General features: G+C 62.7%; 50 protein-coding genes and 2 pseudogenes (1 of these 52 cut by a window edge). 41 read left to right on the forward strand and 11 right to left on the reverse strand.

The features are described 5' to 3' along the window. The first annotated feature begins 11 nt into the window (after nucleotides 1-11). From CRO75_RS04995 to CRO75_RS05040, 10 genes and pseudogenes are all read left to right on the forward strand, one after another. Nucleotides 12-1,301 carry an MFS transporter gene (locus CRO75_RS04995; protein ID WP_177323804.1) on the forward strand — a complete coding sequence of 430 codons (1,290 nt, stop codon included), beginning with the start codon at nucleotides 12-14 and terminating at the stop codon, nucleotides 1,299-1,301. A 265-nt stretch (nucleotides 1,302-1,566) separates the two neighbouring features. Then, a complete protein-coding gene (locus CRO75_RS05000; protein WP_097134621.1) occupies nucleotides 1,567-2,565 on the forward strand; it encodes a phosphate ABC transporter substrate-binding protein PstS family protein in 999 nt (332 codons plus the stop codon). A gap of 157 nt (nucleotides 2,566-2,722) precedes the next feature. Continuing rightward, on the forward strand, nucleotides 2,723-5,008 hold the full coding sequence (locus tag CRO75_RS05005) for an ABC transporter permease subunit (protein WP_097134622.1): 2,286 nt from the start codon (nucleotides 2,723-2,725) through the stop codon (nucleotides 5,006-5,008). Nucleotides 5,009-5,023: 15 nt separating this feature from the next. Continuing rightward, nucleotides 5,024-6,694 carry a phosphate ABC transporter permease PstA gene (gene pstA / locus CRO75_RS05010; protein WP_062824210.1) on the forward strand — a complete coding sequence of 557 codons (1,671 nt, stop codon included), beginning with the start codon at nucleotides 5,024-5,026 and terminating at the stop codon, nucleotides 6,692-6,694. Nucleotides 6,695-6,786: 92 nt separating this feature from the next. Next, on the forward strand, nucleotides 6,787-7,620 hold the full coding sequence (pstB, locus tag CRO75_RS05015; protein ID WP_007928526.1) for a phosphate ABC transporter ATP-binding protein PstB: 834 nt from the start codon (nucleotides 6,787-6,789) through the stop codon (nucleotides 7,618-7,620). A gap of 72 nt (nucleotides 7,621-7,692) precedes the next feature. Continuing rightward, nucleotides 7,693-8,454 carry a phosphate signaling complex protein PhoU gene (gene phoU / locus CRO75_RS05020; protein ID WP_009041366.1) on the forward strand — a complete coding sequence of 254 codons (762 nt, stop codon included), beginning with the start codon at nucleotides 7,693-7,695 and terminating at the stop codon, nucleotides 8,452-8,454. Nucleotides 8,455-8,621: 167 nt separating this feature from the next. Continuing rightward, entirely contained in the window at nucleotides 8,622-9,584 is a 963-nt protein-coding gene (locus CRO75_RS05025) for a response regulator (RefSeq protein WP_097134623.1), read from the forward strand. 544 nt (nucleotides 9,585-10,128) lie between these two features. Further along, nucleotides 10,129-10,452: pseudogene (locus CRO75_RS05030) on the forward strand (type II toxin-antitoxin system RelE/ParE family toxin); the annotation flags it as partial. A 4-nt stretch (nucleotides 10,453-10,456) separates the two neighbouring features. After that, a complete protein-coding gene (locus tag CRO75_RS05035; RefSeq protein WP_037004383.1) occupies nucleotides 10,457-10,771 on the forward strand; it encodes an XRE family transcriptional regulator in 315 nt (104 codons plus the stop codon). Between the two features lie 61 nt (nucleotides 10,772-10,832). Next, entirely contained in the window at nucleotides 10,833-11,729 is an 897-nt protein-coding gene (locus CRO75_RS05040) for a peptidoglycan DD-metalloendopeptidase family protein (RefSeq protein ID WP_097134624.1), read from the forward strand. 203 nt (nucleotides 11,730-11,932) lie between these two features. On the opposite strand, the gene CRO75_RS05045 is transcribed toward CRO75_RS05040, so the two are convergent. The 3 genes from CRO75_RS05045 to phoB form a co-directional block, all read right to left on the reverse strand. Continuing rightward, entirely contained in the window at nucleotides 11,933-13,273 is a 1,341-nt protein-coding gene (locus tag CRO75_RS05045) for a hemolysin family protein (RefSeq protein ID WP_007930300.1), read from the reverse strand. Between the two features lie 116 nt (nucleotides 13,274-13,389). Further along, a complete protein-coding gene (phoR, locus tag CRO75_RS05050) occupies nucleotides 13,390-14,682 on the reverse strand; it encodes a phosphate regulon sensor histidine kinase PhoR (protein WP_239990563.1) in 1,293 nt (430 codons plus the stop codon). A gap of 80 nt (nucleotides 14,683-14,762) precedes the next feature. After that, a complete protein-coding gene (gene phoB / locus CRO75_RS05055; RefSeq protein WP_007896474.1) occupies nucleotides 14,763-15,452 on the reverse strand; it encodes a phosphate regulon transcriptional regulator PhoB in 690 nt (229 codons plus the stop codon). A gap of 151 nt (nucleotides 15,453-15,603) precedes the next feature. Here phoB and CRO75_RS05060 point away from each other — a divergent pair, with 151 nt between their 5' ends. Further along, nucleotides 15,604-15,987: a hypothetical protein gene (locus CRO75_RS05060; protein ID WP_097134626.1), complete on the forward strand. Its 384-nt coding sequence runs from the start codon at nucleotides 15,604-15,606 to the stop codon at nucleotides 15,985-15,987. Nucleotides 15,988-16,062: 75 nt separating this feature from the next. Here the strand turns inward: CRO75_RS05060 and ubiA are convergent, their stop codons facing one another. Together ubiA and CRO75_RS05070 are read right to left on the reverse strand one after the other, a co-directional pair. Continuing rightward, nucleotides 16,063-16,953 (reverse strand): 4-hydroxybenzoate octaprenyltransferase, encoded by an 891-nt coding sequence (gene ubiA / locus CRO75_RS05065; RefSeq protein ID WP_097134627.1) that lies wholly within the window; start codon nucleotides 16,951-16,953, stop codon nucleotides 16,063-16,065. Continuing rightward, nucleotides 16,953-17,516, reverse strand: a complete 564-nt coding sequence (locus tag CRO75_RS05070; protein ID WP_097134628.1) for a chorismate lyase — start codon at nucleotides 17,514-17,516, stop codon at nucleotides 16,953-16,955. The genes ubiA and CRO75_RS05070 overlap by 1 nt, the downstream gene beginning before the upstream one ends. Nucleotides 17,517-17,732: 216 nt before the next feature. Here CRO75_RS05070 and CRO75_RS05075 point away from each other — a divergent pair, with 216 nt between their 5' ends. From CRO75_RS05075 to CRO75_RS05215, 29 genes and pseudogenes are all read left to right on the forward strand, one after another. After that, the gene (locus CRO75_RS05075) at nucleotides 17,733-17,900 is read left to right on the forward strand and encodes a rubredoxin (protein WP_007930291.1); all 168 of its coding nucleotides are present in this window, start codon (nucleotides 17,733-17,735) and stop codon (nucleotides 17,898-17,900) included. A gap of 38 nt (nucleotides 17,901-17,938) precedes the next feature. Further along, nucleotides 17,939-19,087, forward strand: a complete 1,149-nt coding sequence (locus CRO75_RS05080) for an FAD-dependent oxidoreductase (RefSeq protein ID WP_092421327.1) — start codon at nucleotides 17,939-17,941, stop codon at nucleotides 19,085-19,087. 188 nt (nucleotides 19,088-19,275) lie between these two features. Then, nucleotides 19,276-19,551 carry an HU family DNA-binding protein gene (locus CRO75_RS05085; RefSeq protein ID WP_003213368.1) on the forward strand — a complete coding sequence of 92 codons (276 nt, stop codon included), beginning with the start codon at nucleotides 19,276-19,278 and terminating at the stop codon, nucleotides 19,549-19,551. Nucleotides 19,552-20,182: 631 nt separating this feature from the next. Then, nucleotides 20,183-21,739 (forward strand): type VI secretion system protein TssA, encoded by a 1,557-nt coding sequence (tssA, locus tag CRO75_RS05090; RefSeq protein WP_097134629.1) that lies wholly within the window; start codon nucleotides 20,183-20,185, stop codon nucleotides 21,737-21,739. Between the two features lie 33 nt (nucleotides 21,740-21,772). Then, complete coding sequence (gene tssB / locus CRO75_RS05095) at nucleotides 21,773-22,276, forward strand: type VI secretion system contractile sheath small subunit (protein ID WP_007930286.1); 504 nt, start codon at nucleotides 21,773-21,775, stop codon at nucleotides 22,274-22,276. A 29-nt stretch (nucleotides 22,277-22,305) separates the two neighbouring features. Then, on the forward strand, nucleotides 22,306-23,781 hold the full coding sequence (gene tssC / locus CRO75_RS05100) for a type VI secretion system contractile sheath large subunit (protein WP_009051592.1): 1,476 nt from the start codon (nucleotides 22,306-22,308) through the stop codon (nucleotides 23,779-23,781). A 14-nt stretch (nucleotides 23,782-23,795) separates the two neighbouring features. Further along, on the forward strand, nucleotides 23,796-24,203 hold the full coding sequence (tssE, locus tag CRO75_RS05105; protein ID WP_007930282.1) for a type VI secretion system baseplate subunit TssE: 408 nt from the start codon (nucleotides 23,796-23,798) through the stop codon (nucleotides 24,201-24,203). A 15-nt stretch (nucleotides 24,204-24,218) separates the two neighbouring features. Beyond that, a pseudogene (locus CRO75_RS05110) lies at nucleotides 24,219-24,512 on the forward strand (PAAR domain-containing protein); the annotation flags it as partial. Nucleotides 24,513-24,538: 26 nt separating this feature from the next. Next, nucleotides 24,539-24,922 carry a hypothetical protein gene (locus CRO75_RS05115; protein WP_085533180.1) on the forward strand — a complete coding sequence of 128 codons (384 nt, stop codon included), beginning with the start codon at nucleotides 24,539-24,541 and terminating at the stop codon, nucleotides 24,920-24,922. Nucleotides 24,923-25,084: 162 nt separating this feature from the next. Further along, nucleotides 25,085-25,501: a hypothetical protein gene (locus CRO75_RS05120; protein ID WP_239990560.1), complete on the forward strand. Its 417-nt coding sequence runs from the start codon at nucleotides 25,085-25,087 to the stop codon at nucleotides 25,499-25,501. A gap of 20 nt (nucleotides 25,502-25,521) precedes the next feature. Then, nucleotides 25,522-25,941, forward strand: a complete 420-nt coding sequence (locus tag CRO75_RS05125; protein WP_143503893.1) for a hypothetical protein — start codon at nucleotides 25,522-25,524, stop codon at nucleotides 25,939-25,941. Between the two features lie 24 nt (nucleotides 25,942-25,965). Continuing rightward, nucleotides 25,966-27,753 carry a type VI secretion system baseplate subunit TssF gene (gene tssF / locus CRO75_RS05130; protein ID WP_007930278.1) on the forward strand — a complete coding sequence of 596 codons (1,788 nt, stop codon included), beginning with the start codon at nucleotides 25,966-25,968 and terminating at the stop codon, nucleotides 27,751-27,753. Then, the gene (gene tssG, locus CRO75_RS05135) at nucleotides 27,717-28,724 is read left to right on the forward strand and encodes a type VI secretion system baseplate subunit TssG (RefSeq protein WP_007930277.1); all 1,008 of its coding nucleotides are present in this window, start codon (nucleotides 27,717-27,719) and stop codon (nucleotides 28,722-28,724) included. Before tssF ends, tssG begins: the two co-directional genes overlap by 37 nt. Nucleotides 28,725-28,735: 11 nt before the next feature. Next, nucleotides 28,736-31,390, forward strand: a complete 2,655-nt coding sequence (gene tssH / locus CRO75_RS05140) for a type VI secretion system ATPase TssH (protein ID WP_097134631.1) — start codon at nucleotides 28,736-28,738, stop codon at nucleotides 31,388-31,390. 10 nt (nucleotides 31,391-31,400) lie between these two features. Continuing rightward, nucleotides 31,401-32,918, forward strand: coding sequence for a sigma 54-interacting transcriptional regulator (locus CRO75_RS05145; RefSeq protein WP_062824223.1), 1,518 nt, complete (start codon nucleotides 31,401-31,403; stop codon nucleotides 32,916-32,918). 95 nt (nucleotides 32,919-33,013) lie between these two features. After that, complete coding sequence (locus CRO75_RS05150) at nucleotides 33,014-33,154, forward strand: hypothetical protein (RefSeq protein ID WP_007930271.1); 141 nt, start codon at nucleotides 33,014-33,016, stop codon at nucleotides 33,152-33,154. Between the two features lie 17 nt (nucleotides 33,155-33,171). Further along, nucleotides 33,172-34,365 (forward strand): type VI secretion system-associated FHA domain protein TagH, encoded by a 1,194-nt coding sequence (gene tagH / locus CRO75_RS05155; protein ID WP_097134632.1) that lies wholly within the window; start codon nucleotides 33,172-33,174, stop codon nucleotides 34,363-34,365. 5 nt (nucleotides 34,366-34,370) lie between these two features. After that, complete coding sequence (gene tssJ, locus CRO75_RS05160) at nucleotides 34,371-34,871, forward strand: type VI secretion system lipoprotein TssJ (RefSeq protein WP_007930268.1); 501 nt, start codon at nucleotides 34,371-34,373, stop codon at nucleotides 34,869-34,871. Nucleotides 34,872-34,873: 2 nt separating this feature from the next. Then, nucleotides 34,874-36,205: a type VI secretion system baseplate subunit TssK gene (gene tssK, locus CRO75_RS05165; protein WP_009051584.1), complete on the forward strand. Its 1,332-nt coding sequence runs from the start codon at nucleotides 34,874-34,876 to the stop codon at nucleotides 36,203-36,205. 5 nt (nucleotides 36,206-36,210) lie between these two features. Beyond that, nucleotides 36,211-37,080: a type IVB secretion system protein IcmH/DotU gene (icmH, locus tag CRO75_RS05170; RefSeq protein ID WP_007930266.1), complete on the forward strand. Its 870-nt coding sequence runs from the start codon at nucleotides 36,211-36,213 to the stop codon at nucleotides 37,078-37,080. A gap of 14 nt (nucleotides 37,081-37,094) precedes the next feature. After that, nucleotides 37,095-40,622 carry a type VI secretion system membrane subunit TssM gene (gene tssM, locus CRO75_RS05175; RefSeq protein WP_097134633.1) on the forward strand — a complete coding sequence of 1,176 codons (3,528 nt, stop codon included), beginning with the start codon at nucleotides 37,095-37,097 and terminating at the stop codon, nucleotides 40,620-40,622. Next, nucleotides 40,622-41,350, forward strand: coding sequence for a PP2C family serine/threonine-protein phosphatase (locus CRO75_RS05180; protein WP_007930264.1), 729 nt, complete (start codon nucleotides 40,622-40,624; stop codon nucleotides 41,348-41,350). Before tssM ends, CRO75_RS05180 begins: the two co-directional genes overlap by 1 nt. Next, nucleotides 41,347-42,411: a serine/threonine-protein kinase gene (locus tag CRO75_RS05185; RefSeq protein ID WP_097134634.1), complete on the forward strand. Its 1,065-nt coding sequence runs from the start codon at nucleotides 41,347-41,349 to the stop codon at nucleotides 42,409-42,411. The genes CRO75_RS05180 and CRO75_RS05185 overlap by 4 nt, the downstream gene beginning before the upstream one ends. 21 nt (nucleotides 42,412-42,432) lie before the next feature. Then, the gene (locus CRO75_RS05190; protein WP_097134635.1) at nucleotides 42,433-44,793 is read left to right on the forward strand and encodes a type VI secretion system tip protein VgrG; all 2,361 of its coding nucleotides are present in this window, start codon (nucleotides 42,433-42,435) and stop codon (nucleotides 44,791-44,793) included. A 12-nt stretch (nucleotides 44,794-44,805) separates the two neighbouring features. Beyond that, a complete protein-coding gene (locus CRO75_RS05195; protein ID WP_097134636.1) occupies nucleotides 44,806-46,992 on the forward strand; it encodes a phospholipase D-like domain-containing protein in 2,187 nt (728 codons plus the stop codon). After that, a complete protein-coding gene (locus CRO75_RS05200; RefSeq protein WP_239990561.1) occupies nucleotides 46,973-47,842 on the forward strand; it encodes a tetratricopeptide repeat protein in 870 nt (289 codons plus the stop codon). Before CRO75_RS05195 ends, CRO75_RS05200 begins: the two co-directional genes overlap by 20 nt. Further along, nucleotides 47,829-48,695: a tetratricopeptide repeat protein gene (locus CRO75_RS05205; RefSeq protein WP_097134637.1), complete on the forward strand. Its 867-nt coding sequence runs from the start codon at nucleotides 47,829-47,831 to the stop codon at nucleotides 48,693-48,695. Before CRO75_RS05200 ends, CRO75_RS05205 begins: the two co-directional genes overlap by 14 nt. A gap of 103 nt (nucleotides 48,696-48,798) precedes the next feature. Further along, nucleotides 48,799-49,008 (forward strand): hypothetical protein, encoded by a 210-nt coding sequence (locus CRO75_RS05210; RefSeq protein WP_097134638.1) that lies wholly within the window; start codon nucleotides 48,799-48,801, stop codon nucleotides 49,006-49,008. Nucleotides 49,009-49,213: 205 nt separating this feature from the next. After that, a complete protein-coding gene (locus tag CRO75_RS05215; RefSeq protein WP_097134639.1) occupies nucleotides 49,214-49,597 on the forward strand; it encodes a helicase in 384 nt (127 codons plus the stop codon). Nucleotides 49,598-49,673: 76 nt separating this feature from the next. On the opposite strand, the gene CRO75_RS05220 is transcribed toward CRO75_RS05215, so the two are convergent. The 6 genes from CRO75_RS05220 to exbB all read right to left on the reverse strand — a co-directional run bounded on the left by CRO75_RS05220 (nucleotide 49,674) and on the right by exbB (nucleotide 56,492). Next, on the reverse strand, nucleotides 49,674-51,074 hold the full coding sequence (locus tag CRO75_RS05220; RefSeq protein WP_009046192.1) for an aminoacyl-tRNA deacylase and HDOD domain-containing protein: 1,401 nt from the start codon (nucleotides 51,072-51,074) through the stop codon (nucleotides 49,674-49,676). Between the two features lie 78 nt (nucleotides 51,075-51,152). Continuing rightward, entirely contained in the window at nucleotides 51,153-53,228 is a 2,076-nt protein-coding gene (gene recG, locus CRO75_RS05225; RefSeq protein WP_007921149.1) for an ATP-dependent DNA helicase RecG, read from the reverse strand. Between the two features lie 9 nt (nucleotides 53,229-53,237). Next, complete coding sequence (locus CRO75_RS05230; RefSeq protein WP_009046190.1) at nucleotides 53,238-54,158, reverse strand: hydrogen peroxide-inducible genes activator; 921 nt, start codon at nucleotides 54,156-54,158, stop codon at nucleotides 53,238-53,240. Nucleotides 54,159-54,327: 169 nt separating this feature from the next. Continuing rightward, on the reverse strand, nucleotides 54,328-55,074 hold the full coding sequence (locus CRO75_RS05235; RefSeq protein ID WP_007921144.1) for an energy transducer TonB: 747 nt from the start codon (nucleotides 55,072-55,074) through the stop codon (nucleotides 54,328-54,330). Beyond that, nucleotides 55,071-55,499, reverse strand: coding sequence for a TonB system transport protein ExbD (gene exbD / locus CRO75_RS05240; RefSeq protein WP_097134640.1), 429 nt, complete (start codon nucleotides 55,497-55,499; stop codon nucleotides 55,071-55,073). Before exbD ends, CRO75_RS05235 begins: the two co-directional genes overlap by 4 nt. Before the next feature lie 6 nt (nucleotides 55,500-55,505). Next, on the reverse strand, nucleotides 55,506-56,492 hold the full coding sequence (exbB, locus tag CRO75_RS05245) for a tonB-system energizer ExbB (RefSeq protein ID WP_097134641.1): 987 nt from the start codon (nucleotides 56,490-56,492) through the stop codon (nucleotides 55,506-55,508). 187 nt (nucleotides 56,493-56,679) lie between these two features. On the opposite strand from exbB, the gene CRO75_RS05250 reads away from it, so the two are divergent. Further along, on the forward strand, nucleotides 56,680-56,988 hold the 5' end (the start) of the coding sequence (locus CRO75_RS05250) for an SDR family oxidoreductase (RefSeq protein WP_097134642.1). 549 nt of this gene lie beyond the right edge of the window; only the first 309 of its 858 coding nucleotides appear in the window; the start codon lies at nucleotides 56,680-56,682; the stop codon falls past the right edge of the window.

Consider the following 56,988-nt stretch of genomic DNA (forward strand, 5'->3'; position numbering starts at 1 on the left):
CCATGACCACTGTGCCTTCGAGCGTCGCGCAGCCCGCGCAACCTGCTCGTCCATTGACCCGCAATGACTACAAGACCCTGTCGCTGTCCGCCCTGGGCGGCGCGCTGGAGTTCTACGACTTCATCATTTTCGTGTTCTTCGCCACGGTGGTCGGCAAGCTGTTCTTCCCCGCGGACATGCCCGAGTGGCTGCGCCTGATGCAGACCTTCGGCATCTTCGCCGCCGGCTACCTGGCCCGGCCCCTGGGCGGGATTGTCATGGCGCACTTCGGCGACCTGCTCGGGCGCAAGAAGATGTTCACCCTGAGCATTTTCATGATGGCGGTACCGACCCTGATCATGGGCCTGCTGCCGACCTACGCGCAGATCGGCATGTGGGCGCCGATCCTGTTGCTGCTGATGCGGGTGATCCAGGGCGCGGCCATCGGCGGTGAAGTGCCGGGCGCCTGGGTGTTCGTTTCCGAGCATGTGCCGCAGCGGCATATCGGCTACGCCTGCGGCACCCTGACCTCGGGCCTGACGGCCGGGATTCTCCTGGGTTCGCTGGTGGCCACCGCGATCAATAGCATCTATACCCCGGGCGAAGTCGCCGATTACGCCTGGCGGATTCCGTTCCTGCTCGGCGGCGTGTTCGGCCTGTTCTCGGTGTACCTGCGCCGCTGGCTGCACGAAACCCCGGTGTTCGCCGAGCTGCAGCTGCGCAAGGCCCTGGCCGAGGAGGTGCCGCTGCGCGCGGTGCTGCGCGACCACCGCAGCGCGATCATTCTCTCGATGCTGCTGACCTGGCTGCTGTCCGCCGGGATCATCGTGGTGATCCTGATGACCCCGACCGTGCTGCAGACGGTCTATCACTTCACCCCGACCACCGCGTTGCAGGCCAACAGCCTGGCGATCGTGTTCCTGAGCCTGGGGTGCGTGGCGTCCGGCGCGCTGGCCGACCGTTTTGGCGCCGGCCGGGTGTTCGTATTCGGCAGCGCGCTGCTGCTGGCGACTTCCTGGACCTTCTACCACAGCCTGCTGGATCACCCGGACTGGCTGTTCCCACTGTACGCGCTGACCGGCCTGCTGGTGGGCACCATCGGCGCGGTGCCGTATGTGATGGTCAAGGCCTTCCCGGCGGTGGTGCGCTTCAGCGGCCTGTCGTTCTCCTACAACCTGGCCTACGCGATCTTCGGTGGCCTGACGCCGATGGTGGTGACCGCGCTGCTCAAGGAGAGCCCGATGGGCCCGGCCTATTATGTTGCAATTATTTGCAGCATCGGGATCCTGGTCGGCCTGTACCTGTGGAAAAAGGGCCGCTGATCCTGTGACCCTGTAGCCGCTGCCGAAGGCTGCGAACGACCCGAAGGGGCGCGGCGATCTTCAGGGCCCTGGAGGTCCTGCGGACCTATCGCAGCCTGCGGCAGCGGCTACTACAAAGCGTTTTTTATCCCTCTATAAAGAAAGGCCAGCCTTCCATCGCGAATGCTGGCCTTTCATCTAATTGTCATATTTCAGCCATAGAGTGTTCACACGGCCTACAGATACTTGGCCCGACTTAACACACCCTATCTGCTAGGAGTAAGGCATGAAACTGAAGCGTTTGATGGCGGCAATGACTTTTGTCGCTGCTGGCGTTGCGACTGCCCACGCGGTTGCCGCTGTTGACCCTGCTATCCCGAGCTACACCAAGACCACTGGTGTGTCGGGCAACCTGTCCAGCGTCGGTTCCGATACCCTGGCCAACCTCATGACCCTGTGGGCCGAGAACTACAAAAAGGAATACCCGAACGTCAACATTCAGATTCAGGCCGCTGGCTCCGCCACCGCGCCACCTGCGCTGACCGAAGGCACCTCCAACCTGGGCCCGATGAGCCGCAAGATGAAGGACACCGAACTGGCTGCCTTCGAGCAGAAGTACGGCTACAAGCCAACCGCTATCCCGGTTGCCGTGGACGCCCTGGCCGTGTTCGTGCACAAGGACAACCCGATCCAGCACCTGACCATGGAACAGGTTGACGCGATCTTCTCGTCGACCCGCCTGTGCGGCGCCAAGGCCGACGTCAAGACCTGGGGCGACCTGGGCGTGACCGGCGACCTGGCCAACAAGCCGGTCCAGCTGTTCGGTCGTAACTCGGTATCCGGCACCTACGGCTACTTCAAGGAAGAAGCCCTGTGCAAAGGCGACTACAAGCCTAACGTCAACGAACAGCCTGGTTCGGCTTCGGTGGTCCAGTCCATCAGCTCCTCGCTGAACGGCATCGGCTACTCGGGCATCGGCTACAAGACCGCCAGCGTGAAGACCGTGGCCCTGGCCAAGAAAGGCAGCAGCGAATTCATCGAAGACACCGAAGAAAACGCCCTGAACGGCAAGTACCCGCTGTCGCGCTTCCTGTACGTGTACATCAACAAGGCCCCGAACAAGCCTCTGGCCCCGCTGGAAGCCGAGTTCGTGAAACTGGTTCTGTCGAAACAGGGTCAGGAAGTGGTAGTGAAAGACGGCTACATCCCACTGCCAGCCAAAGTCGCCGCCAAGGCACTGGCTGACCTGGGCCTGCAGGAAGGCGCTGCAGTCGTAAAAAAGTAACACCCTAGGTCCGGGCCTGTCCCGGACCTTGTAGGAGCGAGCGGGCTCGCTCCTACACCCCCCAATTTTCGATCCGCTGCCAGCTCTGCTCCGCGGCGGATTTGTTGCGTCACTGCATTGTCATCTTTCTGTCATACAGGATCGCTAGGGTGTGCGCATGAATGATCTGGCCAACTCCACCATGACTCCGACTTCTCCCCCCAAGCGCATTGACTTCAATACGCCTGAGCTGCAACGCAAGCGCCGCATCCGCGCGCTGAAAGATCGCCTGACCCGTTGGTACGTCCTCGTCGGCGGCCTGGCCGTGCTGGCCGCGATCACCTTGATCTTCTTCTTCCTCGCCTATGTCGTGCTGCCCCTGTTCCAGGGCGCCGACCTGACCGCTAAAGACCCGCTGACGCCAGCCTGGATGCAGGACGCCGGCAAGCCGCTGATGTTCTCCCTGGAAGAGCAGAACCAGGTCGGCATGCGGGTTTCCGACAAGGGCCAGGCGCTGTTCTTCGACATCGACAACGGTGCCGAGCTGCGCCGCGTCGACCTGCCGATTCCGGCCGGCACCACCGTGACCGCCATCGGCAAGGATCAGCCGGGCAGCCCGCTGGTGGTGGTGGGCCTGTCCGATGGCCAGGCGCTGGTATTCCGTCACACCTATAAGGTCAGCTACCCGGAAGGCAAGAAAACCATCTCGCCGGCTATCGAATACCCTTATGGCGAAACCCCGATCGTGCTGAACGAGCAGGGCGGTGCCCTGGAGCACGTCAACCTCAACGCCACCGATTCGGCGCTGGTGGTGGCCGGTTCCAGCGGCGCGCAATTGCACGTGCTGCAGTTGACCCGCGAAGAAAACATGATGACCGGCGAGGTCACCAGCGAGCAGAACCGCATCGAGCTGCCGCAGATGACCGAACCGGTCAAGGCCATGTACATCGACCCGCGCCAGCAGTGGCTGTACGTGATCAACGGGCGTGCCCAGGCCGACGTGTTCAGCCTGCGCGACAAGAGCCTCAACGGTCGCTACAAACTGCTGGAGGATGCCGATGCCGAAGTGACGGCCAGCACCCAGCTGGTGGGCGGTATCTCGCTGATCATCGGCACTTCCAAGGGCGGCCTGGCCCAGTGGTTCATGGCCCGCGACCCGGACGGCGAACTGCGCCTGAAGCAGATCCGTACCTTCCAGATGAGTACCACGCCGATCATCGAAATCACCGCCGAAGAGCGCCGCAAAGGCTTCGTCGCCCTGGACGCCTCGGGCAAGCTCGGCGTGTTCCACAGCACCGCGCACCGCACCCTGCTGGTGGACCAGGTGGTCGAGGGCGAAGGCCTGTTCGGCCTGTCGCCACGGGCCAACCGGGTGATCGTCGAAGCCGGCGGCAAGCTGCAACCGCTGGTGCTCGACAACCCGCACCCGGAAGTGTCCTGGAGCGCGCTGTGGAGCAAGGTCTGGTACGAGAACTACGACGAGCCTAAATACGTCTGGCAATCGACCGCGGCCAACACCGACTTCGAACCCAAGCTGAGCCTTTCGCCACTGACCTTCGGTACGTTGAAGGCAGCGTTCTACGCGATGCTGCTGGCGGCGCCGCTGGCGGTGGCCGCGGCGATCTACACCGCTTACTTCATGGCTCCGGGCATGCGCCGCAAGGTCAAGCCGGTGATCGAGCTGATGGAAGCGATGCCGACGGTGATCCTCGGCTTCTTCGCCGGCCTGTTCCTCGCGCCTTACGTCGAAGGTCATCTGCCGGGCATTTTCAGCCTGCTGATGCTGCTGCCGATCGGCATCCTGGTGGCCGGTTTCGTCTTCAGCCGCCTGCCTGAGTCGGTGCGCCTCAAGGTGCCGGATGGCTGGGAAAGCGCGATCCTGATCCCGGTGATCATCCTGGTGGGCTGGTTCTCGCTGTACATGAGCCCATTCATGGAGAACTGGTTCTTCGGCGGCGACATGCGCATGTGGATCTCCCATGACCTGGGCATCACCTACGACCAGCGCAACGCCCTGGTGGTCGGCCTGGCCATGGGTTTTGCGGTGATCCCGAACATCTACTCGATCGCCGAAGACGCCGTGTTCAGCGTGCCGCGCGGCCTGACCCTGGGCTCCCTGGCCCTGGGCGCCACGCCGTGGCAGACCATGACCCGCGTGGTGATCCTCACCGCCAGCCCGGGCATCTTCTCGGCGCTGATGATCGGCATGGGCCGCGCGGTCGGCGAAACCATGATCGTGCTGATGGCCACCGGCAACACTCCGGTCATGGAAATGAACCTGTTCGAAGGCCTGCGCACCCTGGCGGCCAACGTCGCGGTGGAAATGCCGGAGTCGGAAGTCGGCGGCAGCCACTACCGCGTGCTGTTCCTCTCGGCGCTGGTGCTGCTGCTGTTCACCTTCGTCATGAACACCCTCGCCGAGCTGATCCGTCAGCGTCTGCGCAAGAAATACTCGTCGCTTTAAGAAAGGTAGAAGTCTGTGAAACAGAACTCCCTGAATGGATGGTTCAAGAGCGGCGCCCCGGGCGTCTGGATCAGCGGTGGCGCGGTGTCCATCGCGGTCATCATGACTATCGGCCTATTGGCAGTGATCGCCGTACGCGGTCTGGGCCACTTCTGGCCGGCGGACCTGGTGCATGCCCACTACGACGTGCCGGGCCAGGCCAACCACCTGGTCATCGGCGAAGTGGTACAGAAGGAAGAAGTGCCGCGGGCACGCCTCAAGAGCGCCGGCCTGCCGGTGCCGGACGAAGGCCCCGAGTTCATGACCCGCGAGCTGATCAAGGTCGGCAACCGTGACCTGAACGGCAACGACTTCACCTGGATCGTCGGCGACTGGCTGACCAACCAGACCACTCCGCCGGAGCTGATGGCCATCGAGCGGCGCGAGTGGGGCAACTTCTACGGCTACCTGGTCAACGTCAAGCAGGATGGCAAGGTCATCGCCGAAGGCGAAGCGGCCTGGCCGGAACTACAGGCGCGCATCGAGCGAGTGAACAAGCTGGCGGCCCAGCTCAAGACCCTGGAGAAAGTCGACATCGGTGCGATCAACGCCGGTCTCGAGCGCATCCGCCTGCACGGTCGCAAGCTGGAGCTGGACGGCAAGCTCGATGCCGCCGCCCAGGCCGACATGGAAAGCGAACGCGCCGAGCTGAACGCCCGTTACCAGGACGTCGAGGCCCGCCTGAGCGACCTGCACGCGCAGTTCAACCGTGACAGCCTCACCGCCCGCGACGCCAACGGCAAAGAGATCGAGATCAGCCTGGGCAAGGTGGTGCACGCCTACCAGCCGAACGGCATGGGCACCTTCACCAAGCTGGGCTTCTACTTCAGCAAGGTCTGGGAGTTCCTCAGCGACGACCCGCGTGAAGCCAACACCGAGGGCGGTATCTTCCCGGCGATCTTCGGTACCGTGATGATGACCCTGATCATGGCGATGATCGTCACCCCGTTCGGCGTGCTGGCCGCGGTGTACCTGCGTGAATACGCCAAGCAGAACACCCTGACCCGGGTGATCCGCATCGCGGTGAACAACCTGGCGGGCGTGCCGGCCATTGTCTACGGCGTGTTCGGCCTGGGTTTCTTCGTCTATGTGTTGGGCGGTTCCCTCGACCGCTTGTTCTTCCCCGAAGCGCTGCCGGCGCCGACCTTCGGCACCCCGGGCCTGCTCTGGGCTTCCCTGACCCTGGCGCTGCTGGCGGTGCCGGTGGTGATCGTGGCCACCGAGGAAGGCCTGGCGCGGATTCCCCGCACCGTGCGTGAAGGTTCCCTGGCCCTGGGCGCGACCAAGGCGGAAACCCTGTGGAAGATCGTGCTGCCAATGGCCAGTCCGGCGATGATGACCGGCATGATCCTCGCGGTGGCCCGCGCCGCCGGTGAAGTGGCGCCGCTGATGCTGGTGGGTGTGGTGAAACTGGCGCCGTCGCTGCCGGTGGACGGCAACTACCCGTACCTGCACCTGGACCAGAAGATCATGCACCTGGGCTTCCATATCTATGACGTCGGCTTCCAGAGCCCCAACGTCGAGGCCGCGCGGCCGCTGGTGTACGCCACGGCGCTGCTGCTGGTGCTGGTGATCGCGACGCTCAACCTGTCGGCAGTGTGGATTCGTAACCACCTGCGCGAGAAATACAAGGCGCTGGATAGCTAAAGCCATTAGCCACAAGCGGCAAGCTACAAGCCGCTTTTGCTCAAACTTGCAGCTTGCAGCTAGAAGCTTGCAGCTACGAACGGAGTGAGATCATGCAACAAGAAGCACATACCCACGGCATCAACATGTCGGCCCTGGGCCGCGACAAGCAGAGCCTGAACCTGGACCAGGAAACCGTGGCCATCGAAGTCCCGGGCCTGAGCCTGTTCTACGGTGAGAAGCAGGCGCTGTTCGACGTCAGCATGAACATTCCGAAGCAGCGCGTGACTGCCTTCATCGGCCCGTCCGGCTGCGGCAAGTCGACCCTGCTGCGTACCTTCAACCGGATGAACGACCTGGTGGACGGCTGCCGCGTGGAAGGCGAGATCAACCTCTACGGCAACAACATCTACCGCAAGGGCGAAGACGTCGCCGAGCTGCGCCGCCGCGTGGGCATGGTGTTCCAGAAGCCCAACCCGTTCCCGAAAACCATCTACGAGAACGTGGTCTACGGCCTGCGCATCCAGGGCATCAACAAGAAGCGCATCCTCGACGAAGCCGTCGAGTGGGCCCTCAAGGGCGCGGCGCTGTGGGACGAGGTCAAGGATCGCCTGCATGAATCGGCACTCGGCCTGTCCGGTGGCCAGCAGCAGCGTCTGGTGATCGCCCGCACCATCGCCGTGGAACCGGAAGTGCTGCTGCTCGACGAACCGTGCTCGGCGCTCGATCCGATCTCCACCTTGAAGGTCGAAGAGCTGATCTACGAACTGAAATCGAAGTTCACCATTGTGATCGTGACCCACAACATGCAACAGGCCGCGCGGGTCTCCGACTACACGGCGTTCATGTACATGGGCAAACTGGTGGAATTCGGCGACACCGATACGCTGTTCACCAATCCGGCGAAGAAGCAGACCGAAGACTACATCACCGGTCGTTACGGCTAGGAAGCTGTTGTTGCTCACTGAACTGACGCTGCGGTCCACCGCACCTTACCGGACGCTCCAAGGACGCCAACCATGATTAGTAAAGAAGGCCTCACGCATCACATCTCCCAGCAGTTCAACGCCGAGCTCGAGGAGGTGCGCAGCCACCTCCTGGCGATGGGCGGGCTGGTCGAGAAACAAGTCAACGACGCCGTCACCGCGCTGATCGAAGCCGACTCGGGGCTCGCCCAGCAGGTGCGCGAGATCGACGACCAGATCAACCAGATGGAACGCAACATCGACGAAGAATGCCTGCGCATTCTCGCCCGTCGCCAGCCGGCGGCTTCCGACCTGCGCCTGATCATCAGCATCTCCAAGTCGGTGATCGACCTGGAGCGCATCGGCGACGAATCGACCAAGATCGCCCGTCGCGCCATCCAGCTGTGCGAAGAAGGCGAAGCCCCGCGCGGCTACGTGGAAGTGCGGCATATCGGCGACCAGGTGCGCAACATGGTCCGCGATGCGCTGGATGCTTTTGCCCGCTTCGACGCCGACCTGGCGCTGTCGGTGGCCCAGTACGACAAGATCATCGACCGCGAGTACAAGACCGCGCTGCGCGAGTTGGCCACCTACATGATGGAAGATCCGCGCTCGATCTCGCGCGTTCTGAGCATCATCTGGGTCCTGCGCTCCCTGGAGCGGATCGGCGACCACGCGCGCAACATCTCGGAGCTGGTGATTTACCTGGTGCGCGGCACCGATGTGCGCCATCTGGGCCTGAAGCGAATGAAGGAAGAAGTTGAAGGCACCAGTGCCGAAACCGCTAATGTTCCGGGTGAAGCTGACGATAAGTAAGGTTGCCCGAGAGAAGCGCCCGGCCCTTTGGCCGGGCGTTTTCGTTTATGGGGATTTAACTTGAAAAGCAGCGCCCGCGAACGAAAAGTCCTGGCGTGACTGAAGAGTTTTGGCAAAGTGCCATCAGTAAAGCGTTATGCTAGCCGGGATTTTTAAAGGGGTGGTCGATGAGTAAGGTAAGTGTGTTGGTGGTGGATGACGCTTCGTTCATTCGTGACCTGGTGAAGAAGTGTCTGCGCAACTACTTCCCTGGCATCAAGATCGAGGACGCCATCAACGGCCGTAAAGCCCAGGCCCTGCTGGCCCGTGAAGCCTTCGACCTGGTCTTGTGCGACTGGGAAATGCCGGAAATGTCCGGCCTGGAGCTGCTGACCTGGTGCCGTGGCCAGGAGGCGATGAAGGCCATGCCGTTCATCATGGTCACCAGTCGCGGCGACAAGGAGAACGTGGTGCAGGCGATCCAGGCCGGTGTCTCCGGCTACGTCAGCAAGCCGTTCACCAACGAGCAGCTGCTGACCAAGGTCAAGCAGGCGCTGAATAAGGTCGGCAAGCTCGACACCCTGATGAACAGCGCGCCGACCAAGATGAACTCGGCGTTTGGCAATGACTCCCTGAGTGCCCTGACCGGCGGCAAGGCCGAAGTCATCGGCGCCGCGCCGGCGGCTGCGACGGTCAATCCGTTTGCCAAGCCTGCCGTGGTGTCCGCTCCTGCTCCCGCCGCAGCCCCGTCTCGTGGGTTGCTCAACAGTCCTCCGGTAAAGGCGCCGGCGCCTGCCGCCGCTGCGTCTGCTGGGGGGCGTGGCCAGGGGCAATTGCGTCTGTCCAGCGGTACCCAGCAGTGCGTGATCAAGGCGCTGAGCATCAAGGAGGCGCTGTTGGTGGTGAAGCGCACCGATACGCTGCCGCAGGTACTGGACAGCGCGGTGCTGGACCTGGAGCAGGGTGACAATGCCGAAGTGGCGCGTTTGAACGGCTACCTGCATGCAGTGGTGGCCTATGAGCCGAAGCCGGACAGCGAGTGGTTGCAACTGACCTTCCGCTTCGTCGACCAGGATGCGCAGAAGCTCGACTACATCTCCCGCCTGATCGCCCGCGGCACGGCGCAAAAGCACTTCGTCCCCGGCGCCTGACGGGTTCCTGCCCGCTGTTTCGCGGGTAGCCACGTTTCCATAGGAGCGAGGCTTACCCGCGATGACGTCCGTCCTGACGCCGCACTTTCCGGACGGCTGGCCCCGATCCTGTAGCCGCTGCCGCAGGCTGCGATAAGGCCAAAGGCCTTCAACGATCTCAAACCTTGCGCGCCCTTCGGCGATTCCCAGTGCCAGTCTGCGTTTGAATGCGGCGCGAAACCTGCTGCAAACACTTTCCTGTACCACGCTTTTGCACGCTGATGAGGGTGATTCGGGGCGTGTTACTCAGGCGTTGTATCTGTTGCTGGGTGATGGGTGTGAGGTGTTGCAGGCGGCGCAGAGCAAGGCGTTGGGGAGGGGGCAGTGGTTTGATGCCGTGTGTCCGATTCTCGGTTTTTCAGGTTGATTTATATCTGTACTGATATAGTTTGTGGCCTGTGCTTTTGGCTTTTCTTGTGCCTGGCCACGCTTTGAAACAACCCGGTCGCGCGCTGTGGCGGTCGGGTTGTTTAACCTCTCTGGGGTCAGTAACGGGAGAGGTTCGATGCCTAGGCACAAGGATGTGGTGTTTGTCGGGAGCGCGCTCCGGGACCTCCGGGCTTTTCCGCTGGATGCGCGAAGGGCCGCGGGCTTTCAGCTGGATCTGTTGCAGCAGGGCGAGCAGCCCTATGACTGCCGGTCGATGAAAACCGTGGGGCCGGGGGTGTTTGAGATCAGGATCAGTGAGGATTCAGGGGCGTTTCGGGTGTTTTACGTGGCCAACCGGCCCGCGGCCGTTTATGTGCTGCACGCCATGCGCAAGACCACCCGCAAGACCGAAGCGCGGGACATCGAGTTGGCTCGGGCCAGACTTCAGGAGATAAGTGCACGCCATGACCGATCACATGCATACCGAGCGTTTCGCCAGTGTATGGGACGCGCTCGAAGGTTCGCCCCAGGAAGCCGCCAATATGCGCCTGCGCTCCAAGCTCATGCTGGAGCTGGGCAAGACCATCAAGGCCTGGGGTGTTTCGCAGAAGGAGGCCGCCAGGCGGCTCAATATCACCCAGCCGCGGCTCAACGACGTGCTCAGCGGCAAGATCAACAAGTTTTCCCTGGATGCGCTGGTCAACCTCTCCGACGCCGCGCACCTGGGGGTCGATATCAGTTTCAGTCCGTCGGCAATGGAACCTCTGGTGCAGGGTTGATTCATACAAAGTCCACGTCGGGCTGCTAGCCTGACTTCAGGCTTTCCTCAGAATCTTGCCCATGTTCACGCACCTGCTGTTTTCCTGCGGTCTGTTGCTGGCTGCCACCTCGGCCATGGCCATGACCATCTACAAGTCCACCGACGCCAACGGCGTGGTGTCCTACAGCGACCGTCCGTCGCCGGGCGCCCAGGTGTTCGTGTTTCGCGATCGCATGGTCGAGCACCTGGAACGCCAGGTGCGTCTGGACGTCGAGAAGAGCTGGGGCGTGGACAGCGTCTTTGTGCGTAACGACCTGTATGCGCCGGTGGAGATCGAGCTGGGGTTTACCGGCCTGAAGAACATCCGCAGTGCCCCCAGGCAGCCGATTCGCCGGGTACTGCCGGCCCGCAGCCGACAGCGCCTGGCGCAGCTCACAGCGATGCAGGCGGGCAAGCCGCTGATCTATGTCCCGCAGTTTCGTTACTCCCTGGGCGACCCTGCGGGCGCCGCCCAGGCCTATCGTTACCCGCTGCCCTGGCGTGGTGGCCCCTTTCGCCTGACCCAGGGCGCCAACGGCCGGTACAGCCATTTCGGCCCCAAGAGCCGCTATGCCATGGACATCGCCATGCCCGAGGGCACGCCGATCATCGCGGCGCGTGGCGGGGTGGTGGTGAAGACCGAGAACCGCCAGAGCGGGCGCGGCACCGACCCTTCCGGCAATTTCGTGCGGGTGTTGCACAACGACGGCACCATGGGGGTGTACCTGCACCTCAAGCGCGGCTCGGTAAGGGTGCGTGAAGGCCAGCAGGTCGTGGTGGGCAGCCCGCTGGCGTTGTCGGGCAACACCGGCAACAGCAGCGGCCCGCACCTGCACTTCGTGGTGCAGCGCAATACGGGGCTGGGGCTGGTGTCGATTCCCTATCAGTTCAACCAGCCCATCGGCAGCCTGCCGAATTTCGCGCTGGGCAAAAAGTAGCCATGTAGCCGCTGCCGAAGGCTGCGATAAGGCCGCAGGCCTTCAGCGATCTCAAGATCCTGCGCCCGCTTCGTCGGAGTGCCGCCGAGGTCGATCGCAGCCTTCGTCAGCGCCTGCAGGGCGATCAGCGGGGCGGGTGTAATCAGGGGAGAGATCGCGAGCAATCGAGCGTCGATTACTCGCGATGGGGGCTCAGGCCTTGCTCAATCGAGCATCAACACCTTGGCCAGGACGATTTTCGGGCCTTTCATCTTCTTGATGATGATGCGCAGGCCTTCGACTTCCATGACCTCTTCTTCTTCCGGTACCCGTTTCAGGGTTTCGTAGACCAGGCCGGCGAGGGTTTCGGCCTCGATATGGTCCAGGTCGATGCCTAGCAGGCGTTCCACCTTGAACAGCGGGGTATCGCCGCGCACCAGCAACTTGCCGGGCTGGTAGGCGAGGATGCCGCGCTCGGCCTTGCGGTGTTCGTCCTGGATATCGCCGACCAGCACTTCCAGCACGTCTTCCATGGTCAGGTAGCCGATGATCTTGCCGTCGGCTTCTTCCACCAGGGCGAAGTGCGAACCGCCTTTACGGAACTGTTCCAGCAGCTGCGACAGCGGCATGTGCCGGGAAACGCGCTCCAGGGGGCGGGTCAGCTCGGCCAGGTTGAACGATTCGGGGATGTGGTCCAGCGCCGCCAGTTCCAGCAGCAGGTCCTTGATGTGCAGCAGGCCGACGAACTCGTTGCGCTCGCTGTCGTAGACCGGGTAGCGGCTGAACTTGTGGCGGCGGAACAGGGCGAGGATCTGCTTCAGCGGCGCGTTGAATTCCACGCTGATCAGGTCTTCCCGGGAGTTGGCCCAGTCCACCACTTCCAGCTCGCCCATTTCCACGGCCGAGGCCAGTACGCGCATGCCCTGGTCGCTGGGGTCCTGGCCCCGGCTGGAGTGCAGGATCAGCTTCAGTTCTTCGCGGCTGTAGTGGTGCTCGTGATGCGGGCCGGGCTCGCCCTGGCCGGCGATGCGCAGGATGGTGTTGGCGCTGGCGTTGAGCAGGTAGATCGCCGGGTACATCAGCCAGTAGAACAGGTACAGCGGCACCGCTGTCCACAGCGACAGCAGCTCGGGCTTGCGGATGGCCCAGGACTTGGGCGCCAGTTCGCCGACCACGATGTGCAGGTAGGAAATGATGAAGAAGGCGGTAAAGAACGACACGCCCTTGACCACTTCCGCCGAGTCCACGCCCACGGCGCTGAGCAGCGGCGCCAGCAAATGCGCGAAAGCCGGCTCACCGACCCAGCCCAGGCCGAGGGAGGCCAGGGTGATCCCCAGCTGGCACGCGGAAAGGTAGGCATCCAGCTGGCTGTGGACGGTGCGCAGGATCTGCCCGCGCCAGCCGTTCTTATGGGCGATGGCCTCGACCCGGGTCGAGCGCAGTTTGACCATGGCGAACTCGGCGGCTACGAAAAAGCCGTTGAGCAGAACCAGGAGCAGTGCAAAAAGAATCATGCCGAAGTCGGCGAAAAGAGACGCGAGGGTAAAACCAGGGGAAGGGTCCATGATGGAGTTTTGCGGGTTCCGTGTATTCGAAAAAGAGAGAAATGCGCGGCGCAATGGCCGGCGCAAGCCAGCCAATGTAGCGGCTGGCAGGGCGATTGCCTAGTGGCGCGTGGCTGTCACCGCTGGTCGGTCAGGGTGTCGGCACGCAATCTTTTCACCTGGGCCGGGGCGAAATGGCAGGTAAAAGTGCTGCCGTGGCCCGGTACGCTGCTGATCTCCAGGCGCGCCCGATGGCGCAGCAGCACATGCTTGACGATGGCCAGGCCCAGGCCGGTGCCGCCGGTGTTGGAGTTGCGGCTGGAGTCGACCCGGTAGAAGCGTTCGGTCAGGCGTGGCAAGTGCTTGCTGTCGATGCCGATCCCCGAATCCTGCACGCTCAGGTGCGCGCCTTGCTCGTCGCCCCACCAGCGGATGCGGATGTTGCCCTCGGCCGGGGTGTATTTCACGGCGTTGAACACCAGGTTGGAAAAGGCGCTGCGCAGTTCCGCCTCGCTGCCCTTGAGCAGGACCTGCGCGTCGGCTTCCAGGGTGATGCGCTGGTTGCGCTCCCCGGACAGCGCCTGGGCATCGCTCTTGATCGACTGCAGCAGCACGTCGATCGGCACCGGCTGGTTGTCCGACGGGTAGTCGGTGGCTTCCAGCTTGGCCAACAGCAGCAGATCGTTGAGCAGGGTCTGCATGCGCCCGCCTTGCTGCTGCATCTGCTGCAGGGCGCGGCTCCAGCGCGGATTCACTTCCTCGACGTTGTCGAGCAGGGTTTCCAGGTAGCCGCAGATCACCGTCAGCGGCGTGCGCAGCTCGTGGGAGACGTTGGCGATGAAGTCCTTGCGCATCTGTTCCAACTGGTGGATGCGGGTCACGTCGCGCACCAGCATCAGGTGTTCGTTGTTGCCGTAGCGGGTGATGTACAGCTGGATGCGTACCCGGTCGTTGGTCGGCGAGGGGATTTCCAGCGGCTCGTTGTAATTGTCCTGCTCGAAATATTCCTTGAAGCGCGGATGGCGCACCAGGTTGGTCACCGGCTGGCCGCTGTCTTGCGGGGTCTTCAGGCCCAGCAGGGTTTCCGACGCGCGGTTCCACCATTCCAGATTGCCGTCGCTGTCGAGCATGATCACCGCGTCTTTCAGCGCCGCGGTGGACTCCTGGACCCGGTCGATCACGGCTTGCAGGCGCCCGCGCACCCGTTGGTCGCGGCGTTGCAGGTGGTAGATGCTGTCGAACACCTCGCCCCACAGGCCGTAGCCATCGGGCGGTGCTTCATCGGGTTGGTGCAGGCGCAGCCATTCGTGCAGGCGCAACAGTTGCTTGAGGGTCCAGGCCAGGTAGATCCCCAGGCCGATGGCCAGGCTCCAGCCGTAGTAACCGCTGATCAGGCCCACCAGCAGGCAGCCGGTGACTAACAGCAGCATGTGGCGAATCAGGGTGCCATGCCAGTTCTGGTTCACTTAACACGCGTCCTTGTAAGCGTCTGGCGAATAAGGGGCCGGCTTCAGGCCTTGGTGGAAAAACGGTAGCCGGTGCCGCGCACGGTTTGTACCAGATTCTCGTAGGCATCGCCCAAGGCTTTGCGCAGGCGGCGGATATGCACGTCGACGGTACGCTCTTCGACATAGACGTTGCCGCCCCAGACCTGGTCCAGCAACTGGCCGCGGGTGTAGGCGCGCTCCTGGTGGGTCATGAAAAATTGCAGCAGGCGGTATTCGGTCGGGCCCATCTCGGCCGGTTTGCCGTCGATGGTCACGCGGTGGCTGATCGGGTCCAGCAGCAGGCCGCCGACTTCGATCGGTGCCTCGCCGTCGGTCGGACCAGCGCGGCGCAGCACGGCCTTGAGGCGCGCGACCAGCTCGCGAGGGGAGAATGGCTTGGTGATGTAGTCGTCGGCGCCGACTTCCAGGCCCTGGATCTTGTTGTCCTCTTCGCCCTTGGCGGTGAGCATGATGATCGGGATGTCACCGGTCAGCTCATCGCGTTTCAGGCGCCGCGCCAGCTCGATGCCGGAGGTGCCGGGCAGCATCCAGTCGAGCAGGATCAGGTCGGGCTTGCGGTCGACGATGATGGCATGGGCCTGCTGGGAGTTCTCCGCCTCCAGGCAGTCGTAGCCGGCCATTTCCAACGCGACGGCGATCATTTCGCGAATGGGCGCTTCGTCGTCAACGATCAGAATGCTCCTGCCAACCATGCTTAATCCTCTTGTCATTTAACTGTCTTGCGCCGCATTAGATAACGGAATTATTGCAGTCGTGTGACAGTATTTTAGGTGCTGGTGCGAGGGCTGCATTCGTGGACTAAGCTTTGGGTCCGAATCCTGACAACCACCAAAGAAGGTTTCTATGACTCAACTCACGCAATCCTGGAAAGCCCTGTTGCTGAGCGCTGCGCTGGCCCTGCCGGGGCTGGCGTTCGCTGCGGAACCGGCGATGACCAAAGACGGCATGTTCGTCGATCACAAGGGCATGACCTTGTACACCTTTGCCAAGGACAGCGGCGGCAAGTCCATGTGCAACGACAAGTGCGCCGCCAACTGGCCGCCGCTGATGGCCGCCAGCGGCGACAAGGCGATGGGCGAGTGGACCGTCATCAAGCGTGACGACGGCTCCATGCAGTGGGCCTATGACGGCAAGCCGCTGTACACCTTCGTGATGGACAAGAAAGCCGGTGACATGACCGGCGACGGCAAGATGGACGGCGCCTGGAAAGTAGCCAAGCCTGATTGATCGTAGTGTTTCTTCGCGGGCCAGCCTCGCTCCTACAGAAACGGTAGGTGTGAGGCTGGCCTGCGATAACGGTCCTCAGCGAACGGCGTAATCCACGACTATCCCCAGGAAAATCGCCAATCCCGCCCAGTGGTTATGCAAGAAGGCCTTGAAGCACTTCATCCGGTCGCGATCGCGGGTGTACCAGAACTCCCAGGCAAAACACCCGGCCGCCACCAGCAAACCCAAGTGGAACCAGATACCCAACTCGAAACGCGCGCCCGCCAGCAGCAGGCACGCCAGCGCCAGGCCCTGCAGGGTCAGGATGATCACCCGGTCGGCTTCGCCGAACAGGATCGCGGTGGATTTCACCCCGATCTTCAGGTCGTCGTCGCGGTCGGTCATTGCGTAATAGGTGTCATAACCCACGGTCCACAGCAGGTTGGCGATGTACAGCAGCCAGGCGGTGGCCGGCAGCTCGCCGGTCTCGGCGGTAAAGGCCATCGGGATGCCCCAGGAGAACGCCGCGCCCAGCACCACTTGCGGGTAATAGGTGTAGCGCTTCATGAAGGGATAGCTGGCCGCCAGGGCCAGGCCGCCCAGCGACAGCCAGATGGTCGCCGCGTTGGTGCACAGCACCAGCAGGAAGCTGATGAACATCAGCACGGCGAAGAACACCAGGGCTTCCCTGGAGCTGATCTTGCCGCTGACCAGCGGGCGCTGTTCGGTGCGCTTCACATGGCCGTCGACCTTGCGGTCGGCCCAGTCGTTGATCACGCAGCCGCCGGCCCGGGTGAGGGTTACGCCAAGGACGAAAATCACGATATTGGCCAGCGAAGGCGAGCCTTTGCCGGCAATCCACAGGGCCCAGAGGGTCGGCCAGAGCAGCAGGTAGATGCCGATCGGCTTGTCCATGCGGGTCAGCTGGATAAAGTCCCAGGCGCGCGGATTCAGGCGATTGAGGGATTTGAGCAGGCTCTGATACATCAGCGGTTCTCCGGCTGGGCGCTGACGGCGCTCCACAGGGACGGCAGGAAGATTTCGGCGACCAGCACGCTCAGGGCTGCGCGATCGAAGCGCGAACGGCGGGCCCAGAGGTCATCGGCCTGCACCTCGTCGGGCAGCCACGGGCGTGGGTAATGGCAGACCTCGATGGGGCGGCGCTGAAAGGCCTGGTCACAGAACAGCAGTTCGCCCAGCGAGCGGTTACCCAGTTCGTCCATGTTCAGCCCGCCGTCCTGCAGGGCGCTGCGGGCCGCCACGCTGCGGGCGAATACCCAGGCCTGGCCGTGACCGCGCAGATACACCTCGCGTACCCAGCCCTGGCTGCCTGGCTGCAGGTCCAGCGCGGCGCATTCGTCGGCGCGCAGGGGCTGCCAGCCCTCGACCAGTGGCGTCACGCTGAAGCCGTCGTTGGAGAGACGGGTCAGGCGCCGGGTCAGCGAACCTTCATCGAACAGCCAGTCGAGGGTCTGTGCGTCGGGGAGGGGCGTCAGCCGGCTTTGCGAGAGCCAGTCCGGGGTGGAAAATGCAGAGATTGAGTGCGGCACAGTGGGTCATTATTGGCAGCAAATGAGGCCGCGAGCTTAGCATGGCGCCAGGCGATTTTGCCGCAATGGAGCGGCTGCCCGCGGCGAACGTGCTTGCATCCGTCGGTGCTCATCAGTACAAAACGCGCTGGGCCGGACGCGCCCCCTGGCGTCATCCAGAGTCGATTCATCGACCATCCCGCCGGTAACAGCCTGAGAACCTGAGGAAACGCGTAAATGAAAAAGTGGCAATGTGTGGTCTGCGGCCTGATCTACAACGAAGCCGATGGCTGGCCGGACGACGGAATCTTGCCCGGTACCCGCTGGGAAGACGTACCTGAAGACTGGCTCTGCCCGGATTGCGGCGTCGGCAAAATGGATTTCGAAATGATCGAAATCGGCTGATCACACCCTGTGATCCCCTGAACCTGAAGGAGTAAGGAATGAACGCACCTGTCGTCATCGTGGGCACCGGGCTGGCCGGCTACAACCTGGCTCGAGAGTTTCGCAAGCTCGATAGCGAAACGCCGCTGCTGCTGATCACCGCAGATGACGGACGTTCCTATTCCAAACCGATGCTTTCCACCGGCTTCGGCAAGAACAAGGAAGCCGACGGCCTGAGCATGGCCGAGCCCGGCGCCATGGCCGAGCAACTGAAGGCCGAGGTGCGCACCCATACCCGCATCAGCGGCATCGACCCTGGCCACAAGCGCCTGTGGATTGGCGAAGAAGCGGTGAACTATCGCGACCTGATCCTCGCCTGGGGCGCGGAAACCGTACGTGTACCGGTGGAGGGCGATGCTGGTGAGCTGATCTTCCCGATCAACGACCTGGAGGACTACGCGCGCTTTCGCGCGGCCGCGGCCGGCAAGCGCCGGGTGCTGCTGCTGGGCGCCGGCCTGATCGGCTGCGAGTTCGCCAACGACCTGATCCTCGGCGGTTATGCAGTGGACCTGGTGGCACCCTGCGAGCAGGTCATGCCGACGCTGCTGCATCCTGCGGCCGCCGCCGCGGTACAGGCCGGGCTGGAAAGCCTGGGCGCGCGCTTCCACCTGGGGCCGGTGCTCAATCGCTTGCAGCGCACGGCGGATGGCCTGGAGGCGCATCTGTCCGACGGTGAGGTGATTGCCTGCGACCTGGTGGTGTCGGCGATCGGCCTGCGTCCGCGTATCGACCTGGCCGCCGCCGCGGGGTTAATGGTCAACCGTGGAGTGGTGGTGGACCGGCATCTCAAGACCTCCCACGCCAACATTTATGCCTTGGGCGACTGCGCCGAGGTCGATGGGCTGAATCTGTTGTACGTCATGCCCCTGATGAGCTGTGCGCGAGCGCTGGCGCAGACCCTGGCGGGCAACCCGACGGCAGTCAGCTATGGCCCGATGCCGATCACCGTGAAAACCCCGGTCTGCCCGCTGGTGGTTTCGCCACCGCCACGCGGCCTGGAAGGCGCGTGGACGGTCGAAGGGCAGGGCGCCGACATCAAGGCGCTGTGCCGCGATGCCAGCGGCAAACTGCTGGGTTATGCCCTGACCGGGGCCGCGGTCATGGACAAACTGGCCCTGAACAAAGAGCTTCCCGGCTTGTTGGCCTAAATACCGGTCGTTCTGTCGGAATAATCATGTGTTTGCCACTACAAAGGTCGCGCAGAGACTGGCGCCACTCCTAACTGCGTGCCATCCTCACACCCGTCTGCCGCAGAGTAGAGCCTGCGGCGCCTTGGGCGCTGTTCCGGAAGAACAGCACGGACATAACAACAAAAAACCGTCAAAGAGGCTTCACTATGCGTAAACCAGAACTCGCCGCTGCAATTGCTGAAAAAGCGGATCTGACCAAAGAACAAGCCAACCGCGTTCTCAATGCCGTTCTCGAAGAAATCACCGGCGCCCTGCATCGCAAAGACAGCGTCACCCTGGTAGGTTTTGGAACCTTCCTGCAGCGTCACCGTGGCGCCCGTACCGGCAAGAACCCGCAAACCGGTGAGCCGGTGAAGATCAAAGCCAGCAACACCGTAGCCTTCAAGCCAGGCAAATCGCTGAAAGACAGCGTCAATCCATAACTGTTGCGAACTCCCTCGATAGCGGGGAGAACCGTATTGAAAAATGGGCAAGCCGATAACTCGGATGCCCATTTTTTATGGGTGGCTATTCGGTATATAAAGAATAGGAATGGCTAACGTAAGTTTCGCCAGAACTACATCTGCACTGTTCAAAAATCATACAGATTGTTCGGTGGCAAATTACTGTCTTGAGTGCCATCATATTAGTGGCACTTTCTGAAGTTAGGTGTTGTACGCGGACTGCACTCTTTCATAAAAGTTCAGAATTAAGACTATTCCCATATCCGGCACTTTTCGTCTCGGCATAGCATTGTCCCTTAATCATTGAATCGTGCTCTGGTTCATATCGCGCAAGGCTCTGGCTCTCGGTTCCTGGCGTTTCTGGTTGGAATAGGGACTCAACTGGCGGTCTAGGGGGGAACCCCTGTCATATATAAGGCAATCTCTTACGAAAAGCCGATGACAGTTCGTCTTGTTGTTTGAGGGGATGCTTGCTAGTGGCCATCATACTGATTACGATGCGCGCTCTTGAAAGAGCAGGCTCAATTGGATGAGTACGCTCTTCGATACTGTCCAGCACGTGAAAAAAGTCTCGCGTGCGTATAGACCGTAATCTCAAAAAAGGCCATGGATGTCCTACTCAAGTAAACTTTCTGCCCATTACCTCGAACTCGCCAAGGCCTCTATTTCCAAAGAGAGTTTTGCGGGCGAGGACGTTCGCTTCTCCAGCGAATACGAGGCGTTGGAAAGTGAGCTGGGCAAAGCCCAATCCATGCACGAAAGCGGTCAGATCGACTGGCTGAAAATCCTCGAAAACAGTGAAGCGCTGCTGCGTACCCAGTCCAAGGATCTGCGGGTGGCCGCCTGGCTCACCTGGGCCTTGTATCAGCGTGAATCCTTCCCCGGCCTGCTGGCCGGCCTTGGTCTTCTGCAGCACCTGTGCGAACAGCATTGGGCGCAGATCCACCCCGCCAAGCTGCGTACCCGGGCTGCCGCCATCGGCTGGCTGGTGCCGCGTCTCGAGCAGGTGCTGGGCGAAAACATCGCGATCAAGGAGCAACTGCCGCTGTTCCGCCGCCTGGTGGAACACCTGGAAGGGCTCGACGCCGCGCTCACCGAACATCTGGGTGACAACGCGCCCTTGCTGCTGCCGATCTGTCGGCGGCTGTCGACCATGGTCCAGCGCGCCGCCGACAACCAGCCAGAACCTGGCGCCGTGGGCGCGGTGGTGGCCCAGGTCAAGCAGGCCGCGACCCAGCTGTTCACGCCTGGCGCGCCGATCGACAACGAGAAGGAAGCGCAGAAGGCCCTGCGTGCAATGCAGGAAAATGCCCGTCCACTGAGCGCCTGGTGGCTCAAGCAGAAGGCCACTGACGTACGCGCCCTGCGCCTGAACCGCACCATGCTGTGGTTGCCCATCGATGCCGTCCCGGAGCGCAACGCCGAGCAGATCACTGCGTTGCGCGGGCTGCCGGCCGACAAGCTGAAGACCTACCAGGAGCGTTTTGCCAATGGGCAATACGCCGACCTGTTGGTGGAGCTCGAAGCCAGCCTGGCCAGGGCGCCGTTCTGGTTCGACGGCCAGCGCATGGTCTGGGAATGCCTGCAGGGGTTGAACGCCGACCAGGCGATGCGCGAAGTGGAGTTTCACTTCGCGCTCTTGTTGCAGCGCCTGCCGGGGGTGGTCGAGTTGCGTTTCCACGACGGCGCGCCTTTCGCCGACCCGGCCACCCGCGGCTGGATCAGCGCCCACGTCATGCCCCATCTGCAAAGCGCCAGCGCGCCGCGCAAGGTCGAAGCGACCGCCAGCCAGCCTGCCTGGGAAGAAGCCCTCGAAGAGGTCTTGCCGATCCTGCGCAAGGACGGCCTCAAGGCCGCCGTGCAGATCCTCAAGCAAGGCCTGCAGAACGCCCATGGCGGGCGGGTGAGGTTTTTCTGGCAGTTCAGCCTGGCGCGGTTGTGCTTCATGGCCAAGAAGTACGAGCTGGCCAAGACCCAGCTCGAAACCCTCGACCAAGAATTACTGAGCTCGGGCCTGCATGCCTGGGAGCCGGATCTTGCGTTGGAAGTGCTGCACCTCCTGCATAGCTGCTGTGAGTTGTTGCCGCAGAACCACGCAGTGCGAGAACGCAAGGAAGAGATTTATCGCAGGCTGTGCCACCTCGACCTCGAAGTGGTACTCGAATAGGCCCCAGGGCCAACAACCGCAAGGAGAAAAGCCATGGCCAAAGAAGGCTCGGTAGCCCCCAAGGAACGCATCAACGTCACCTTCAAACCCGCCACCGGCGGTGCTCAGGAAGAGATTGAACTGCCGTTGAAGCTACTGGCAATCGGTGATTACACCCAGCGCGTGGACGAGCGCAAAGTGGAAGACCGCAAGCCGATCAGCATCGACAAAATGACGTTCGACGAAGTGCTGGCCAAGCAGGAACTGAGCCTGACGCTGAGCGTGCCTAACCGTCTTCAGGAAGAGGGCGACACCGAAGAGCTGGCGGTCAAGCTGCGCGTCAACTCGATGAAGGACTTCAACCCGGCCAGCCTGGTCGAGCAAGTGCCTGAGCTGAAAAAACTGATGGAACTGCGCGACGCGCTGGTGGCCCTCAAGGGTCCGCTGGGTAACGCCCCTGCATTCCGTAAAGCCATCGAAGGCGTACTCGCCGACGACGAATCGCGCGGTCGTGTACTCGGTGAGCTGGGCCTGAACGCCGCAGCCACCGAAGCCTGAGTCTCTATCAGTCAAGGAAGCCAAACACTATGAGCACTAGTGCAGCACAACAGAAAAGCAACGAGAACGGCGAGTACAGCATTCTCGACAGCATCATCGCCGAAACCCGCCTGACTCCGGACGACGAAGCCTACGACATCGCCAAGCGCGGCGTATCGGCCTTCATCGAAGAGCTGCTCAAGCCTCAGAACGATGGCGAGCCAGTCAAGAAAGCCATGGTTGACCGCATGATCGCCGAGATCGATGCCAAGCTCAGCCGCCAGATGGACGAAATCCTCCACCACGAAGACTTCCAGTCTCTGGAATCGGCCTGGCGTGGCCTGCAGTTGCTGGTCGACCGCACCAACTTCCGCGAAAACATCAAGATCGAAATTCTCAACGTCTCCAAGCAGGACCTGCTGGACGACTTCGAAGATTCGCCGGAAGTGATGCAGTCTGGCCTGTACAAGCACATCTACACCGCTGAATACGGCCAGTTCGGTGGCCAGCCGGTGGGCGCGATCATCGCCAACTACTTCATGTCGCCAAGCTCGCCAGACGTGAAGCTGATGCAGTACGTGTCCAGCGTTGCCTGCATGTCCCACGCGCCGTTCATCGCCGCGGCCGGTCCGAAATTCTTCGGCCTGGAAAGCTTCACCGGCCTGCCGGACCTGAAGGATCTGAAGGATCACTTCGAAGGCCCGCAATTCGCCAAATGGCAGAGCTTCCGCCAGTCGGAAGACTCGCGCTACATCGGCCTGACCGTACCGCGCTTCCTGCTGCGCAACCCGTACGATCCGGAAGAGAACCCGGTCAAATCCTTCGTCTACAAGGAAACCGTTGCCAACAGCCACGAGCATTACCTGTGGGGCAACACCGCGTACGCGTTCGGTACCAAGCTGACCGACAGCTTCGCCAAGTTCCGCTGGTGCCCGAACATCATCGGCCCGCAGAGCGGTGGCGCGGTAGAAGACCTGCCGCTGCACCACTTCGAAAGCATGGGCGAAATCGAAACCAAGATCCCGACCGAGGTACTGGTCAGCGACCGTCGTGAATACGAACTGGCCGAGGAAGGCTTCATCTCCCTGACCATGCGCAAAGGCAGCGACAACGCGGCGTTCTTCTCCGCCAGCTCGGTGCAGAAGCCGAAGTTCTTCGGCATCAGCGCCGAAGGCAAGGCCGCGGAGCTGAACTACAAGCTCGGCACCCAGCTGCCGTACATGATGATCGTCAACCGCCTGGCTCACTACCTCAAAGTGCTGCAGCGCGAGCAACTCGGTTCGTGGAAAGAACGTACCGACCTCGAGCTGGAACTCAACAAGTGGATCCGCCAGTACGTCGCCGACCAGGAAAACCCGAGCGCCGAAGTTCGTGGCCGTCGTCCGCTGCGCGCCGCGCAGATCATCGTCAGCGATGTGGAAGGTGAGCCGGGCTGGTACCGCGTCAGCCTGAACGTGCGCCCGCACTTCAAGTACATGGGTGCCGATTTCACCCTGTCGCTGGTTGGCAAGCTGGACAAAGAGTAACCAGGAGCTAGGTCATGACCGGATACGGCAGCCTTTTCGAACGCCTGAGTGGCGAGGCCGACAAACGTGTCGGCTGGAGCCGCGAGGTTTCCGCCATGGCGTCGGTGGCTGCCCATCTGGGCAAGATGCTCAGCACTCGTGCGGGCAGCGTGCAGACGCTGTCCGATTACGGGTTGCCCGATCTCAACGACATGCGCCTGAGCCTGCACGACGCCCTGAGCCAGGCCCGCCTGGCCATCGAAAGCTTCATCGAAGCCTACGAGCCGCGTCTGAGCAATGTGCGTGTCGTTTCCCTGCCGCGTGATCACGACCAGCTCAAGCTGGCTTTCAATATCGAAGGCCTGCTTGAGGTGGACGGGTTCAAGCGCCAGGTCAGTTTTTCCGCGCGCCTGGATGGCAGCGGTCAGGTCAAGGTCAGTTAAGCAAGGAGAAGGACGATGTCAGGTAAACCCGCAGCCCGCGTCAGCGATCCTACCGCCTGCCCGCTCCCCGGCCACGCAACCAATCCGATCGCCGCCGGTTCCGGTGATGTGTTCTTCGACGGCCTCGCCGCCGCCCGCCAGGGCGATGCCTCGGCCTGTGGCGGAGCGATGGCCAGCGCCTTGGCGACCACTGTGCTGATCAACGGCAAAGCCGCGGCTACCGTCGGTTCGGTGGGTACTCACGGCAATACGATCACGGCTGGGTCGGGGACGGTGATCATCGGCAATTCGCATTCGCCGGCGCCGTTTTCCGGGATTGGCAAGGGTTGAACTCGATGACCAGGTTCGCCGGCTTCATCCTGCTTTTTGTTTCACTGAGCGGTTGCGCGGCTCAACAGGTTTACAACAACCAGGTGTATCTCGCGAACCGTTGCGGCCAGCCCCTGGAGATGAAGGTTTCCAACAGTTCCAACATGCATGCACTGGACCGAACGATGACCTCCGCGGCGGGCTCCCGCGTACTGGTGGCGAGCTTTGCCTCTTATGGCGAAGACGTGATCGAGCAGATACCGGCCAACTACTTGCTGACGATCAGCGATGCCGCCGGGAGCAAGACCATTGACGGCGCCCAGTTGAAACGGCACCTGAGTGGCGTGGAAAAGATCAGTGAAGGGACCCAGCGTGAATGGACGATCGATGACCGCACGTTCTGTTCATGAGGTGAGCGGTTGTTGAATGTCTTGGCGCTGAAATTTTCTCAAAAACGATAAGCAGGTAAGCAGGCGTGTCCTTTAACCACTACGACCCAAGCAAATTCGCCGCACTGCGCAAGCTGGGTCGGTGCGTGGAAAAAGGGGCTGGGTCAATCAGTGGGGTGCCCCGTGAAATTTTCTGAGGGGCCGATGCCAGCCATCGCGGCGCCCTCGATGAGGGGCAAGGTATTCAGGTTGCTCAACGCATTCCTTTGCTCGATCGGATTGCTGGCGATCCTGGTGCTGTTTGCGCTGCTGTTGACCTGGCAGCGGGATACCCCGCCAAAACTGTTCGCTCATCCCAATGCGCTGTGGGTTGGCGCGGAGGATGGTGGTGTGTTCGTCGAAATCGCCAAGGCCGAGGCGCCGGATTATTACGTTGAGGTCCGGCATGAGAATGGGGACATCTGGGCTGAAGGCTGGATTCGGTACGACGGCAAAGATGGCTTTCCGCTGAGTGCCGCGGCCATCACCGGGTTTGATGGCGGGGCGCTTTATCTACAGACCAGCGTTGCGATTACCTCTGAAAAAGCGGGGGCGCAGTAATCATGGGAGAGGGGGATTGCATGCTCAGTGCAGGCCGCCGTCGCTTGCTTGTCACAGCCCTCTGGATTCCGCTGGCCGTTCTCCTGCTCATGCTGCTGGACGAGTGTCTGAGAGGCACCCCTTTGACCGTCGAGTTGTTCGAGACCTACGCGTCGACCATGGGCATTGTGGCGTACATCGCCTTTGCCCTTCTGGAAATGCGCCTGCTGCGTGGCAAGAGCGAGCAACAAATACTCGCGCGGGTCTGGCTGGGGCCGTTGCTGTTCATTCCTTTTTACGCCGCTTCGTGGATGCTTTTCCGGTTGGCAAAAATGCTTGGCGGTGATGCCAGTGACGTTGCACCGATGTTGAGTTGGCTGGTTTTCATTCCGTGTGTGCTCATCGTGGGCTACGTGGTTTCCGGGCTGACGGTTGCGCTCTACAGGACGGTTTATTCATGAGATTCACTACCAGGCAGGTAACCCGTGTCCTTTAACCACTACTACCAAAGCGAACTCACCGCGCTGCGCCAGCTGGGTCGCCGTTTCGCCGAGCGTAGTCCGGCCCTGGCGCCGTTCCTGGGCCAGGCCGGGCGGGACCCGGATGTGGAGCGCCTGCTCGAAGGTTTCGCCTTTCTCACTGGTCGCCTGCGGCAGAAGCTCGATGACGAGCTGCCGGAACTCAGCCACTCGCTGATGCACTTGCTGTGGCCGAACTACATGCGGCCGTTGCCGGCGTTCAGCATTCTGCAGTTCGACCCGCTGAAGCAGTCCGGGCCGGCCCTGCGCGTGGAGCGTGATACGCCGGTGGAAAGCAAGCCCATCGATGACGTACGTTGTCGCTTCCGCACTTGCTACCCGACCGAAGTCCTGCCGCTGGACCTGACGGCGCTGAATTACTCGGTGAAAGGCGACGGCGCGCTGCTCAGCCTGCGCCTGGAGATGAGCTGCGACGGCCACCTCGGCGAGCTGAACCTCAGCCGCCTGCGCCTGCACCTGGCGGGCGAGCGCTATATCAGCCAGATGCTCTACCTGAGCCTGCTGCGCAACCTGGAAGGCATCGAACTGGTGCCGCTGGGCATGGACGGCAAGCCGTTCCCGGGTGTCAGCGGCAATGCCATGTCGTTCAAGATGCCCGGCAACCGCGTGCAGCCGGTGGGCTTTGCCGAGGAAGAGGCGTTGATCCCGTATCCGCTGAATACCTTCCGCGGCTATCGCTACCTGCAGGAGTATTTCGCCTTCCAGGACAAGTTCCTGTTCGTTGACCTGAATGGCCTGGACCTGCTCAAGTCGCTGCCGGAGGACACCCTCAAGCAGCTGCACGGCCTGGAAGTGCGCTTCGACATCCGCAAGAGCGGCATCCAGCGCCTGCGGCCGACCCTGGACAACGTGAAGCTGTACTGCACGCCGATCGCCAACCTGTTCAAGCACGACGCCCTGCCGATCCGCCTCGACGGCAAGCAGGACGAGTACCTGCTGCTGCCGGCCGAATACGACCTGGAAAACTGCGGCGTGTTCTCGGTGGAAACCGTGACCGGCTGGAAGCCCGGCGGCCTGGGTTACCAGGAATACGTGCCGTTCGAATCCTTCGAGCACGACCCGAGTTTCGACGTCCCGCAAAGCCGCCCGCACTACAGCATCCGCCAGCGTTCCTCGTTGCTGCACGACGGCCTCGACACTTACCTGAGCTTCGGCATCCGCCACACCGAGGCCCACGAAACCCTGTCCATCGAGCTGACCTGCACCAACCAGAACCTGCCGCGCCGGCTCAAGCTCGGCGAGATCAACCAGGCGTGCGAGGAAACCCCGGAGTTCCTCAGTTTCCGCAACATCACCCCGGCCACCTCGAGCTACGCGCCGCCGCTGAATCGCGACTTCCTGTGGAAGCTGATCAGCAACATGTCGCTCAACTATCTGTCGCTGGCCAACGTCGATGCGCTCAAGGTGATTCTCGAAACCTACGACTTGCCGCGTTACTACGACCAGCACCTGGAAAAGGTCAGCAAGCGCCTGCTGGGCGGGCTCAAGTCGATCCGCCATGAGCATGTCGACCGGTTGCATCGGGGCCTGCCGCTGCGCGGTCTGCGCACCGAGCTGACCATCGATCCGGAAGGTTATATCGGTGAAGGCGACATGTTCGTCTTCGCCTCGGTTCTCAACGAGTTTTTCGCTCTTTACGCCAGTCTCAACTCGTACCACGAGCTGCGGGTAAAAAGTACACAGGGAGAGGTGTACCAATGGACACCACGTATGGGTCTACAGCCCCTGCTTTAAGCGGGCTGACCCGGGTCATTCGCGAGTACTCGCTGTTTCAGGCCGTGCTGCTGGTGGTGGACCGGCTGCGCGATTCCCATCCGGGCCTGAGCGAAGAGGATCTCTACGACCAGCTGGAATTCCAGGCCAATCCGAGCCTGGGTTTCCCTGGCAGCGACGTCGATCGCGTGGAATTTTTCGAAGAGCACGGGCAGATGCGCGCGCGCCTGCGGTTCAACCTGATCGGGCTGTTCGGCTCCGGCTCGCCGCTGCCGGCGTTCTACGGTGAACAGGCCCTGGGCGACAGCGAAGACGGCAACCCGACCCGCAACTTCCTCGACCTGTTCCACCATCGCCTGCAACGGCTGATGCTGCCGATCTGGCGCAAGTACCGCTACCGCGCCAGCTTCAAGAGCGGCGCGCTCGACCCGTTTTCCGCCCAGCTGTTCGCCCTGATCGGCCTCGGCGGCGAGGACATCCGCAAGGCCAAGGAGCTGAACTGGAAGCGCCTGCTGCCGTACCTTGGCCTGCTCAGCCTGCGGGCCCACTCGGCGGCATTGATCGAGGCCGTGCTGCGCTACTACTTCAAGCATGCGGACTTGGTGATCGAACAGTGCATCGAGCGCCGGGTGGAGATTCTCGAAGAGCAGCGCAACCGCCTCGGCCGCGCCAACAGCCAGCTCGGCGAAGACCTGGTGCTGGGCGAACGGGTGCGCGACCGCAGCGGCAAGTTCCGCATCCATATCCGCCAGCTCGACTGGCAACGCTTCCACGAATTCCTGCCGATCGGTTTCGGCTACCAGCCGCTGTGCGCGCTGGTGCGGTTCACCCTGCGTGACCCGCTGGACTACGACATTCGCCTGGTCCTGCGCCAGGAAGAAATCCGCGAACTGCGCATCGGTGAGCAGAACGCCTGTCGCCTGGGGTGGACCAGTTGGCTCGGCCGCGAACGCGCGGACGGCGTGGTGACCCTGGGCAGCAAAATTCATTAAGGACAGATGACATGATCAACGTAGACCTGCAGCAACTGATCCAGGCGCTGGACGCCGAAACCCGCCGTGACCTGGAAAGCTCCGCTGAACGCTGCGTCGCCCGGGGCGGCAGCAAGATCCTGGTCGAAGACCTGCTGCTGGGCTTGCTGGAGCGCCCGCAAGGCTTGCTCGCACGCGCGTTGCAGGACGCCGAAGTGGATGCCGGCGAGCTGAGCGCGGCGCTGCAATCGCGGGTCGAGCACAGCGCCTCGCGCAACCCGGTGTTCGCCCCGGAGCTGGTGCAGTGGCTGCAGGACGCCTTGCTGGTGGCCAATCTCGAACTGGGCCAGAGCCAGGTCGAGCAGGCGGCGCTGATCCTCGCGCTGCTGCGCAACCCGATGCGTTACGCCGGTAGCCGCTACCAGCCATTGCTGGCCAAGCTGAACATCGAGCGCCTGAAGGATTTCGCCCTGTCGCAGAAGGAAGAGCCGGCCAGCGGCAAGCCGGCGGCGCCGGGCGAATCGCTGTTGCAGCGCTTCACCCACAACCTGACCCAGCAGGCGCGCGAGGGCAAGCTCGACCCGGTGCTGTGCCGCGATGGCGCGATCCGCCAGATGGTCGACATCCTCGCCCGTCGCCGCAAGAACAATCCGATCGTGGTCGGCGAAGCCGGTGTCGGCAAGACCGCGGTGGTCGAAGGCCTGGCCTCGCGCATCGCCGCCGGTGAGGTACCGCAAGTGCTCAAGGGCGTCGAGTTGCTGTCGCTGGACATGGGCCTGCTGCAAGCGGGCGCCAGCGTGAAGGGCGAGTTCGAGCGCCGCCTCAAGGGCGTGATCGACGAGGTCAAGGCTTCGCCTAAGCCGATCATTCTGTTTATCGACGAAGCCCACACCCTGATCGGCGCCGGTGGCAACGCGGGCGGTTCCGACGCGGCCAACCTGCTCAAGCCAGCCCTGGCCCGTGGCGAGCTGCGCACCATCGCCGCCACCACCTGGGCCGAGTACAAGAAGTACTTCGAGAAAGACCCGGCCCTGGCCCGTCGCTTCCAGCCGGTGCAGTTGCATGAACCGACCGTCAGCGAGGCGGTGACCATCCTGCGTGGCCTGGCCCAGGTCTACGAGAAGAGCCACGGTATCTACCTGCGCGACGACGCGGTGGTGGCCGCGGCCGAACTGTCGGCCCGCTACCTGGCCGGCCGCCAGCTGCCGGACAAGGCGGTGGACGTGCTCGACACCGCTTGTGCCCGGGTGCGCATCAGCCTGGCGGCGGCGCCGGAGAGCCTGGAGCGCCTGCGTGGCGAACTGGCCGAAGGCGGCCGTCAGCGTCAGGCGCTGCGCCGCGACGCCGAGGCCGGCCTGGTGATCGACGAGGAAGCCCTGGACGCACTGGAGGCCCGTCTGGCCGAAGCCGAGGCCGAGCAGCAAGCCCTGGAAACCCTGTGGAGCGAACAGCGCACCCTGGCCGAGCGCCTGCTCGAACTGCGCCAGCAACTGGCCAAGGCCCGCGATGCGGCCAACCAGCCGCCGCGGGTGTCGGTGGAAGAAGACGCCGAAGGCACGGTGATCGAAACCATTGCCGCTGAAGTGGAAGAAGGGCAGAGCGTCGAGGCACTGGAAGCCGCGCTCAACGAAACCCATCGTGCCCTGAGCGATGCCCAGAGCCAGGAGCGCCTGGTCAGCTTCGAAGTTTGCCCGCGCCTGGTGGCCGAAGTGATCAGCGCCTGGACCGGCGTGCCGCTGACGCAACTGGCCCGTGAACACAACGCCAAGGTCGCGAGTTTCGCCAGCGACCTGCGCGCGCGCATTCGTGGTCAGGAGCAGGCGGTGCATGCGCTGGACCGCTCGATGCGCGCCACCGCCGCTGGCCTGAACAAGCCGGACGCGCCGGTGGGCGTGTTCCTGCTGGTGGGCCCGAGCGGCGTCGGCAAGACCGAAACCGCCCTGGCCCTGGCCGACCTGCTGTACGGCGGCGATCGTTTCATCACCACCATCAACATGTCCGAGTTCCAGGAGAAGCACACCGTGTCGCGCCTGATCGGCGCGCCTCCAGGCTACGTCGGCTACGGCGAAGGCGGCATGCTCACCGAGGCGGTGCGGCAGAAACCCTATTCGGTGATTCTGCTCGACGAGGTCGAGAAAGCCGACCCGGACGTGCTCAACCTGTTCTATCAGATCTTCGATAAAGGCGTGGCCAACGACGGCGAAGGGCGCGAGATCGACTTCCGCAACACCCTGATCCTGATGACCTCCAACCTGGCCAGCGACCGCATCAGCGCCCTGTGCGAGAACGGCGAGCGGCCGAGCGCCGAGACCCTGGAAGAGACCATCCGCCCGGTGCTCAGCAAGCACTTCAAGCCGGCGCTGCTGGCGCGCATGCGCGTGGTGCCGTACTACCCGGTGGGCGGCCCGGTGCTGCGCGAACTGATCGAAATCAAGCTGGGCCGTTTAGGTGAGCGCCTGAACCGTCGCCAGCTGGATTTCACTCACTGCCAGAACCTGGTCGACCATCTGGCCGAGCGCTGCACCCAGAGTGAAAGCGGCGCGCGCCTGATCGATCATTTGCTCGACCTGCACGTACTGCCGCTGGTGGCCGACCGCCTGCTGGACGCCATGGCCACCGGCGAGAACCTCAAGCGCGTGCACGCGACGCTCGACAGCAGCGGCGGCGTGACCTGCGAGTTCGCCTGAGGTGGGTGTGATGTTCACTCGTGTACCGCAACCGCTGATCTACGCCGAGGCGCTGCTGGCGCAGTTCGCCAGCCTGTCGCGGGCGGCCGACGGTGGCGCGCTGCTGGGCGATTTCGTGCGCGGCGTGGCCGGGCTCAGCGGTTGCGAACTGAGCCAGCTGTACCTGCTCGATGCCACTCATACCCGGCTCGGCCTGAGCGCCGAATGCCTGGGCGGCATCCTGCAACCGCGGGAAGCGGCGAGCCTGCCGGCGGACTACAACGGTGAGCAGTTGCTGCAGTTCGCCCTGTGCCAGAACCGCGTGGTGAGCCTGGTGGGGTTGAGCGGCAGTCTGCACGAAACCAGTTTCCTGCCGGCCCGGGACACGCCCTGGCAGTCGCTGCTGTGCGTGCCGCTGGTGAACACGCAAAAGGCTGTCGAGGGCCTGCTGCTGTGCGCCAGTCGCGAACATGTCGACCTGCAGGGCTTCGCCGATTCCATGGGGCAACTGGGCTCGTTCGTGCTCGGGCAACTGCACCTGCTGCAACGCCTGCGGCGTCCAGTGGGCGACGCGGCGCCCGTGGCCAGCACCCCGGTCAGCGCCAGCGGCTACGGGCTGATCGGCAACAGCACGGCCATGCGCCAGACCTACCAGTTGATCAGCAAGGTGCTGCACAGCCCCTACACCGTGTTGCTGCGCGGCGAGACCGGCACCGGCAAGGAAGTGGTGGCGCGGGCCATCCACGACTACGGCCCGCGGCGTTCCCAGGCGTTCATCGTGCAGAACTGCGCGGCGTTCCCGGAGAACCTGCTGGAGAGCGAGCTGTTCGGCTACCGCAAGGGCGCCTTCACCGGCGCCGATCGCGACCGTCCGGGGCTGTTCGACGCGGCCAATGGCGGCACCCTGTTGCTGGACGAAATCGGCGACATGCCGCTGTCCCTGCAGGCCAAGCTGCTGCGCGTGCTGCAGGAGGGCGAGATTCGTCCGCTGGGCTCCAACGACACCCACAAGATCGATGTGCGCATCATCGCCGCGACCCACCGCGACCTGGCGGTGCTGGTCAGCGAGGGCAAGTTCCGCGAGGACCTGTACTACCGCCTGGCGCAGTTCCCGATCGAGCTGCCGGCCCTGCGCCAGCGCGAAGGCGACATCCTCGACCTGGCCCGGCACTTCGCCGACAAGGCCTGCGCCTTCCTCCAGCGCGACCCGGTGAGCTGGTCGGAAACCGCCCTCAATCACCTCTCGGGCTACACCTTCCCGGGCAACGTGCGCGAGCTCAAGGGCCTGGTGGAGCGAGCGGTGCTGCTGTGCGAAGGCGGCGAACTGCTGGCCGAGCATTTCTCCCTGAGCATCGAAGCGTTGCCGGAGGAACCCGGGCTGAACCTGCGCGAACGCCTGGAGAAGGTCGAGCGTCATCTGCTGCTCGATTGCCTGCGCAAGAACGACGGCAACCAGACCCTGGCGGCCCGCGAGCTGGGGTTGCCCAGGCGCACGCTGCTGTACCGCCTCGGGCGGTTGAACATCAATCTTGGCGACTTCGAGGGCTAGCGCGACATGACTGCCCCAAGCGCCTTTTTCGTTTCGCCAGGCGTCGCCCGCAAGGGTCGGCGCTTTGTGCATTGTCTACCCATGGAGACCCTCTGATGTCTGTTCGTCACTGGCAAGCCGCCCTGCTGGCTCTGATCGTTCTCAGCGGCCTCGGCGGCTGTAGCGGTAATTACAAATTCAACGACAACACCTATCGCCCATTGGGTGATCCGCAGGCGGTCAATCGCGGCAAGTGACCGCAAGGAGCATCATCATGGAACTGGTTTTCGAAATGCTGAACACCAAGCAGTTCGTGCCCACGGAGTTGAGCAGCAAAACCTTCAAGCAGGCCGGCGGGGTGATCGGGCGGGGCGAGGATTGCGACTGGATCATTCCGGACCGCAAGCGCCACCTGTCCAATCACCACGCGATCGTCAGCTACCGCGACGGGATGTTTTTCCTCACCGATACCAGCAGCAACGGTATCCAGGCCAGCGACAGCGGCGCGCGCCTGCGCAAGGGCGAGCCGCAGCGTATCGAGCACGGCAGCGTCTATGTGCTGGGGGATTTCGAGATCCGCGCGCGCCTGGTGCGCGATCCGGCAACCTTCGACACCGAAGTCGGGCGTCCGCAGGCCGCCGGCAGCATCATTCCCGATGACGCCTTCCTCGACCTCGACCCGCTCAACGCGCTGGATCAGCAGGAGCGGGTGTATTCGGAAATCGACGAGCTGACCGCGCTCAACACGCCGCGCCAGGAACCAAGCCAGCGCGCGGACTATGCGCGGATCGACATGGAAAGCCTGCTGGTGCCGGAACTGGTGGCACAGCCCGAGGCGCCGGTCGCCGTCGAGCCGGCCCCGGTGGAGCGCCAGAGCGAAGGTTTCTGGGAGCATTTCGGCGCGGCGCTGGGGGTGGACCTCAAAGGCCTCGACCACGACAGCCGCGAAGCCCTGGCGATCGATGCCGCGCGCCTGCTCAAGCAAAGCATCGGCGGCCTGCAGCAGAGCCTGCGCACCCGCAGCGAGCTGAAAAACGAACTGCGCCTGGCCCTGACCACCGCCCAGGGCGGCAGCAAGAACCCACTGAAGTTCGCCGTGGACGCCAGCGAAGCGCTGGGCATCCTGCTGCAAGGCAACAAGCCCGGCCAGCTGCCGGCCGAGCAGGCGATCTCCCGCGCCTTCCGCGATCTGCAGGCGCACCAGGTGGCGCTGCTGACCGCCAGCCGCGCGGCCGTGCGCGGCACCCTCGAGCATTTCTCGCCGCAGCAGCTGACCCTGCGTTTCGAGCGCGACAACAAGCCGTTGCTGGCCACCTCCGGCAGCCGCTGGAGAGCCTACAACCGCTATCACCAGGCCCTGCGTCAGGACGATGACTGGAGCGAACGCCTGCTGGCCCGTGACTTCGCCCAGGCCTACGAAGAACAGATCCGCCTGATCTCCACCCTTCACACCGAACACCAAGGATGATGCGCATGTCTCGCTGCTCGACCCTGTTACTCAAGACGCTGGCCATGCTGACCGCCCTGGCGTTGCTGGCCGGCTGCTCGTCGCTGTCGCCGTACTCGACCATGACCAAGCTGAACCTCAAGTTGACCGCCAGCGACCAGCTCAACCCGGACCTCAACGGTCGCCCGTCGCCGATCGTGGTGCGGCTGATCGAGCTCAAGCATCCGGTGGCCTTCGAGAATGCCGATTTCTTCAGCCTCTACGAGCGCGCCAAGGAGTCCCTGGCGCCGGACATGGTGGCCAGCGAAGAACTGGAACTGCGTCCGGGTGAAACCGTGGAACTCAAGCTCAGCGTCGAAGAAGGCAGCCGCTACGTTGGCGTGCTGGCGGCCTACCGCGATATCTCCGAAGCCCAGTGGCGCTATGTGGTGCAGCTCACTCCGGTGGAGCTGACCGAAGCCGATCTGACCCTCGACCAGGCCGGTATCCGCACCAGCAACGCAACGCTCGCCAAGGCGGACAAGTAATCATGAACGTGCATAAAGTCATTTGGCAGGAAGGCATGTTGCTGCGCCCGCAGCACTTCCAGCACAACGATCGCTACTACGACTACCAGATGAAAACCCGCACTCAGTTGCTGGGCAGTTATTCCTGGGGTTTCCTGAGCCTGGAGATCGACCTGCAGTTCCTCAACATGGGCAAGTTGGTGATCAGCCAGGCCTCTGGCATCCTGCCCGACGGCAGCCTGTTCGAACTGGGCGGCAACACCGAGCCGCTGGCCCTCGACGTGCCGCCGAACACCGGCAACACCCCGGTCTACCTGGCCTTGCCGCTGGTGACCGGCAACCACATCGAGGCGCGCCGTCCGGAGCAGTCCGATGTGCTGGCGCGCTATACCACCTACGAGGCGGAAGTGGCCGACTCCAACGCCGGCGACGATTCCAGCAGCCAGGTCAGCTGCGCCCGGCCGGACTTCCGTCTGCTGCTGGGCGAGCAACAGAGCGACCAGGCCTATGTGAAGCTCAAGCTCTGCGAAGTCCTCGACACCACACCCGACGGGGTGATCAGCCTCGACCCGGACTTCGTGCCGACCTTCATCCACGCCCATGCCTCGAGCTACCTGCTGTCGTGCCTGAAAGAAGTGATCAGCATGCTCAGCCACCGCGGCGACACCATTGCCGACCGGATCCGTTCCAACGGCAAGGTCGGCGGCGCCGAAGTCGGCGACTTCATGATGCTGCAACTGATCAACCGCACCGAACTGCTGCTGCGCCACTACCTGGGCCTGGAGCAGGTGCACCCGGAAGAGCTGTACCGCACGCTGCTGACCATGCTCGGCGATCTGGCGACCTTCGCCAGCGACAGCAAGCGGCCGCGCCTGGACAGCCGCTACCAGCACAGCGACCAGGGCGCGAGCTTTCGCAAGTTGATGGACGCGATCCGCCAGGTGCTGTCGATGGTGCTCGAACAGCACGCCATCGAGCTGGTGCTGCAGGCGCGTCAGTACGGGATCATCGTGTCGCCGTTGCACGACCACAAGCTGCTGGGGTCGGCCTCGTTCGTCCTGGCCGCCAGTGCCAACTGCGACTCCGAAGAACTGCGCCATCGCTTGCCGGCGCACCTCAAGGTCGGCCCGGTGGAGCGGATTCGCCAGCTGGTCAACCTGCACCTGCCGGGGATCAAGGTCAAACCCTTGCCGGTGGCGCCACGGCAGATCGCGTTCCACTCCAACAAAACCTATTTCATCCTCGAACTCAGTTCCGAAGACCTGGCGCAACTGGAGCGTTCCGGCGGTTTCGCCTTCCACGTGTCCGGCGAATTCGCCGAGCTTGAACTGAAATTCTGGGCCATCAGGAACTGACCGACATGATCAAGGACATGGAACACAACCAGGACGACAAGACCGTCCTGCTCGATCGCCAGGGCCATGGCCCGGCGCAGAGTCCGCTGACCGATTTCGCCGCGCCGCCGCGCTTCGAGCAACTGGAAGAACGGATGATCTACGCCGCGCGCCTGCGCCCGGCCGAGGCCTTCAACATCAGCCTGAACGCGCTGGTGGCGGCGGCTTCGGATCTGTTGTCGGAAGTGGTGCGCCTCAAGCACAGCGACACCCGCGAAGACCTGTACGCGCTCAACGAGCGCCTGACCTCGGCCCTGAAACTGTTCGAGGTGCGCGCCCTGCACAACGGCGCCGAAAGCAGCCAGGTCATGGCCGCCCGCTACGTGCTGTGCACCGTGGTCGACGAGGCGGTGGTCACCACCCCGTGGGGCAATGAAAGCGAGTGGTCGCAGATGAGCCTGCTCAGCAGCTTCCACAACGAGACCTTTGGTGGCGAGAAGTTCTTCCAGCTGCTGGACCGGCTGTCGAAGAACCCGGTCAAGCACCTGCCGATGCTGGAACTGATGTACCTGTGCCTGTCGCTGGGCTTCGAGGGCAAGTACCGGGTCATGGCCCGCGGCATGCTCGAACTCGAAGGCATTCGCGACGCGCTGTACCGGCAGATCCGTCAGCTGCGTGGCGACGTGCCGCGCGAGCTGTCGCCACACTGGGAAGGCTTGCACGACAAGCGCCGCAGCCTGGTGCGCATCGTGCCGTGGTGGATGGTCGCGCTGTTCACGGTGGTCTGCCTGGTGGTGATGTATTCGGGGTTCGCCTGGGTTCTGGGCGAGCAGCGCGAGACCGTTCTGCAACCTTATCAGCAGCTTGACCCGGCCGTGGTCCAGCCCCAGCCGTAATACAGGGACGTGTGATGAAAAACTTCTTCAAGAAAGTCGGCGCCTTCCTGCGCAAGACGTGGGTCTGGACGCTGTTGCTGGTGCTGTTCGTGGCACTGCTGGTGTGGTTCGTCGGGCCGCTGCTGGCGGTCAACGACTACAAGTTCTGGGAAAGCGCGACCTCGCGCCTGCTGACCATCAGCGTGCTGTTCCTGATCTGGGGCCTGACCATGGTCTTCGTCAGCTGGCGCGCCGGGGTCCGCAAGAAAGAAATGGAAGACAGCGAAGACGGCCAGGAACGCCTGCGCCGCGAAGAGCTGATCGACGAGGAACAGAAAGAGCTGCGCAGCCGCTTCAAGGAAGCCATGCGCACCCTCAAGACCTCCAGCCTGTACCGCGGGCGCAGCGAGCGCTGGCGCAACGACCTGCCCTGGTACCTGCTGATCGGTCCGCAGAGCAGCGGCAAGACCAGCCTGCTGGACTTCTCGGGCCTTGAGTTCCCGATCAACAAGATCGACCGCAAGCTGACCCGCGACACCGTCGGCACCCGGCATTGCGACTGGTACTTCGCCGGCCACGGCGTGCTGATCGACACCGCCGGCCGCTACCTGACCCAGCCCGACGCGGAAGTCGACGCCAGTGCCTGGAGCACCTTGCTCAACCTGCTGCGCAAGCGCCGTCGCGGGCGTCCGCTCAATGGCGTGCTGGTGACCATTCCGGTGGAGCTGCTGCTGAGCGGCAACGAGCAGGATCTCGAGACCCTGGCGCGCCAGGTCCGCGCGCGCCTGCAGGACGTGCATCAGAAACTGCATGTCGATGTGCCGGTGTACCTGGTGCTGAGCAAGGCCGACCAGTTGCTGGGCTTCGACGAGTTCTTCGACCAGCTGAGCCGCGAGGAAAGCGACCAGGTGCTCGGCACCAGCTTCCGCAAGGAACAGAACGGCACCGACGTCGCCGTGCTGCGCCAGGAGTTCGAAGAGCTGCTGCGGCGCCTGAACAGCCAGGTGATCATGCGCATGCACCAGGAGCGCGACACCCAGCGCCGTGGCCGCATCCTCGACTTCCCGCACCAGTTGGGCCAGATCGGCGAGCACCTGTGCCTGTTCGTCGACATGGCGTTCACCGGCAACCGTTACCAGCGGGCCAGCCAGCTGCGCGGTTTCTACCTGACCAGCGCGCCGCACCTGACCGAAAAGCTCGACCCCGACACCGCCAGCATCGGCGCCAGCCTGGGCATGGCGGCCGGCGTGCTGCCGACCCTGCGCAGCGGCCGTTCGCGCTTCATTCACCACCTGCTGAGCCGGGTGATTTTCCCCGAGGCCGACCTGGCTGGCCTGGACAAGCGCGAGCGCAATCGCATCCATTGGGGCCAGCGTGCGCTGTACGTTGGCGCGCTGGTGGCCCTGGCCTTGTTCGGCCTGCTCTGGGCCGGTGGTTTCTCCGCCAACTACGAGCGCCTGGAAAACCTGCGCTCCCTGGCGCAGAACTGGAACCAGCAGCGCACGGCGCTGACCGCCCGCGACGACGCGATGGCGGCGCTCAAGACCCTCGATACCAGCTTCGAAGCCACCAAGGTGTTCCCGGCCAAGGGCGACGTCTCGCTGCACGAGCGGGTCGGCCTGTACCAGGGCGAGGAAAGCAACCCGGTGGTGCTCAGCGCCTACGAGCGTGAGCTGCAAGCCCAGCTGTTGCCACGGGTGGCGCAGATGCTCGAAGGGCAGATCCGCGGCAACATGCGCGACCGCGACCGCCTGCTCAACAGCCTGCGGGCGTACCTGATGCTGAACATGCAGGATCGTCGCGATCCGTCCTGGCTCAAGGACTGGGTGGCCAGCGACTGGTCGACGCGCTACGCCGGCAACACCGCGGTGCAGAACGGCCTGAACGCGCACTTCGAACGCCTGCTCAAGCTGCCGTTCAGCTACCCGCTCAACGACACGCTGGTGGCCCAGGCGCGCCAGGTGCTGCGCAGCGAGTCGCTGGCCAATGTGGTCTACCGCGTGCTGCGCGAACAGGCGCGGAGCCTGCCGGAGTACCGCCTGAGCCAGCACCTGGGGCCGCAGGGCAGCCTGTTCGTCGGCACCGACTACGCGATCCCGGGCTTCTACACCCAGCAGGGTTACCAGCAGTATTTCTCGGTCCAGGGCACGGCGCTGGTCACCGATATCCTGCGTGACAACTGGGTGCTGGGCGAAGGCAGCGGCATCAGCGGCATGGACCTGCGCCGCCTGATGGTGGAGCTGGAGCAGCTGTACTTCCGCGACTACGCCAACTTCTGGAGCGAAGCAGTGGGCCAGGTCGGCCTGCAGCCGTTCAACGATGCCGGCGAAGGCGCCGATCAGGTCGCCGGCCTGACTTCAGCCAACTCGCCGGTGCTGCAACTGCTGGTGGAAGTGCGTGAGAACACTCGCTTCCAGGCCATCGCCGAAAGCGCCGAAGACGTGACCGCCGCGGCGGATAAAGCCGCCGAGAAGGGCGGGGCGCTGGGCAAGGTCGCGGCGGCTGCCGCGGGCAAGGCCCAGGAAGCTTTGGCCAAGAACCTGCCGGACACCGCGAAGAAGTCGCTGCAACGTCGCTTCGAACCGCTGCACCGCCTGCTGGACGACAACAACGGCCCGGCGGCGGACCTGACGCCGGCGCTGCAAGCGTTGAACGACCTGCAACTGCAACTGGCCGGCCTGGCCCGTGCCAGCGCGCCCGAGCAGGCGGCGTTCGAGATGGCCAAGACCCGCATGAGCGGCCAGCGCGATGCCCTGAGCAACCTGCGCAACGCCTCGGTGCGCCTGCCGCGTCCGGTGAGCGTGTGGTTCAACGTGCTGGCGGAAGACACCTGGCGCCTGGTGCTCAACGACTCCTACCAGTACCTGAACCAGCGCTACCAGAGCGAGCTGTACAGCTTCTACGGCAAGGCCATCAGCAAGCGTTATCCGTTCAGTGCCCACAGCACCAGCGATGTCGCCATCAGCGACTTCCGCGAGTTCTTCAAGGCCCAGGGCATCGCCGACCGCTTCTTCGAAAACTATATGCGGCCTTTCGTCAGCGGCGATCCGGGCAACTACCGCCTGCGCAGCATCGACGGCCACAGCCTGCCGATGTCCAAGGTCTACCTCGACCAGATGGCCGCCGCCCAGGTGATCCGCCAGAGCTTCTTCTCGGAGAACCCGGCGGAGCCGCAGGTGCAGTTCAAGCTGGAGCCCTACACCCTGGACCCGGCGGTGAGCCGTTCCGAGTTCCGTTTCGGCGACAAGACCATGGAGTACCGCCACGGCCCGATCGTGCCGGTGTCCTTCAAGTGGCCGACCGACGCCGAAGACGGCCGCACCAGCCTGGTGCTGGACAAAATGGCCGGGCGCCCGGTGGGTATCGAAAAGAACACCGGCCCCTGGTCGCTGTTCCGTCTGTTCGACCTGATGCAGACCGAGTACCTGACCGGCCGTGACGTTCTGGTGCTCAAGGCCGACCTGGGCGGCCTGCGCGCCAACTACCTGCTGATGAGCCAGCGCACGCCGAACCCGTTCGACATGGGTGTGCTGCGTACCTTCCGCATGCCGGTGCAGCTCTGATGCTGGTTGCCAGTACCTGGCGCAGCGCTGCGCGCACCGACCCGGGCAAGGTTCGGGCGCGCAACGAAGATGCCTTCCTCGACTGTCCGGAGCAGGGGCTCTGGGTGGTCGCGGACGGCATGGGCGGGCATCAGGGTGGCGACATCGCCAGCCAGTTGATCGTCGCCAGCCTGGCCGAGTTGCCGGCGCAAGACAGCTTCGACGAGCGCCTCAAGGGCCTGCGCCAGTGCCTGCACTGGCTCAACCGGCGCCTGGGCCAGGAGTTGACCGTCACCGCCGAGCGCCACGACAGCATCATGGGCAGCACCGTGGTCGCGCTGTTGCTGGAAGGCGACCGCGCGGCGTGCATCTGGGCCGGCGACAGCCGCTGTTACCTGTGGCGCGGGCAGCGTCTGTACCAGCTGTCCAAGGACCATTCGCTGCAGCAGCAACTGATCGACGAGCAGCAGATGAGCGTCGAGCAGGCGCGGGCCCATCCGGCGGCCAATGCCCTGACCCGGGCGGTGGGCGCCAGCGAGCAGCTGACCCTGGATGTGCTGGAGTTGCAGGTCTACCCCGGCGATGCCTTCCTGCTGTGCAGCGACGGCCTGTACCAGGGCCTGACCAGCGATGCGCTGGGCAATGCCTTGAGTCTGGCTTCGCCGCAGGTGGCGCTGGAGCGTCTGTTCGACGGCGCCCTGCGCGGCTCGGCGCGGGACAATCTGACCGCCGTGGTGATCCGCCAATGAGTGATCTCAAATCCGGTCTGGATAACATCCTGATGAGCGAGGAAGAGGCCAGCAACCTGACCTATTTCGCCTTCGCCAAGGCCAATGAGGCGCCGCGTCCCGTGGCGCCCAAGGCCAAGGGCAAAGGCCGCAACCGCTCCAGGAATCGCCCCCGTTCCAAGGCTCAGGCCGTGGTGCCTGTGGGCGGGCTGCCGGACGTGCTGGCCGGACGTTACCGCCTCGAGCGCCTGCTCGGGGCCGGTGGCATGGGCGCGGTCTACCGCGCGCGGGACCTGCTGCATGAGCAGTTCGGCGATCCCGACCCTTACATAGCGCTCAAAGTCATGAGCGAAGAATTTTCCGAGACGCCGGATGCCAGCGCCTTGCTCTACAGCGAGTTCGCCCTGACCCGACGCCTGCGCCACCCGAACGTCGTGCGCCTGCACAGCTTCGAGGTGGACACCCAGTGCCAGCGCGCCTTCATCACCATGGAGCTAATGCGCGGCCTGACCCTGGACAAACTGCTCTGCGAGCGGCCGTTGGGGCTGCCGTGGGAAGAGCTGCGCGATGTGGTGCGGCCACTGCTCGATGCCCTGGCGTACAGCCACGCTCGCGGTGTGCTGCACGGCGACCTGAAGCCGAGCAACGTGATGCTCTGCGAAGACGGCGTGCGGCTGTTCGACTTCGGCCTGAGCCAGGCCGAGGAGGGCATCCTTCCCGGCCTGCCGCAACTGAGCCGCAGCCGCTTCAACGCCTGGACGCCCGGCTATGCCGCACCCGAATTGCTGGAGGGCGGCGCCCTGTCGGCCAGCGCCGACCTGTACGCGGTGGCCTGTGTGATCTATGAACTGGCCTGCGGCAAGCACCCGTATCGCCGGTTGCCGTCGACCCAGGCCCGCGACGAACGCCTGGACCGCTCGCTGCAGGCGCCCAGGCATCTACCCAGACACTGTTGGCCAGCCCTGCGCGCGGCGCTGGCCCTCGACGCGGCGGAGCGCACCATTTCCGCCCAAGCATTGCGCGACGCCATGCGCGCGGATTCGTCCTGGCTGCAACGCTGGTTCCATCGGCGTAACGGATGACCATCGAACAGGGAGCAAGCTATGTTCAATCCTTCCAATGAAACCCACTTCAGCCTGACAGTCGACGACTTCCAGGGTGACTTGCAGGTGCTGTCTTTCGAGGGGATCGAAGGCATCAGCCAGCCGTTCCGTTTCGATCTGGAGCTGGTCAGCGAGAACCCCGACCTGGACCTGGAGACCCTGCTGCACAAGCAGGCTTTTCTAGCGTTTGATCCGCAAGGCAGTGGCATCCACGGCCAGATCTACCGCGTGGCCCAGGGCGATGCCGGCAAGCGCCTGACCCGCTACCAGGTGTCGCTGGTGCCGCAATTGGCCTACCTCGAACACCGCACCAACCAGCGCATCTACCAACAGCTGTCGGCGCCGAAGATCATCGCGCTGATCCTCGAAGAGCACGGCATCCAGGGCAATGCCTACCGGTTCCAGCTCGGCACTCCGTGCCCGGAGCGCGATTACTGCGTGCAGTACGACGAAACCGACCTGCATTTCATCCAGCGCCTGTGCGAAGAGGAAGGCCTGCATTACCACTTCCAGCACAGCCCGCAGGGCCACTTGCTGGTGTTCGGCGACGACCAGACCGTGTTCCCCAAGCTCGGCCAGCCCACCGCCTATATCCAGGGCAGCGGCATGGTCGCCGACGAGCCGGTGATCAAGGGTTTCAACCTGCGCCTGGAGACCCGCACCCGCCGTACTACTCGACGCGATTACGACTTCGAGAAGCCGCGCCTGCAACTGGAAGCGGCCTATAAACCCGAGACTGACAGTGAAGAACCGGACCTGGAAGACTACGACTACCCGGGCCGTTTCACCGACCGCGCGCGCGGCAAGTTCCTCAGCCAGCGCGCCCTCGAACGCCACCGCGCCGACTACCAGCAGGCCGAAGGCTGGGGCGACCAGACGCGACTGGTCAGCGGCCACTTCCTGGAACTGTCCGAGCACCCGCGCAGCGAGTGGAACGACCTGTGGCTGCTGACCCACATCGTCCACGAAGGCAAGCAGCCACAGGTGCTGGAAGAGTCGGTGACCAGCGACACCACCGACAACAAGGATGACTTCCACCAGGGCTATCGCAACCGCTTCCTCGCCACGCCCTGGCAGGTGTTCTACCGCCCGGCCCTGAACCACCCGAAACCGCGGGTGCTGGGCAGCCAGACCGCGGTGGTCACCGGGCCCAAGGGCGAAGAAATCCACTGCGATCAGTACGGCCGGGTCAAGGTGCAATTCCACTGGGACCGCGAAGGCAAAGCCGATGACAAGACCAGCTGCTGGCTGCGCGTGTCCTCCAGCTGGGCCGGCGACCGCTACGGCGCCCTGGTCATCCCGCGGATCGGCATGGAAGTGCTGGTGACCTTCCTCGAAGGCGACCCTGATCAGCCGCTGATCACCGGCTGCCTGTACCACAAGGAACATCCGGTGCCTTACGCCCTGCCGGCGAACAAGACCCGCACGGTGTTCAAGTCCATGAGCTCGCCCGGTGGCGCCGGCTACAACGAACTGCGCATCGAAGACAAAAAAGGCGCCGAACAGATCTTCATCCATGCCCAGCGCGACTGGGATGAAAACATCGAGCACGACCAGAAAATCCGCATCGGCCACGAACGCCACGACACGGTGGAAAAGAACACCTACACCGAACTCAAGGCCGAAGAACATCGGATCACCCACGCCGACCGCAAGACCGAAACCAAGGTGGATGACCACCTGACCGTGGGCGAAAACCAGCACATCAAACTCGGCACCGCGCAACTGACCAAAGCCGGCCAGGAAATCCACCTCAAGGCCGGCGCCAAGATGGTGATCGAGGCGGGCAGCGAACTGACGATCAAGGCCGGGGGCAGTTTTATCAAACTCGATGCCGGTGGCGTCACGGTGGTGGGGCCGGTGGTGAAGATCAATGCGGGGGGAGCGCCGGGGAGTGGGACGGGGATTGGGATCAAGATACCGGGTCTGCCAGGGGCGGCCGATGCGGACAAGGCTGGCAGCCTGATGGAGGAGGCGTTGGCCAACCCGGCGAAAGAAACCGTACCGGGTCAGCTGTGCATTCGTATTTCCCCGTTGCCCAACATGCCGGGGTATCCGGATGAGCCCTATCAGCTCTACGCCGATGGCGCACTTATCGACAAAGGCTTCAGCGACGAGAAGGGCAATGTGCTTTTCCAGCATATTCCCGGTACCCGCAACTATTCGGTGGAAACGGTGAACGGACACCGTTTCAACCTGGACATGAGCGAAACCTCGACCGAACAGACGCGCCAACGCAGTGAGCGCCTGGGGCGTGAGGGATATCGCGACTTCCCGGGCGCGGCGGCCTCTCTGGAGGCGTTGAGCAGCAGTGAGGCGTTCCGCCAATTGTGGGCGGATCAAAGCGAGCAGAAAGAGTAAAGGAAGCACTCCATGACATACCTCGATCAGAAACTGTCGATCTCGCTTGAAGAAAGCGCCGCAACCCTGACTTCGGATTGGTTCGCCCACAAGAACAATCCGCTAAGCCCGCCACGTCCGGCAGGCAACGTGGTGACGCCGCTGGTGTGTGGCGAGGAAGCCTTCAAGAAGGTCTATGAATGCATCCAGGCAGCTACGAAAAGCATTGACCTTATCAGTTGGGGCTTCGACCCGGGATTGCGTCTCGACCGGGCCTCGACCGACAGCCCCAGTCTGGGAAAACTGCTCAGGCAGAAGGCCGAAAGTGGTGTCGAGGTACGGGTACTGATCTGGAACAACCGGCTGGCCCAGCTCGGTGAGAACTCGGTTATCGGCGAGGGCTGGAGCGGCAGGGGCGGAACATCGATGGGCTCTGGATTCCGCGAGGGCCAGCCAGCTGACACCAGTGCCCTGGAAAAAAAACGGGAAAAGCTCCTGGAAAAACAGCAGCAGGAGCAGGCACGCCTGGAAAAACTTCCGGCAAACGACGAGGCCGGCCGACGAGCCACGCGCGACCGTCTGATCGACATCCAGCAAAGCCTGGATGCCCTGGACAGCGGCTACACCAAGGGCCGTGATTCGGGAGGGACGGTTCAAGCCCCGAACGAACAGGTCGAGACCCGAGATTGGTATCGCTGGGTACACAGCCGCGAAGCCCGCAATATCGAGTTTCGTACGCGGGACTTCAAACTCGTAGGAGAGTTGACCTACGACGATCAAAATGGCCTGCGCATGCATTGGGGGCGTCTTGCCATCCTGTGGCGACTGCTCAAGGACGAGTCTCACGATGTGCCCTTCATGCAGATGCTGGCCCTGAGCCTATTTCCCAGCCATCACCAGAAAACCCTGGTGGTCGACTACATGGACCCGCAAAAAGCGAAAGGTCTTGTGATGGGCCACAACCTGCAGCGCAACTACTGGGACACCACCGCCCACGCCTACGACGATGCAGCCGGCAAGCGCGATCTGGGCTTCGGCCCCTGGCAGGACCTTTCCCTATTTGTACGCGGCCCGGTGCTATTCGACCTCAATCACAACTTCTGCAATGCCTGGGACAAGAGCAGCAGCTGGATACGCCGGGTCTTCAAGGGCACCCTGAATCACGAGCGCTCGTCGGTCAAACCACTGAGCCTGATCCTCGATGGTGGAGAGCCCGCGCAGATTTGCCGGACTCAACCGGAAGAAGGCCCGGAAAAAACCATTCTCGAGGTATATGAAAAGGCCCTGGGCAATGTGCATCAGTACGCCTATATCGAGAACCAATACTTCCGCTACAAACCGCTGGCCGAACGCCTGAAGAAAGTTGCCGCCGACTACGTCGCTGCCGGCAAACAACAGGACTTGCACCTGTTCGTGGTCACCAACAACCCGGAGAGCGGGCATTTCTCCAGTTCCACCTACGAGATGCTCGACACCCTTGGCCAGGGCGAACTGATGCCCCTGGCCCACCGCGACCTGCTCTACGATCAACGCCAGCTTGCCTATCGCCAGCGCGAACTGAAGGCCCGCGACGAATCGCCGACACGCGATCAGGAGCTGGCCAAGGTACAGACGCAAATGCATGAGCAGGGTATCGATCCGAGTCGCGCCGATGAACTCCTGGCCATGGACCCCAACAAACACTACAACCAGGCCGCGGCTCGCGAACTGGAGCCGGAGATGCTGCCGCCCAAGGGGTTGAAAATCATTGTCGCGACTCTGGTCAGTTGCAAGGACGGCGGCGAAACCGCTACTCCCAAGACGCGCGAGCAGCGCCAGACCGAACGCGATATCACCGAACATCTCGGCCCGGAACAAGGAATGGCGCAGTACAAGTCCATCTATGTACACAGCAAGCTGCTGCTGGTGGACGACCTCTTCTTCACCCTGGGCTCCGCCAACATCAACGAACGCAGCCTGAACTCCGACTCCGAACTGAATATCGCAATGCCAAGCCCGCAAACCACCCGGGCCTGGCGGGAGCGGTTGTGGGGGATGCATTCGGGGAAAGCAATCAATACGAGCAAAAGCAGCTTAAGTGAGAACGTTGCATTCGATTATGAAAATTGGGAGCAAGTGGTAACTGATAACTGGAGAAATCAGAAGAAAAACTTACCGCTTAATGGAAATTTGGTCAGATTTTGGGACGTGGTGACACCTTATGCAAAAGCCCTTGATTAAATGTTTATCTTTTTTGTTCTTTTGTTTTTTTGGAGCAGCTATGGCTGATGAATTCAAGTGTGTCCATGAAATTAATACGGCTCCCCCTCTTGATCAGCAAGCCGATCAATGGTTTAAGCAGGCAAGGGGTATGAGTAAAGAGAGACTTCCTGATTGGGTAAAAATTGCTGGTCTCTATCAGCAAGCAGTAGATAAAGACCATTGGAAAGCAATGCATAACTTAGCAGAGCTATACCTCCGTGGTGATGGCGTAACCAAAAATACAAATAAAGCCATCGATCTATATTTGCATATGGTCAAACTACAAGTTCCGTTGGGTTATTATGATATGAGTGTGATGACTCAGAGAGGTGTTGGGGTAGTTCAGTCAAATAGAGATGCCATGAATTTTTTGCTCAAGGCGGGTGACTTGGGTAGCCCGCTAGCCCAGACTAGGCTGGGTAATATATATATATATGAATTAAATAAAGATAAGCTCGGCGAGTCTTATCTGCGTTGCGCGGCACATCAGAATGACGCCGAGGCGAATTACGAACTTGCCGCATACTATAAAGTAGTAGACAAAAATTACCCTGTCGCCATGCATTATTATCAAAATGCTGCGGCTCTAGGTTTGAAAAAAGGCTCGTTGTTAATTGAAAATACTTTCAGGGATGGCGACTTTGGGTATGTGAGAAATGAAAAAATAGCAAATACCTACAGTGATATTTCTAGTCGGCTATATAAAGATCCTGATCTCCGATTCCCTAATTTGGCCAAAGACCATCCACTTCCACCGCACCCTATTCAGGGCTATCACGCCGACAAAGACATCAACTGGAAACCGACCGGACGTGATGACGACTATTAAAGCACTGTTGGCTGTTGTGCTATTGGGCGGTAGTGGCTTTTCCATGGCATACGATTTCAAGTGTGTTCATGAAAAAGATATTGCTCCACCCCTGGACCAGCAAGCAGACCAATGGTTTAAACAAGCTCGGGTGCTTAGCAAAGAGCGTCCGGCTGATTGGAGCAAAGTGGCCAGCCTGTACCAGCAGGCTGTAGAAAAGAACCATTGGAAAGCAATGCACAATCTTGCAGAGCTATACTTACGTGGTGATGGGGTTGTTAAGGATACGAACAAGGCTATTGATTTGTATCTGGAAATGATCAAGCTACAGGTACCGCTGGGTTATTACGATATGAGTGTAATGACCAAAAGAGGCGTCGGTGTGGTGCAGTCTGATAAGCAGTCAGTAATATATTTGCTCAAGGCGGGAGATGTAGGTAGTCCTATGGCTCAAGTCAGGTTAGGGAATATCTATATTTATGAGGCCAAGAAAAGAGATCTGGGGGTTTCCTACCTACGCTGTGCTGCAGATCAGAACGATGCAAGCGCAAATTATGAGTTGGCCACATACTACGAGATCTTGGATAGAAACTACCCTGTTGCCTTGCATTATTATCAAAGAGCTGCAGCTCTAGGTGAACGGAAAGGAGCCATGGAAATAGAAAATGTATTTCAAAATGGTAAGTTTTCTTATAATAAAGACAAGAAGACTGAAGATGCATACTACAAAGTGTCCAGGGAGCTAGCCAACAATCCAGACTTGCGCTTCCCCAATCTGGCCAAAGACCACCCACTGCCACCGAACCCTGTGCAGGGCTATCACGCCGATAAAGACATCAACTGGACGCCGACCGGACGTGATGACGACTATTAAGAGAAAGCCAATAGCGAGAAACATCCCGAAAAAATAGCTTCAACGAGCCTATGCGAAGTATCAACGCGCGACTTATGGGCCATCCCGATGAAGGAGCCGCACAATGCATAAAGTATTCACGGTACTGGCGATCGTGCTGCTAGCGATCTCGATACTCAGCGCTTTGCTCGGGCTGGCTGGCATTGCTAGTGGGGCAAGCGGCAGTGGGGGCATTTCCGACTCTGTCGGCGTTGCGTTCTTGATTGCCAAAGTGCTGCTCGCCTTGAGCCTGTTGTCTGGAGTGCTGGCTATTGCCTGGCCCAGGAGCGGGTGAAGCCAGGTCTGGTTTAAGGATTCACAGGGTTATGAACAGGTCTCTGCGTGTCGGACTCATTAAGGCAGCCGATAAACGAGGGTGACTTGGCAGTCATAATCCACAATAACGCACTCATCTTCCCTTAACATTGCATAACTGTGGCGTTCCCCTCCGAAGCCGCTACACTGCGCCAGCCGTTCATTTTTCCTTTGGGGCTTTGCGCATGAAATTTCGTTTTCTTCTGTGGATGCTGGGGCTGTTGATGGGCAAGGCCAGCCGGACCAATCCGGCGTTCCAGCAGCAGTTGGGTGACAAGGCGCTGGTGTTCCAGTTGCAGACGCTGGATGGCAAGGTGGCGCGGCATTTCCGGGTGAAGGATCAGCGGATTACCAGTAAGTCTGGGGTGTATCCCGAGCCAGCATTCGCCATTGCCTTCAAGGATGCGGCCTATGGTTTTGCCACGATGCAGGCGAAGAACAAGCAATTGGCCTTTATGACCGGGATTCAGGACAAGTCGATCCAGATCAAGGGCAACCCGGCGCTGGTGATCTGGTTCCAGGGGCTGACCAAGTACCTGAAGCCGAAGAAGGCCAAGCCGAAGGCTTGAGGGCGGGCTGTATACCAGCCGGAAGATGATCGCGGGCAAGCCTCGCTCCTACGGGAGCGGGGCTTTTTTCTGGGTGTCAGTGCTGACTGAACTGCGAGGCCAGTTCGCGCAGCAGCACTTCGGCTTCGAGGACTTTGCTGACCACGTCTTCGGCTTTGTCGCGGGACAGGCCGAGGCGTTCGAGCAGGGCGTCAGGGATGTCTTCGACAGGGCCGGAGCCGATGCCGCGGCTGCGCAGCAGGCGCACGGCCAGGCATACCAGGTTCGGGTATTCGGCGTAGGCGCCGTCGTAGCTTGGGTCGTGCTGGAAGCGCAGAGCGGTGGACAACTCGTCCGGCATGTCCCAGTAGCGCATCAGCCAGGCGCCGATCTGTTCGCGGCTGATGCCCAGCAGGTGCTGTTCGACGTAGCTGTGACACAGGTGCGGGTTGACCTCCAGGTGGCGGCAGATCAGCGAGAAGTGCGGCGGGAAGACGTGGGCCAGCAGCAGGTAGCCGAAGTTGTGCAGCAGGCCGGCGAGGTAGGTCAGACCGGCTTCCGGGCGCTGGGCGCGCGGCATGGCGCGGGTCAGGCCTTCGATGACGGCGGCGGTATAGATCGACTGCTGCCAGTATGGCGTGCTGTGTTGCGGGTGGTCCTTGGGCAGGCTCAGGGTCTTGCCCAGGGCCAGGCCCAGCGCCAGGTTGATCACTAGGTCGAAGCCCAGCACGCGGACGATGGCGTCTTCCACCGAGCGGATCTTGCCCGGCGAGGCGTAGTAGGGCGAAGCCGCCCAGCTCACCACTTGCGCGGCCAGGGCCGGGTCGGTTTCCACCACGCCGGTGATGTCGTCGATGGTGGCGTTAGGGTCGACCCGTAGCTTGATGATCTTCTGCGCGGTTTCGGCCAGCGGCGGAATCTCGATGGTCGCTTCCAGGCGTTGCTGGATGCGCCGGGCGGTGAAGGCCTGCATCGCCTGGGTGATTTCCTCGCGGTCGTCGTCCGGGCGGTCGAGGTTCGGGCGGATGCTGCTCAGGGCCTCGCCGAAATTGCCGGCGCTGGCCTTGCTCAGCATGCTCTTGAAGGCGTCGCTGGTGATTTCCAGCAGCAGGCCCGGCTCGCCGGAGTTGATCAGCAGGGTCGGCTCGCGCAGCAGGCTTTCTTCATACAGGCAGGGCGAGCTGGTGAGCGCCGGCAGGCCGGGCAGCAGGCTCAGGTTGTGTTTGCCGAGCATGCGCTCCAGGCGTTCCGTGGAGACGGCGGTCAGGCGGCGGCCGGTCAGTTCGGCGAGGCGATTGAGGTCCAGCAACTGGCTCTGTGGGAACAGCACCATCAGCGCGCCGACGGCGTCGTCCAGCAGGACGGCCTGTACCTTGCGCGCGGCCGGCAGGCCAGGATGGTCGAGGACTTCCGTGAAGCCGATGTTCAGCTTGCCGAGCAGCAGCCGGATTACAGACGGAGCGTGCGGGGCTGCGGTGGCGAGGGCAACTTCTGTCATGGTCTGTATCCGTTTTCAAACAATTTCAGGAGTATAACCAGCTTGATCGGGGCATTCGCCCCTTAACTGAGACGCTGCTCACACTTGGCCGTATTGCTGCCCGTGGCGCAGCCAGCGTTCCAGCAGCGGGCTGACGTGATGCGGCCAGCGCTCCAGCAAGGCCTGGGCGGCATCGCGCACGGCCGGCAGCAGGTCGGCATCGCGCATCAGGTCGGCGACCTTGAATTGCAGCAGGCCGGTCTGGCGGGTGCCGAGCATCTCGCCGGGGCCGCGCAGTTCCAGGTCCTTTTCGGCGATGACAAAACCGTCGTTGGTTTCGCGCATGATGCCCAGGCGCTGGCGGCCGATCTGCGACAAGGGAGGATGGTAGAGCATGACGCAATGGCTGGCGGCGCTGCCGCGACCAACGCGACCGCGCAACTGGTGCAGCTGGGCCAGGCCCAGGCGCTCGGGGTTCTCGATGATCATCAGGCTGGCGTTGGGCACATCGACGCCGACTTCGATCACGGTGGTGGCCACCAGCAGCTGCAATTCACCGGCCTTGAACTGGCCCATGACCTCGGCTTTTTCCGTCGGCTTCATGCGCCCGTGGATCAGGCCGACCCGCAGTTCGCCCAGGGCGCTGCTCAGGTCTTCGTAAGTGGTTTGCGCGGCCTGGCAGGTCAGCTCTTCGGATTCCTCGATCAGCGTGCACACCCAATAGGCCTGGCGCCCTTCGGCGCAGGCGGCGCGCACCCGCTCGATGACTTCGACGCGCCGCGAGTCGGTGACCAGCACGGTGTTCACCGGCGTACGGCCAGGGGGCAGCTCGTCGAGGATCGAGGTGTCCAGGTCGGCGTAGGCGCTCATCGCCAGGGTCCGTGGGATCGGCGTGGCGGTCATGATCAGTTGGTGCGGGCACAGGCGTCCGCCCACGCCTTTCTGGCGCAGGGCCAGGCGCTGCTGCACGCCGAAGCGGTGTTGTTCGTCGATGATCACCAGCGCCAGGTTCTTGAACTGCACTTCGTCTTGGAACAGCGCGTGGGTGCCGACCACCATAGGCGCGCCGGCGGCGATCTGTTCCAGGGCGGCTGTGCGGTTCTTGCCCTTGAGCTTGCCGGCCAGCCAGGCGACTTCCAGCCCCAGCGGTTCGAGCCAGCGCTTGAAGGTGATGAAGTGCTGCTCGGCGAGGATCTCGGTCGGTGCCATCAGCGCCACCTGATAGCCAGCCTCCAACGCCTGCAGGGCGGCGAGGGCGGCGACCACGGTCTTGCCGGCCCCTACGTCGCCCTGAATCAGCCGCAGCATCGGCTCGGGCTGGCTGAGGTCATAGGCGATCTCGTTGCCGACCCGTTGCTGCGCGCCGGTGGGTGGAAAACCGAGGTTCTTCAGGTACAGCGCCGGCAGCCGGGTGGCCTTGGGCAGCGCCGGGGCGAGTTGCGAGCGCAGGCTTTCGCGCAGACGCTGCTGGGACAGCTGATGGGTCAGCAGTTCTTCGAACGCCAGGCGATGCTGGGCCCAATGGTGTCCCAGGGCCAGTTCGTCGACATCGGCGTCGGCCGGCGGGTGATGCAGGTAACGAATCGCATCGTCCAGCGGCGCCAGCTGGTAATCCCGCGCCAGCTCTTGCGGCAGCCAGTCCGGCAGGCTGCGCGGGCCGAGCAGGGCCAGGCTCTGCTGGCATAGCATGCGCAGGCGCTGCTGGGTCAGGCCTTCGGTGAGCGGGTAGATGGGGGTCAGGGTCTGGTCCACGGGCGGCGGTTCATCGCCGCTGATGGCGCGGTATTCCGGGTGGTAGATTTCCAGCCCCGAGGCGCCTGGGCGGGCTTCGCCATAACAGCGCACGCGGGTGCCGCGCTTGAGGCCTTCCTTCTGCGCGTTGCTGAAATGGTAGAAGCGCAGGCTGAGCCCGCCGGTGCCGTCCTGCAGGCGCACCAGCAGGCTGCGGCGCTTGCCCATCACCACGTCGGCGCCGCTGACGGTGCCTTCGATCACCGCGTCCTGCCCGGGGCGCAGCGCGCCGATCGGTACCACGCGGGTGCGGTCCTGATAACGCAGGGGCAGGTGGAACAGTACGTCCTGCAGGTTCTCCAGGCCGACCTTGGCCAGCTTTTCGGCCATGGCTTCGCCGACGCCCTTGAGTGCCGTGACCGGCACGTTCGACAGCTCAGTCATCGCGACGGCTTAGCTCGCGGCAGGCGGCTTGGCCACCGAACACAGGCGGATCGAGTCGGCAAGGATCTCGATGGCTTTCGGCCGCGGGAAGCTGGCGCGCCAGGCGATCGCCACGGTGCGGAACGGTACGGGCGCGGTCAGCGGCCGCACTTCGATCACGCCCGGAGCGTAGTGATGGCTGTCCACCGCCGAGAGCGGCAGGATCGAGACGCCAAGGCCGGAAGCGACCATATGGCGGATGGTTTCCAGGGAGCTGGATTCCACCGTGGTGTGCTTGGCGCCGTCGTTGCCCTTGGTCAGGGTCGGGCAGGCTTCCAGGACCTGGTCGCGGAAGCAGTGGCCTTCGCCCAGCAGCAACAGGCTCTTGTCGTTGAGCAGGTTGGCGTCGATGCTCTCTTTCTGGGTCCAGGGGTGGGTACTGGGCATCAGCACGTAGAAGGGTTCGTCATACAGCGGCAGGGTCAGCACGTCGGCTTCGTTGAACGGCAGGGCGATGATGATCGCGTCCAGTTCGCCGTTGCGCAGCTTGTCGCGCAGCACGTGGGTGAAGTTCTCTTCGATGTACAACGGCATCTGCGGGGCGACCCGGTGCAGTTGCGGGATCAGGTGCGGGAACAGGTACGGGCCGACGGTGTAGATGGCGCCGACCTTCAGCGGGGCGGTCAGCTGGTTCTTGCCGGCCTGGGCCAGTTCGCGAATGCCCTGGGCCTGTTCGAGGACCTTTTGCGCCTGGGCGACAATGCCTTCGCCGACCGGCGTCAGACGTACCGCACTCTTGCTGCGCTCGAAAATCAGCACACCGAGTTCGTCTTCAAGCTTCTTCACGCCCACCGACAGGGTCGGCTGGCTGACATGGCAACGCTCGGCCGCGTGGCCGAAGTGCTGCTCTTGGGCGAGGGTAACGATGTAGCGTAATTCAGTAAGAGTCATAGCGGACGTCCATGAGGTTGCGGGCCAAGCATACCGGCTGCAATCGATAGACGCACGTTATCAGACTCAATGCTCGCTGTGACACCGGGCAATGCATGCCGGTCATGCCTGGAAAAGCAAAAAGGCACCTTTGGGTGCCTTTTTGCTGGGGATTGCCTGGGCATCATGCTCAGCGGCGACGTTTCTCCAGGGAGTAAACGAAGGGCGCGACAATCTCGATCGAGCCGTTGTTGAGCATGTCCGCCGGTGGCTTGGGCAGCGGCTGGGCGCGGCGGATCATTTCCAGGGTAGCCCGGTCCAGATCGGCGTTGCCCGAGCGTCCTACCAGTTCATAAGACAGCACGTTGCCTTGGGCGTCGACCACGAAGCGCAGCCGGTTCAGGCCTTCCTTGCCGCGTGCCTGGGCACCCGGCGGGTACTTCTTGTACTTGGCCAGGTGCGCCAGCAGCGTGCCTTGCCAGCTTTCCTTGGCGGCGATCTGCGCCGGCGACGGGCCCGGAGCCGGTGCCGAGGACGGTGCCGCGGTGGGCGTCGGCGGAGCGTCGCTAGGCTTCTCTTCGCTCGGCTTTTCCTTCGGCGGTTCCGGCTTTTTCTCCACCGGCTTGGGCGGTTGCGGCTTGGGCTTGGGTTTGACCGGCTTGGGCACGGAAATCGTCGGCTTCGGCGCTTCCGCGAGTTTGGGCAGCGGCAGCTCTTCGACCGGAGCCGGCGGCTGCGGTGGCGTCACGACCTTGGGCGGCGCGGGAGGAGGCGGTGCCGGAAGCGGCGCCAGCTCGACCATCATCGCCTGCGGTGGCAGCTCGACCGGCATGGGAGAGCTCCAGTTGAGCGCGAGCAGGATCGCGACCGCATGGACCCCCAGTACGATGGCCAGGCTACCGCTGTAACGCGTCAGTTTTTGGCGCGTCGTGATCATTTCTTGGTAGCCGTCTCAAGTCCGACCAGGCCGACCTTCAGGTATCCGGCGGCCCGCAGGGCATCCATCACGCTCATCAGGTCGCCGTAATCCACGCCTTTGTCGGCCTGGAAGAAGATCGTCGTGTCTTTTTTGCCCTGGGTCTTGGCGTCGAGGGTGGCGCCGAGGGCTTCGGGCTTCACTTCGTCGTCGCCGAGGTACAGGCGTTGGTCGGCCTTGACGCTGAGAAACACCGGTTTCTCGGGGCGTGGTGCCGGTTTGGCCGTCGAGGCCGGAAGATCGACCTTGATGTCCACGGTAGCCAGCGGCGCCGCGACCATGAAGATGATCAACAGCACCAGCATCACGTCGATGAACGGCGTGACGTTGATTTCGTGGTTTTCGGCGAGATCGTCTTCTGCGCCTTCTTTCAAATGCAGGCCCATGGCGGATTACCCTACTTTGGCCACATGAGGTTGCGCAGAGCGCTCGGCGGTCGGCAGGTGATCGAGATCACGGCTGACCAGCAGCAGGACTTCCGCGGAAGCGTCGGAGACCTGGGCCTTGTAGCCGGCGATGGAGCGGGCGAAGACGTTGTAGATGACCACCGCCGGAATGGCCGCGACCAGACCCAGGGCGGTTGCCAGCAGGGCTTCGGCGATACCGGGGGCGACGACGGCGAGGTTGGTGGTCTGGGTTTTGGCGATACCGATGAAGCTGTTCATGATGCCCCACACGGTACCGAACAGGCCGACGAAGGGCGCGGTGGAACCGATGGTGGCGAGCACGCCGGTGCCGCTGCTCATGTTGCGGCCGCAGGCGGCTACCAGGCGCTCGAGGCGGAAGCTGACGCGTTCCTTGATGCCTTCTTTCTCGCGGCTGTTGGCCGACAGGCGCATTTCTTCCAGGGCGTCGTGGACCAGCAGGTTGGCCAGGGTGCCTTCTTTGGCGGCGGTGACGCTGGCTTCCTTGAGGGTGGTGGCCTTTTTCAGGTTGAGGATTTCACCGCGCAGACGACGCTTGGCGCCCATCAGCTCGAAGCCTTTGGCGATCCAGATGGTCCAGGTGATGATCGAGGCGATGGCCAGGCCGATCATCACCAGCTTCACGATGATGTCGGCGTTCTGGTACATGCCCCACGGGGACAGGTCGTGGGCCATGCCCAGGGAGTTGTCCGCTTCGAGGACTTCAGGTGCATCGCCGGCTGCTTCGCCTTCGGCAGGTGCCGGCGCTGCGGCGACCGGAGTGGCTACCGGCGCCGTGGCATCGGCCGGCGCGTGGGCTGGCGCAGGTGTCGCGGCGCCAGCCGGGGCCTGCTCATCGGCGAAGGCCGCGGTCGGTGCCAGCAGCAGGCTGAACAGCAACGCTGCGGCCGCGCTCATGGCGCGCAGCGGGCTTGGGCGTTGGGTTGGCGAAGCGGAGAATTGATTGCGTGTCATGCTGGCCGGACCTGAGAGGGAAAAGGGTAAGTGTCCTTCTAGGCCTCGCAGGGCCGAGAACAAATGGGCCGTCATTATTGCAACTAATTCTTGTTAACAGAAGTAATAGAGTATCTTTTTTTCTTTGATTGCTAGCCGCTCGTCCATTGCCGACGCTAGTCTGTGCCTTTCTGATAGGAGTTTTCTGATGTCCGCCCCTTCTGTTCTGATCGCTGGCTGCGGTGATGTCGGCAGCCGTCTGGCGAAGCAACTGCTGGCTGAAAACTGGCAGGTCTACGGCCTGCGGCGCACGGTTTCGCAATTGCCGGAAGGGGTGATCGGCGTGGCGGGCGATCTTTTCAGTGAGCAGTGCCCGGCAGCCTGGCCCACTACACCGCTGGATTACCTGGTGTACAGCGCGGCCGCCACCGAGCATGACGAGGCGGGCTATCGTGCGGCCTATGTCGAGGGGTTGACCCATGTCCTGGGTTGGCTCAAGCAGAACGGGCAGTCGCCG

It is taken from the genome of Pseudomonas sp. LAMO17WK12:I10, from assembly GCF_900215185.1.
Classification (GTDB): domain Bacteria; phylum Pseudomonadota; class Gammaproteobacteria; order Pseudomonadales; family Pseudomonadaceae; genus Aquipseudomonas; species Aquipseudomonas chlororaphis.

What these genes read in the sequence shown, in the direction of transcription:
- tssA (WP_097134629.1), top strand. Translation starts at nt 20,183, where the DNA reads ATGTCCTACTCAAGTAAACTTTCTGCCCATTACCTCGAACTCGCCAAG.
- exbB (WP_097134641.1), bottom strand. Translation starts at nt 56,492, where the DNA reads ATGACACGCAATCAATTCTCCGCTTCGCCAACCCAACGCCCAAGCCCG.
- CRO75_RS05005 (WP_097134622.1), top strand. Translation starts at nt 2,723, where the DNA reads ATGAATGATCTGGCCAACTCCACCATGACTCCGACTTCTCCCCCCAAG.
- CRO75_RS05145 (WP_062824223.1), top strand. Translation starts at nt 31,401, where the DNA reads ATGTTCACTCGTGTACCGCAACCGCTGATCTACGCCGAGGCGCTGCTG.
- tagH (WP_097134632.1), top strand. Translation starts at nt 33,172, where the DNA reads ATGGAACTGGTTTTCGAAATGCTGAACACCAAGCAGTTCGTGCCCACG.
- CRO75_RS05035 (WP_037004383.1), top strand. Translation starts at nt 10,457, where the DNA reads ATGACCGATCACATGCATACCGAGCGTTTCGCCAGTGTATGGGACGCG.
- phoU (WP_009041366.1), top strand. Translation starts at nt 7,693, where the DNA reads ATGATTAGTAAAGAAGGCCTCACGCATCACATCTCCCAGCAGTTCAAC.
- icmH (WP_007930266.1), top strand. Translation starts at nt 36,211, where the DNA reads ATGATCAAGGACATGGAACACAACCAGGACGACAAGACCGTCCTGCTC.
- CRO75_RS05195 (WP_097134636.1), top strand. Translation starts at nt 44,806, where the DNA reads ATGACATACCTCGATCAGAAACTGTCGATCTCGCTTGAAGAAAGCGCC.
- tssC (WP_009051592.1), top strand. Translation starts at nt 22,306, where the DNA reads ATGAGCACTAGTGCAGCACAACAGAAAAGCAACGAGAACGGCGAGTAC.
- tssG (WP_007930277.1), top strand. Translation starts at nt 27,717, where the DNA reads ATGGACACCACGTATGGGTCTACAGCCCCTGCTTTAAGCGGGCTGACC.
- CRO75_RS05085 (WP_003213368.1), top strand. Translation starts at nt 19,276, where the DNA reads ATGCGTAAACCAGAACTCGCCGCTGCAATTGCTGAAAAAGCGGATCTG.
- recG (WP_007921149.1), bottom strand. Translation starts at nt 53,228, where the DNA reads ATGACTGAGCTGTCGAACGTGCCGGTCACGGCACTCAAGGGCGTCGGC.
- pstB (WP_007928526.1), top strand. Translation starts at nt 6,787, where the DNA reads ATGCAACAAGAAGCACATACCCACGGCATCAACATGTCGGCCCTGGGC.
- tssJ (WP_007930268.1), top strand. Translation starts at nt 34,371, where the DNA reads ATGTCTCGCTGCTCGACCCTGTTACTCAAGACGCTGGCCATGCTGACC.
- CRO75_RS05150 (WP_007930271.1), top strand. Translation starts at nt 33,014, where the DNA reads ATGTCTGTTCGTCACTGGCAAGCCGCCCTGCTGGCTCTGATCGTTCTC.
- CRO75_RS05220 (WP_009046192.1), bottom strand. Translation starts at nt 51,074, where the DNA reads ATGACAGAAGTTGCCCTCGCCACCGCAGCCCCGCACGCTCCGTCTGTA.
- CRO75_RS05200 (WP_239990561.1), top strand. Translation starts at nt 46,973, where the DNA reads ATGCAAAAGCCCTTGATTAAATGTTTATCTTTTTTGTTCTTTTGTTTT.
- CRO75_RS05125 (WP_143503893.1), top strand. Translation starts at nt 25,522, where the DNA reads ATGCTCAGTGCAGGCCGCCGTCGCTTGCTTGTCACAGCCCTCTGGATT.
- CRO75_RS05075 (WP_007930291.1), top strand. Translation starts at nt 17,733, where the DNA reads ATGAAAAAGTGGCAATGTGTGGTCTGCGGCCTGATCTACAACGAAGCC.
- tssK (WP_009051584.1), top strand. Translation starts at nt 34,874, where the DNA reads ATGAACGTGCATAAAGTCATTTGGCAGGAAGGCATGTTGCTGCGCCCG.
- CRO75_RS05190 (WP_097134635.1), top strand. Translation starts at nt 42,433, where the DNA reads ATGTTCAATCCTTCCAATGAAACCCACTTCAGCCTGACAGTCGACGAC.
- CRO75_RS05210 (WP_097134638.1), top strand. Translation starts at nt 48,799, where the DNA reads ATGCATAAAGTATTCACGGTACTGGCGATCGTGCTGCTAGCGATCTCG.
- CRO75_RS05025 (WP_097134623.1), top strand. Translation starts at nt 8,622, where the DNA reads ATGAGTAAGGTAAGTGTGTTGGTGGTGGATGACGCTTCGTTCATTCGT.
- ubiA (WP_097134627.1), bottom strand. Translation starts at nt 16,953, where the DNA reads ATGTATCAGAGCCTGCTCAAATCCCTCAATCGCCTGAATCCGCGCGCC.
- CRO75_RS05215 (WP_097134639.1), top strand. Translation starts at nt 49,214, where the DNA reads ATGAAATTTCGTTTTCTTCTGTGGATGCTGGGGCTGTTGATGGGCAAG.
- tssB (WP_007930286.1), top strand. Translation starts at nt 21,773, where the DNA reads ATGGCCAAAGAAGGCTCGGTAGCCCCCAAGGAACGCATCAACGTCACC.
- CRO75_RS05180 (WP_007930264.1), top strand. Translation starts at nt 40,622, where the DNA reads ATGCTGGTTGCCAGTACCTGGCGCAGCGCTGCGCGCACCGACCCGGGC.
- tssM (WP_097134633.1), top strand. Translation starts at nt 37,095, where the DNA reads ATGAAAAACTTCTTCAAGAAAGTCGGCGCCTTCCTGCGCAAGACGTGG.
- CRO75_RS05230 (WP_009046190.1), bottom strand. Translation starts at nt 54,158, where the DNA reads ATGACTCTTACTGAATTACGCTACATCGTTACCCTCGCCCAAGAGCAG.
- CRO75_RS05205 (WP_097134637.1), top strand. Translation starts at nt 47,829, where the DNA reads ATGACGACTATTAAAGCACTGTTGGCTGTTGTGCTATTGGGCGGTAGT.
- CRO75_RS05080 (WP_092421327.1), top strand. Translation starts at nt 17,939, where the DNA reads ATGAACGCACCTGTCGTCATCGTGGGCACCGGGCTGGCCGGCTACAAC.
- tssE (WP_007930282.1), top strand. Translation starts at nt 23,796, where the DNA reads ATGACCGGATACGGCAGCCTTTTCGAACGCCTGAGTGGCGAGGCCGAC.
- CRO75_RS05000 (WP_097134621.1), top strand. Translation starts at nt 1,567, where the DNA reads ATGAAACTGAAGCGTTTGATGGCGGCAATGACTTTTGTCGCTGCTGGC.
- CRO75_RS05185 (WP_097134634.1), top strand. Translation starts at nt 41,347, where the DNA reads ATGAGTGATCTCAAATCCGGTCTGGATAACATCCTGATGAGCGAGGAA.
- CRO75_RS05040 (WP_097134624.1), top strand. Translation starts at nt 10,833, where the DNA reads ATGTTCACGCACCTGCTGTTTTCCTGCGGTCTGTTGCTGGCTGCCACC.
- CRO75_RS05060 (WP_097134626.1), top strand. Translation starts at nt 15,604, where the DNA reads ATGACTCAACTCACGCAATCCTGGAAAGCCCTGTTGCTGAGCGCTGCG.
- CRO75_RS05235 (WP_007921144.1), bottom strand. Translation starts at nt 55,074, where the DNA reads ATGATCACGACGCGCCAAAAACTGACGCGTTACAGCGGTAGCCTGGCC.
- phoR (WP_239990563.1), bottom strand. Translation starts at nt 14,682, where the DNA reads ATGCTGCTGTTAGTCACCGGCTGCCTGCTGGTGGGCCTGATCAGCGGT.
- CRO75_RS05115 (WP_085533180.1), top strand. Translation starts at nt 24,539, where the DNA reads ATGACCAGGTTCGCCGGCTTCATCCTGCTTTTTGTTTCACTGAGCGGT.
- exbD (WP_097134640.1), bottom strand. Translation starts at nt 55,499, where the DNA reads ATGGGCCTGCATTTGAAAGAAGGCGCAGAAGACGATCTCGCCGAAAAC.
- tssH (WP_097134631.1), top strand. Translation starts at nt 28,736, where the DNA reads ATGATCAACGTAGACCTGCAGCAACTGATCCAGGCGCTGGACGCCGAA.
- CRO75_RS05045 (WP_007930300.1), bottom strand. Translation starts at nt 13,273, where the DNA reads ATGGACCCTTCCCCTGGTTTTACCCTCGCGTCTCTTTTCGCCGACTTC.
- phoB (WP_007896474.1), bottom strand. Translation starts at nt 15,452, where the DNA reads ATGGTTGGCAGGAGCATTCTGATCGTTGACGACGAAGCGCCCATTCGC.